General features: G+C 70.0%; 52 protein-coding genes and 1 tRNA gene (2 of these 53 cut by a window edge). 14 read left to right on the top strand and 39 right to left on the bottom strand.

Annotated elements, in window-relative coordinates:
- Nucleotides 1-591 carry the 5' portion of a TetR/AcrR family transcriptional regulator gene (locus H6A23_RS01545; protein WP_204830432.1) on the bottom strand. Its footprint begins 12 nt before the window's first position, so only the first 591 of its 603 coding nucleotides appear in the window; it begins with the start codon at nucleotides 589-591; the stop codon falls past the left edge of the window.
- A gap of 140 nt (nucleotides 592-731) precedes the next feature.
- On the opposite strand from H6A23_RS01545, the gene H6A23_RS01540 reads away from it, so the two are divergent.
- Together H6A23_RS01540 and H6A23_RS01535 are read left to right on the top strand one after the other, a co-directional pair.
- Nucleotides 732-1355 (top strand): TetR/AcrR family transcriptional regulator, encoded by a 624-nt coding sequence (locus H6A23_RS01540; RefSeq protein WP_204830431.1) that lies wholly within the window; start codon nucleotides 732-734, stop codon nucleotides 1353-1355.
- Between the two features lie 2 nt (nucleotides 1356-1357).
- A complete protein-coding gene (locus H6A23_RS01535; protein ID WP_204830430.1) occupies nucleotides 1358-1894 on the top strand; it encodes a hypothetical protein in 537 nt (178 codons plus the stop codon).
- A gap of 4 nt (nucleotides 1895-1898) precedes the next feature.
- Here the strand turns inward: H6A23_RS01535 and H6A23_RS01530 are convergent, their stop codons facing one another.
- The 10 genes from H6A23_RS01530 to H6A23_RS01485 form a co-directional block, all read right to left on the bottom strand.
- Nucleotides 1899-3044, bottom strand: a complete 1146-nt coding sequence (locus tag H6A23_RS01530; protein WP_204830429.1) for a DNA glycosylase AlkZ-like family protein — start codon at nucleotides 3042-3044, stop codon at nucleotides 1899-1901.
- Between the two features lie 72 nt (nucleotides 3045-3116).
- Nucleotides 3117-3680: a GNAT family N-acetyltransferase gene (locus tag H6A23_RS01525; RefSeq protein ID WP_204830428.1), complete on the bottom strand. Its 564-nt coding sequence runs from the start codon at nucleotides 3678-3680 to the stop codon at nucleotides 3117-3119.
- A 122-nt stretch (nucleotides 3681-3802) separates the two neighbouring features.
- The gene (locus H6A23_RS01520) at nucleotides 3803-4753 is read right to left on the bottom strand and encodes a GNAT family N-acetyltransferase (protein ID WP_204830427.1); all 951 of its coding nucleotides are present in this window, start codon (nucleotides 4751-4753) and stop codon (nucleotides 3803-3805) included.
- A complete protein-coding gene (locus H6A23_RS01515) occupies nucleotides 4750-5193 on the bottom strand; it encodes a hypothetical protein (protein ID WP_204830426.1) in 444 nt (147 codons plus the stop codon). Before H6A23_RS01515 ends, H6A23_RS01520 begins: the two co-directional genes overlap by 4 nt.
- Before the next feature lie 232 nt (nucleotides 5194-5425).
- Entirely contained in the window at nucleotides 5426-6625 is a 1200-nt protein-coding gene (locus H6A23_RS01510) for an MFS transporter (RefSeq protein WP_204830425.1), read from the bottom strand.
- A gap of 125 nt (nucleotides 6626-6750) precedes the next feature.
- The gene (locus tag H6A23_RS01505; protein WP_204830424.1) at nucleotides 6751-7428 is read right to left on the bottom strand and encodes a response regulator; all 678 of its coding nucleotides are present in this window, start codon (nucleotides 7426-7428) and stop codon (nucleotides 6751-6753) included.
- Nucleotides 7425-8621, bottom strand: a complete 1197-nt coding sequence (locus H6A23_RS01500) for a sensor histidine kinase (protein ID WP_204830423.1) — start codon at nucleotides 8619-8621, stop codon at nucleotides 7425-7427. Before H6A23_RS01500 ends, H6A23_RS01505 begins: the two co-directional genes overlap by 4 nt.
- 39 nt (nucleotides 8622-8660) lie before the next feature.
- Nucleotides 8661-9401, bottom strand: a complete 741-nt coding sequence (locus H6A23_RS01495) for an ABC transporter permease (protein ID WP_204830422.1) — start codon at nucleotides 9399-9401, stop codon at nucleotides 8661-8663.
- 1 nt (nucleotide 9402) lies between these two features.
- A complete protein-coding gene (locus H6A23_RS01490; RefSeq protein ID WP_204830421.1) occupies nucleotides 9403-10194 on the bottom strand; it encodes an ABC transporter permease in 792 nt (263 codons plus the stop codon).
- Nucleotides 10191-11153 (bottom strand): ABC transporter ATP-binding protein, encoded by a 963-nt coding sequence (locus tag H6A23_RS01485; RefSeq protein WP_204830420.1) that lies wholly within the window; start codon nucleotides 11151-11153, stop codon nucleotides 10191-10193. The genes H6A23_RS01490 and H6A23_RS01485 overlap by 4 nt, the downstream gene beginning before the upstream one ends.
- A gap of 193 nt (nucleotides 11154-11346) precedes the next feature.
- Here H6A23_RS01485 and H6A23_RS01480 point away from each other — a divergent pair, with 193 nt between their 5' ends.
- The gene (locus tag H6A23_RS01480; RefSeq protein ID WP_204830419.1) at nucleotides 11347-12345 is read left to right on the top strand and encodes a VanZ family protein; all 999 of its coding nucleotides are present in this window, start codon (nucleotides 11347-11349) and stop codon (nucleotides 12343-12345) included.
- A gap of 171 nt (nucleotides 12346-12516) precedes the next feature.
- Here H6A23_RS01480 and H6A23_RS01475 read toward each other — a convergent pair whose 3' ends face one another.
- From H6A23_RS01475 to H6A23_RS01460, 4 genes are all read right to left on the bottom strand, one after another.
- Nucleotides 12517-13002, bottom strand: coding sequence for a GNAT family N-acetyltransferase (locus H6A23_RS01475; RefSeq protein ID WP_204830418.1), 486 nt, complete (start codon nucleotides 13000-13002; stop codon nucleotides 12517-12519).
- 15 nt (nucleotides 13003-13017) lie between these two features.
- Nucleotides 13018-13662 carry an amino acid ABC transporter permease gene (locus H6A23_RS01470; protein ID WP_204830417.1) on the bottom strand — a complete coding sequence of 215 codons (645 nt, stop codon included), beginning with the start codon at nucleotides 13660-13662 and terminating at the stop codon, nucleotides 13018-13020.
- Nucleotides 13663-13681: 19 nt separating this feature from the next.
- Nucleotides 13682-14536 carry a substrate-binding periplasmic protein gene (locus H6A23_RS01465; protein WP_204830416.1) on the bottom strand — a complete coding sequence of 285 codons (855 nt, stop codon included), beginning with the start codon at nucleotides 14534-14536 and terminating at the stop codon, nucleotides 13682-13684.
- Between the two features lie 83 nt (nucleotides 14537-14619).
- The gene (locus H6A23_RS01460; protein WP_204830415.1) at nucleotides 14620-16635 is read right to left on the bottom strand and encodes a GTP-binding protein; all 2016 of its coding nucleotides are present in this window, start codon (nucleotides 16633-16635) and stop codon (nucleotides 14620-14622) included.
- A gap of 248 nt (nucleotides 16636-16883) precedes the next feature.
- Here H6A23_RS01460 and H6A23_RS01455 point away from each other — a divergent pair, with 248 nt between their 5' ends.
- Nucleotides 16884-18383 (top strand): ATP-binding cassette domain-containing protein, encoded by a 1500-nt coding sequence (locus tag H6A23_RS01455; protein ID WP_353652986.1) that lies wholly within the window; start codon nucleotides 16884-16886, stop codon nucleotides 18381-18383.
- Nucleotides 18384-18473: 90 nt separating this feature from the next.
- On the opposite strand, the gene H6A23_RS01450 is transcribed toward H6A23_RS01455, so the two are convergent.
- Together H6A23_RS01450 and H6A23_RS01445 are read right to left on the bottom strand one after the other, a co-directional pair.
- Entirely contained in the window at nucleotides 18474-19163 is a 690-nt protein-coding gene (locus tag H6A23_RS01450; RefSeq protein WP_204830414.1) for an SdpI family protein, read from the bottom strand.
- 60 nt (nucleotides 19164-19223) lie between these two features.
- Nucleotides 19224-20153 (bottom strand): CorA family divalent cation transporter, encoded by a 930-nt coding sequence (locus H6A23_RS01445; RefSeq protein WP_204830413.1) that lies wholly within the window; start codon nucleotides 20151-20153, stop codon nucleotides 19224-19226.
- 101 nt (nucleotides 20154-20254) lie between these two features.
- On the opposite strand from H6A23_RS01445, the gene H6A23_RS01440 reads away from it, so the two are divergent.
- Nucleotides 20255-20527: a GNAT family N-acetyltransferase gene (locus H6A23_RS01440; RefSeq protein WP_204830412.1), complete on the top strand. Its 273-nt coding sequence runs from the start codon at nucleotides 20255-20257 to the stop codon at nucleotides 20525-20527.
- Between the two features lie 399 nt (nucleotides 20528-20926).
- Here the strand turns inward: H6A23_RS01440 and H6A23_RS01435 are convergent, their stop codons facing one another.
- Complete coding sequence (locus tag H6A23_RS01435; RefSeq protein WP_204830411.1) at nucleotides 20927-22087, bottom strand: aldo/keto reductase; 1161 nt, start codon at nucleotides 22085-22087, stop codon at nucleotides 20927-20929.
- 199 nt (nucleotides 22088-22286) lie between these two features.
- Here H6A23_RS01435 and H6A23_RS01430 point away from each other — a divergent pair, with 199 nt between their 5' ends.
- From H6A23_RS01430 to H6A23_RS01410, 5 genes are all read left to right on the top strand, one after another.
- Entirely contained in the window at nucleotides 22287-22496 is a 210-nt protein-coding gene (locus H6A23_RS01430) for a helix-turn-helix transcriptional regulator (protein WP_204830410.1), read from the top strand.
- A gap of 5 nt (nucleotides 22497-22501) precedes the next feature.
- Entirely contained in the window at nucleotides 22502-22996 is a 495-nt protein-coding gene (locus H6A23_RS01425) for a hypothetical protein (RefSeq protein ID WP_204830409.1), read from the top strand.
- Nucleotides 22997-23031: 35 nt separating this feature from the next.
- Nucleotides 23032-23430, top strand: coding sequence for a pyridoxamine 5'-phosphate oxidase family protein (locus H6A23_RS01420; RefSeq protein WP_204830408.1), 399 nt, complete (start codon nucleotides 23032-23034; stop codon nucleotides 23428-23430).
- Nucleotides 23431-23577: 147 nt separating this feature from the next.
- The gene (gene ppgK, locus H6A23_RS01415) at nucleotides 23578-24330 is read left to right on the top strand and encodes a polyphosphate--glucose phosphotransferase (RefSeq protein WP_204830407.1); all 753 of its coding nucleotides are present in this window, start codon (nucleotides 23578-23580) and stop codon (nucleotides 24328-24330) included.
- Nucleotides 24331-24470: 140 nt separating this feature from the next.
- Nucleotides 24471-25676 carry a putative ABC transporter permease gene (locus H6A23_RS01410; protein ID WP_204830406.1) on the top strand — a complete coding sequence of 402 codons (1206 nt, stop codon included), beginning with the start codon at nucleotides 24471-24473 and terminating at the stop codon, nucleotides 25674-25676.
- A 91-nt stretch (nucleotides 25677-25767) separates the two neighbouring features.
- Here H6A23_RS01410 and lgt read toward each other — a convergent pair whose 3' ends face one another.
- The 4 genes from lgt to tyrS all read right to left on the bottom strand — a co-directional run bounded on the left by lgt (nucleotide 25768) and on the right by tyrS (nucleotide 30888).
- Nucleotides 25768-26589 carry a prolipoprotein diacylglyceryl transferase gene (gene lgt, locus H6A23_RS01405; RefSeq protein WP_204830405.1) on the bottom strand — a complete coding sequence of 274 codons (822 nt, stop codon included), beginning with the start codon at nucleotides 26587-26589 and terminating at the stop codon, nucleotides 25768-25770.
- Between the two features lie 51 nt (nucleotides 26590-26640).
- Nucleotides 26641-26877, bottom strand: a complete 237-nt coding sequence (locus tag H6A23_RS01400) for a NifU family protein (RefSeq protein ID WP_072372575.1) — start codon at nucleotides 26875-26877, stop codon at nucleotides 26641-26643.
- Nucleotides 26878-26945: 68 nt separating this feature from the next.
- A complete protein-coding gene (locus tag H6A23_RS01395; RefSeq protein ID WP_286165712.1) occupies nucleotides 26946-29483 on the bottom strand; it encodes a U32 family peptidase in 2538 nt (845 codons plus the stop codon).
- 187 nt (nucleotides 29484-29670) lie between these two features.
- On the bottom strand, nucleotides 29671-30888 hold the full coding sequence (tyrS, locus tag H6A23_RS01390) for a tyrosine--tRNA ligase (RefSeq protein ID WP_204830404.1): 1218 nt from the start codon (nucleotides 30886-30888) through the stop codon (nucleotides 29671-29673).
- A gap of 260 nt (nucleotides 30889-31148) precedes the next feature.
- On the opposite strand from tyrS, the gene H6A23_RS01385 reads away from it, so the two are divergent.
- Complete coding sequence (locus tag H6A23_RS01385) at nucleotides 31149-33335, top strand: transglycosylase domain-containing protein (protein WP_204830403.1); 2187 nt, start codon at nucleotides 31149-31151, stop codon at nucleotides 33333-33335.
- A 214-nt stretch (nucleotides 33336-33549) separates the two neighbouring features.
- Nucleotides 33550-34716: a hypothetical protein gene (locus tag H6A23_RS01380; RefSeq protein ID WP_286165711.1), complete on the top strand. Its 1167-nt coding sequence runs from the start codon at nucleotides 33550-33552 to the stop codon at nucleotides 34714-34716.
- Nucleotides 34717-34727: 11 nt separating this feature from the next.
- Here the strand turns inward: H6A23_RS01380 and H6A23_RS01375 are convergent, their stop codons facing one another.
- The 7 genes from H6A23_RS01375 to H6A23_RS01345 all read right to left on the bottom strand — a co-directional run bounded on the left by H6A23_RS01375 (nucleotide 34728) and on the right by H6A23_RS01345 (nucleotide 44720).
- Nucleotides 34728-35546 (bottom strand): MurR/RpiR family transcriptional regulator, encoded by an 819-nt coding sequence (locus tag H6A23_RS01375; RefSeq protein ID WP_204830402.1) that lies wholly within the window; start codon nucleotides 35544-35546, stop codon nucleotides 34728-34730.
- Nucleotides 35547-35555: 9 nt separating this feature from the next.
- Complete coding sequence (locus H6A23_RS01370; RefSeq protein WP_204830401.1) at nucleotides 35556-36350, bottom strand: PHP domain-containing protein; 795 nt, start codon at nucleotides 36348-36350, stop codon at nucleotides 35556-35558.
- Nucleotides 36351-37184, bottom strand: coding sequence for an energy-coupling factor transporter transmembrane component T family protein (locus H6A23_RS01365; RefSeq protein ID WP_204830400.1), 834 nt, complete (start codon nucleotides 37182-37184; stop codon nucleotides 36351-36353).
- Nucleotides 37181-38392, bottom strand: a complete 1212-nt coding sequence (locus tag H6A23_RS01360) for an energy-coupling factor ABC transporter ATP-binding protein (RefSeq protein ID WP_204830399.1) — start codon at nucleotides 38390-38392, stop codon at nucleotides 37181-37183. The genes H6A23_RS01365 and H6A23_RS01360 overlap by 4 nt, the downstream gene beginning before the upstream one ends.
- A 302-nt stretch (nucleotides 38393-38694) precedes the next feature.
- Complete coding sequence (locus H6A23_RS01355; RefSeq protein WP_204830398.1) at nucleotides 38695-40416, bottom strand: phospho-sugar mutase; 1722 nt, start codon at nucleotides 40414-40416, stop codon at nucleotides 38695-38697.
- A 308-nt stretch (nucleotides 40417-40724) separates the two neighbouring features.
- A complete protein-coding gene (locus H6A23_RS01350) occupies nucleotides 40725-42944 on the bottom strand; it encodes a class I SAM-dependent methyltransferase (protein ID WP_204830397.1) in 2220 nt (739 codons plus the stop codon).
- Nucleotides 42945-43193: 249 nt separating this feature from the next.
- Nucleotides 43194-44720: a S10 family peptidase gene (locus H6A23_RS01345; protein WP_204830396.1), complete on the bottom strand. Its 1527-nt coding sequence runs from the start codon at nucleotides 44718-44720 to the stop codon at nucleotides 43194-43196.
- A gap of 115 nt (nucleotides 44721-44835) precedes the next feature.
- On the opposite strand from H6A23_RS01345, the gene H6A23_RS01340 reads away from it, so the two are divergent.
- On the top strand, nucleotides 44836-47091 hold the full coding sequence (locus H6A23_RS01340) for a KUP/HAK/KT family potassium transporter (protein ID WP_204830395.1): 2256 nt from the start codon (nucleotides 44836-44838) through the stop codon (nucleotides 47089-47091).
- A gap of 376 nt (nucleotides 47092-47467) precedes the next feature.
- Here the strand turns inward: H6A23_RS01340 and H6A23_RS01335 are convergent, their stop codons facing one another.
- The 6 genes from H6A23_RS01335 to H6A23_RS01310 form a co-directional block, all read right to left on the bottom strand.
- Nucleotides 47468-48922 (bottom strand): citrate synthase, encoded by a 1455-nt coding sequence (locus tag H6A23_RS01335; RefSeq protein WP_204830394.1) that lies wholly within the window; start codon nucleotides 48920-48922, stop codon nucleotides 47468-47470.
- A 59-nt stretch (nucleotides 48923-48981) separates the two neighbouring features.
- The gene (locus H6A23_RS01330) at nucleotides 48982-49284 is read right to left on the bottom strand and encodes an ACT domain-containing protein (RefSeq protein WP_204830393.1); all 303 of its coding nucleotides are present in this window, start codon (nucleotides 49282-49284) and stop codon (nucleotides 48982-48984) included.
- 148 nt (nucleotides 49285-49432) lie between these two features.
- Nucleotides 49433-49933: a CarD family transcriptional regulator gene (locus tag H6A23_RS01325; RefSeq protein WP_204830392.1), complete on the bottom strand. Its 501-nt coding sequence runs from the start codon at nucleotides 49931-49933 to the stop codon at nucleotides 49433-49435.
- A gap of 283 nt (nucleotides 49934-50216) precedes the next feature.
- Nucleotides 50217-50912, bottom strand: coding sequence for a peptidylprolyl isomerase (locus tag H6A23_RS01320; RefSeq protein ID WP_204830391.1), 696 nt, complete (start codon nucleotides 50910-50912; stop codon nucleotides 50217-50219).
- A 29-nt stretch (nucleotides 50913-50941) separates the two neighbouring features.
- Nucleotides 50942-52336: a branched-chain amino acid transport system II carrier protein gene (gene brnQ, locus H6A23_RS01315; protein WP_204830390.1), complete on the bottom strand. Its 1395-nt coding sequence runs from the start codon at nucleotides 52334-52336 to the stop codon at nucleotides 50942-50944.
- Nucleotides 52336-54357, bottom strand: coding sequence for a subtype A tannase (locus H6A23_RS01310; RefSeq protein ID WP_204830389.1), 2022 nt, complete (start codon nucleotides 54355-54357; stop codon nucleotides 52336-52338). The genes brnQ and H6A23_RS01310 overlap by 1 nt, the downstream gene beginning before the upstream one ends.
- Nucleotides 54358-54475: 118 nt before the next feature.
- Here H6A23_RS01310 and H6A23_RS01305 point away from each other — a divergent pair, with 118 nt between their 5' ends.
- Nucleotides 54476-54820 (top strand): acylphosphatase, encoded by a 345-nt coding sequence (locus H6A23_RS01305; RefSeq protein WP_204830388.1) that lies wholly within the window; start codon nucleotides 54476-54478, stop codon nucleotides 54818-54820.
- 90 nt (nucleotides 54821-54910) lie between these two features.
- Here the strand turns inward: H6A23_RS01305 and H6A23_RS01300 are convergent.
- The 4 genes from H6A23_RS01300 to H6A23_RS01285 all read right to left on the bottom strand — a co-directional run.
- Nucleotides 54911-54986 (bottom strand) — tRNA-Phe (locus tag H6A23_RS01300).
- Between the two features lie 96 nt (nucleotides 54987-55082).
- Nucleotides 55083-55334 carry a hypothetical protein gene (locus tag H6A23_RS01295; protein WP_204830387.1) on the bottom strand — a complete coding sequence of 84 codons (252 nt, stop codon included), beginning with the start codon at nucleotides 55332-55334 and terminating at the stop codon, nucleotides 55083-55085.
- Complete coding sequence (locus tag H6A23_RS01290; protein ID WP_204830386.1) at nucleotides 55312-55893, bottom strand: hypothetical protein; 582 nt, start codon at nucleotides 55891-55893, stop codon at nucleotides 55312-55314. Before H6A23_RS01290 ends, H6A23_RS01295 begins: the two co-directional genes overlap by 23 nt.
- A 3-nt stretch (nucleotides 55894-55896) precedes the next feature.
- Nucleotides 55897-56023: the final stretch of an FHA domain-containing protein gene (locus tag H6A23_RS01285; RefSeq protein WP_204830385.1), read on the bottom strand. 410 nt of this gene lie beyond the right edge of the window; the window shows 127 of its 537 coding nt (coding positions 411-537); the start codon falls outside the window, past its right edge — the gene reads right to left on this strand; its stop codon occupies nucleotides 55897-55899.

Raw genomic sequence — 56023 nt, 5'->3', positions numbered from 1 at the left:
GGTGCTGGCGGCGCCCGTCGCGCGAAACTCGGCGAGAAGCGCCCGCAGGTAGCGATGCGCTGCGGCGAGCGCGGCCTCGTCCGGCATGCCCGGGCCGCTCGCGAGCCCCACGCACCCATAGGTCATGATGGCCGCGAGCTGATCCGCGTCCGCGGCAGACGCCCCCCGCTCCGCCGCGTCGAGCTCGAGCGCGGCGCGCAGGTGCGGCCGCACCGCCTCGCACATGGCAAGCGAGAGCCGGTCGTGCAGCGCGCCGGCACCCTCAGCGTGGAAGAAGGCAGCGTAGGGGAAGCCGCCGTGCGCGGCGCCCGCCTCGAGCGCACGCCCGAGCTTCTCGTCGAGCGAGGGTCCCCGCTCGTCAAGGGCCTCGCACACGCGCTCCGCGCAGCGGCGCGCGTAGTCCTCGATCGCGGCGGAGAAGAGCGCCTGCTTGGAGTCGAAGTAGTGGTACGCGAGGCCGGGCGCCACTCCCGCAGCCCGCGCCACCGCGCGCACGGACACGTTGTCGTAGCCCTGCTCGGCGAAGAGTCGCATCGCACAGGCTAAGAGCTCGCGTCTGCGCTCCTCGGGCTCCTTCACGGTTCTTGTCATGCGCGCCACCCCCTCGTTTCGGAGGCTAGCACTCTATTGAACATTGGTCAATAGATGTCTCGACGGAGTCCTGCCGTCACGTTGCCTTGCCTTCTCGTAAACCTATCGTATACTAGGTTTTGACGACCACGGGAGGCTGCATGGGACGTCCGTCCGGGCCAACGCGCGACACCAAGCGCCTCATCTGCGAGCGCGCCCTCGAGGTGTTTGCCGAGAAGGGCTATGCCGCGGCAACGATGCGCGACGTCTCGGCCGCGGTGGGCCTGCGCGAGGCCTCGCTCTACAGCCACTTCCCCGGCAAGCAGGCCATCTTCGACGCGGCGGTGGCCCACCAGCTCGACCGCCTGACGCAGGCACTGCGCTCCCGCCGCGCCCTCGCCCACCCCACCGACGACGCGAGCGCCTACCTCGCGGACGGGCCCGCGCTCGCCGAGGTGGTTCTCGCCAGCTACGAGCCCCTCTTCGCGGACGCCGGCATCACGTGCCTGCGCCACGTGCTCGAGGGGGCGCGCCACACGGACCCCCGCTGCGACGAGCTCTACCGCACCGTTTTCATGGAGCGGCCGCTCGAGCTGCAGCGCGCGATCTTCTCGCGCCTCGTCGACGCAGGCCTCTTCTCCCCCTGCGACGTCGACCTCGCGGCCCGCCAGTTCCACGGTCCCGTGTTCCTCGCGCTCTGCGAGGGCATGCCCTGGCCGCGGGCGCGCGGGCTCGTGGGGCGGCACCTCAAGGCGTTTCTCGCCCAGCACCGAGCGAAGGAGTGAGCATGAGCACCGCCGTCGTCTACTGCTCGCAGACCGGGTTCACCGAGAGGTACGCGCGCTGGCTCGCGGAGTCCCTCGGGACCAGGGCCGTCCCGTTCGACGAGCGCGCCTCGTCCTCCGTGGACAGCGCGGGGACGCTCGTCTTTCTCAGCTGGTTCCACGCGGGAGGGCTCAAGGGCGCGCGCTGGCTGCGCGACCTCATGGACGGGCGCCCCGAGCGCCGCTACGTGGTCGTGGGCGTGGGGGCCTACCCCATGCCGAGCGACGAGTGGCCAAAGAGCGAGACTGACGCCGCCTTCGACCAGGCGTTCCCGCAGGACCGCTACCCCGACCTCGCGCGCTTCTACTGCCAGGGCGGCTTTGACTTCGACCGCCTGTGCGCGCTCGACAGGCTGGCCATGCGGGCGTTCTTCCGCATGCAGGCCAAGGCGGCCAGGACCGACCCGCGCGTCACCTTCGCGCTCGACGCCATGCGCGAGGGCTTTGACGGCACGCGGCGCGAGTACCTGCAGCCGGTGCTCGAGCACCTGCAGGGCTGAGCCGCTACCCCTCCGCTCCCCCGCGCGCACGCAGCTCGCTCGGGAGGCCGTCCGTGTCAAAGGGGCGCGGGGCCGGCACGTCCTTCTCGCCCCTAAAGCGAACCTCCATACGCTCCGGCGAGAAGAACCTCCTCACGCGGCCCGCGATCGCGGCGCGCGCCGTGTCCGAGAGCGGGCGGAACTCCGTGACCGTCACGCGCCTCCCCTCCCTCCTCCAGCGGGCGCGGGCGCGACCGCGGTAGAGGACCGCCGCGAAGACGATGCCCGCCCGGTTGGTGACGCGCGGCAGGTCGGGTGCGTCGATGAGGCGCGAGCGGTCGCGGTACCCGAGCACGAGCTGGTCGAAGGGGGCGAGCAGCACGCATCCGGGCACGCGCGCCTCCGTCGGGGAGGGCAGCTCCCCGAGGTAGGAGAGCGTGGCGCCCCGGCAGGTGAGCTCGCGCAGCGGAAGCGCCGAGCGACGAACGAGCGACGCCACCTCCGAGGCGCGGTAGCCCAGGAAGGCCGCGCAGTCCTGCATGGTTGCGGGGCCGTAGCGCTCGAAGTAGCGGCGCACGAGCTCGGCGCGCGCCTCGTCGCGCGGGAGCCACTCGGGAGCCTCCGGAACGGCGGCGAAGCGCTTGGCCGTTCCCGCCTCGTAGACGAGCATCCCGCGGTCGCACATCTCTTTGAGCAGTCCGCCCCAGCCGTTGAACACGCGCTCCAGCAGCCAATCAGACATGCCCGCCGCGCGGCACGCCTCCTTGAGCTCCTCGCGTCCGCGCGGGCCGGACGAGACCTCGGCGCGGATGAGGTCCGCCCAGCGCTCGGCCTCCCCGGCCGGGATCCCCCAGCCGTCCCAGAGGTCGGCGAGCGGGCCGCGGTTGTCGCGCGCGGAGAGGTGCAGCCACAGCTCGCGAGCGGGCACCACATGGATGGTGCCGCGGTGCGACCAGATCTTGACCAGCCCGCGGTCCCAGCCCTGCGGCGAGAAGTCGCTGGCTCGGGCGCGCAGGGCGTCGCGCGGGCCGGTCGAGAACTGCGCCTGGAGGCCCAGCAGGTCGGATGCCACCTGCACGCACGACGCGTCGCGGCGCAGGAGGTGCTGGCGGTCGAGCGTGACGGCGAGAAGCTCGCCGCGGGTGAGGTCGGGTCGCGCGGGCGTGGTCATGGGGCCTCCTCTCTCGTCATGCTCCCATGGTAGCGCGACGGCCGGACGCGACGGCGCGGTCCCGCGCGCGAATCAGCCCACCCAGTGCCGCGGGTGGCGCTCCCAGTAGCCACGGTACTCGGGCGCGCCCGGCACGAGGTCCACCTGATGCATCCTGAACGTGACCTCGTAGTTCTTGGGCTGCCAGAGCTCCCGGTACGAGTAGCGATACGTGAGCCCGCACGCGCGCATGACGGCCCCGCTCGCGGGGTTGAGCTCGTCGTGCGTCGCGGTGAGGAAGGCGAGGCCCGCCGCCCGGGCGCACCCGATCACGGCATACGCCGCCTCGCGCGCGAACCCACGCCCCCAGCAGTCGCGGCGCAGGGCGTATCCCAGGTCGTGCGCGTCGTCCTCCGCGAGCGTGACGTAACCGATCACCTCGTCGGGCTCTTCTCGGCGGCAGACCACGCGGCTCAGCGGGTCGGCCAGGCGACGGTCGGCAAACTCACGCGCCTCGCCCTCGTCTCGCAGCGAGAACAGGGGCAGGAAGCGCGTCACCCGCTCGTCGGAGAGCATGGCAAGAAGCGCCGGCGCGTCGTCCTCCGGGCGCACGCGGCGGAGCACCAGCCTCTTGGTCTCCATCCGTCCCTCTTCCACGATGCCCCCCCTCTCTCTCGACGGCTGTCCTCCCGTCCTAGGGTATGCCATGGTCGGGCGCGGGCGCGGCCTCCCCGCATCGGCCAAGGGACGGCTGCCCGGCCCAGGCGAGCCGCGAGCGCTCACCTCCCGCGGGCCGCTGGGGCGAGCCTCATGTAGAGCAGCGGGTAGGGGCGGCCGCCATCGTCCGTGGACGTGCGGCGATACGCCGAGAAGCCCAGGTGCTCGTAGAACCCCACCGCCTGCGGGTTCTGCTCGTTCACCGAGACCTCGCGCGCCCCGAGAAGCTCCGTCGCCCGCTCCATGAGCAGCCGCCCCACGCCGCTCCCACGCTCCGCGGGGTCCACGAAGAGCATCTCCACGAAGTCCCCGTCCATGCCCAGAAACCCGATCGGCGCGTCCGCCCGGCGCGCGACGAGAAGAAGCGGCACGTGACCGATTGCGTCGGGCACCATGGGCCGCATCCGTCCCACCTCGCCGGGCAGAAGGAAGTCGTGCGTCGCGCGGACCGAGCGCTCCCAGACGTCGGCGAGCGCGCGCAGCAGGGCCGCGGGGCGCTCGGGGGCCTCGGCGACGACCAGGCCCTCGCGCTCCAAGGCGAGAAGGGCCCGCTTGCGCCAGAGGCCGCCCGCGTAGCCGGTGAGCGCGCCGTGAGCGCCGAGCACGCGATGGCAGCCCACGATCACAGAGACCGGGTTGCGTCCCACCGCCGAGCCCACCGCCCGCGGCGAGGTGGCGCGGCCCAGAAGCCGGCCCACGCGAGCCGCCAGCTCCCCGTAGGTGACGGTCTGGCCGCTCCCCACGAGGCGCAGCTCGTCCCAGACGGCGCGCTGGAACGATGTGCCCACGAGCGCGAGCGGCGGCACGGCATCGGGGCGGCCGCCCGTGAAGTAGGCGTCCAGCCATGAGCGCGCCTCATCGAAGACGGCCAGGCCGTCGCGGGCGCGAGCGTCTGGCGCCAAGCCCGCGGCGAAGCGGCGCTGCCCCTCGAACCAGAGCCCGGTGAGCGCGGAGCCGTCGCTCGCAAGCAGCATCTCCCCCAGCGGGGAGCGATAGACTGACGTGCACCTCACGGCTGCTCGCCGAGCCCCGCCCGCCGGCGCAGCTCGCCCATCAGGTTGTCGTTGCCGATCACCGAGACCGCGGCGTCGCCGTCCCGCGGCGCCTCGATGAAGACGCCGTCGAGCGCCGCCGTGCACTTGTTGCCGGTGAACTGCTCAGACGAGCCCGTGTAGGGGCGCACGCCCGTCACGTGCTCGTACGGGATGATCGTGCGCGCCCAGCCAAAGACGATCTCAAGTCTGTCGGCATAGAGCTCCACACGGTTGCGAACCACCGCCGGCCACAGCACGACGGCGCCAGCGACGAGCAGCGCCGCCGGCACGCCGGCCGGCATCCCGGGCTGCAGCGCCAGAATCGCCGCCACCGCGGCCACGAGACCAGAAAGCGCGCCGTACCACGGCGCCACCTTCCCGCGAAAGACAAGCTCGGGATTGCCCTTGTAGATGCGCACGTCAGCTCACCTCGCACGGGACGCCCGACCCAGCGCATCGCATGTCGGCCATGTCCCACCGTCCTTCTCGCCGTCCGCCTTCACGAGAAGCATAGCGCGACTGATGCGGCAAGCTCGCGCATTGTCTTGATTCTTTGGACCAGGGCGAGTCCGGTCAAGCGGCTTCGAGAAGAGCCCGCCGACCGTCTTGGCCTAGCGGCGCAGAGCGAGGCCCCCGGCGAGGCGCCCGCAGCTACGCGCGCCCGTCGCCCGGCCGGCGCGGCCTCCACCCCTTGAGCGCCATGAGGCCGAGGAACGCGGCGAGAACGACCACGGACAGCACGAGCAGCGCCACCGGGAAGAGCCAGAAGCCCATGCGCTCCGCGAGAAGGCCAAAGAGCGGCGGCAGCGTGAGGGAGCCCACGTAGGAGGCCGCCATCTGCACGCCGATCGCCGCCTGCGAGAGATCGCGCCCAAAGAGGCGGGGCGTGAGGTGGAGCATGTTGGGGTAGAGCGGGCTGTTGCCAAAGCCCACGAGGAAGAGGCCCGCCGGCGCGGCGGCCAGCGGCAGCGGGGCGAGAAGCACGAGCACGGCCACGAAGGTGACCGCCTGCCCCAGCCCCACGAGCTGCTTGCTGGTAAGCCGGTTGGCCAGCACGCCGGAGAGGAAGCGCCCCGCCGTCACGCCCACGTAGTAGACCGTCACCATGCCGGCGGCGGCGCCGGCCGCCATGCCGCGCGCGCTCACGAGATAGCTCGCGCACCAGGTGTTGCAGACGCCCTCGATGGCGACGGACGCCATGAAGACGAGGCAGGCCAGGCGAATGTCGCGGCGTCGGACGAGCGCGAGCGGGCTCGCGGAGCGGGGCGCGGGGTCGTCGCCCTTCTCGCCCGCCGGCTCCTCATGGCCGACGCGGGACCAGAGCGGCAGGATCGCGATCGTGGCCGCCATGATCGCAGCCTGGACGGCCGCCGCCTCGAGGTAGCCGTCGCGCCACGTGCCGCCCGAGAGCGCGAGCGACATGAGAAACGGGCTCACCGTAATGCCCACGCCGTAGGCGCAGTGGAGGAAGTTCATGTGCGTGGCCCTGTAGTGCAGGGCCACGTAGTTGTTGAGCGCCGTGTCGATGGCGCCCGCGCCGAGGCCGAGGGGAATCGCCAGCAGGCAGAGCCACGGAAAGCCCGGCGCCACGGCAAAGCCGGCGAGCGCCGCCGCGGTGAGCGCCGTGGAGGCGGCCGTGACGCGCCCGGTGCCAAAGCGGCCGATGAGCGCCGCGGAGGAGAGGCTGGAGACGACGGTCCCGCAGCAGGTGACCATCGTGACCGCGCTGCCCCACGAGACCGGGACGCCGAGGTCGGGGTGCATGGCGGGCCACGCTGCCCCAAAGAGCGAGTCCGGGATGCCCAGACCCACAAAGGCCACGTAGATGACAACGAGAAGAACGGTGGACACGGACGCTCCTCCCCTTTTGGCGCTCTCGGAATGGAAACGTTTCCACACCATGATAGCGGCGCTCGGGGAGCGAGGCAAGCGACGCGCGGACGGTCCTTCTCGCCAGGGCCCGGGCCGCGGGCGCCCTACAGCCCCGCCCGATACCAGGAGACGGCAATCTGCGTGCGGTCGCGCATGCCCAGCTTGGCGAGGATGCGGGAGACGGCGCGCTTGGCGCTGGCGGGCTGGATAACCAGGCGCTCGGCGATCTCGGCGTTGGAGAGGCCGTCGGCTATGAGCGAGCAGATCCTCCGTTCGTGGCCGGTGAGCCGGCGGAAGGCCCGGCGCAGGCGCTCGCGCTCGGAGCCGGGGACGACCCTGGGGACGTCGCGCTCGAGGACCGCGCGGGTGACGCGCAGCGTGAGGACGGCGTCCCCCTCGGCGATGGCGTGCACCGCGTCGATGAGCTCGCGGGCGCGGACATCCTTGAGGAGAAACCCCGAGGCGCCCGCCTCCAGGCCACCGAAGGCGTAGTCGTCCTCGTCGTAGGTGGTGAGGATGAGCACGCGCGCCTCCGGGTGGCGCGCGCAGATGAGCGCGCAGGCGTCGATGCCGTCCATGACGGGCATCCGCACGTCCATGAGCACGACGTCGGGGAGCGTCCGGCCCGCCGCGGCGGCGCGGTCGACGGCGTCGACCGCCTGGCGCCCGTTCTCCGCCTGGCCCCAGAGGTGCAGCGTCGGGTCTCGCCGCAGCATGAGCGAGAAGCCCAGGCGGGTCTCTGCCTGGTCGTCGACGAGCATGACCTCCACGATCTTCGTCACGCGTCCCCCTCTCGCGCCATCCTCGGCAGCGCGGCCCGCACGCACCAGCCGCCGCCCTCGCCGGGCCCTGCCGAGAAGGACCCGCCGGCCGCCTCCACCTCGGCGCGCAGGCGCGCGAGGCCGGTCCCGTCCGAGGCCGCGGGCGCGCCGTCCTTCTCGCCCGGCCGCCCGTTGTCGCGCGCGGTCACGACGCAGCCCCCGTCCGCGCCGTGGTCCCAGGAGACCGTGAGGCGCGTGGCCCCGCGCGCGTGGCGCAGCGCGTTGGTCACGGCCTCGCGGCTCACGCGAAGCGCGAGGTCCGCCTGGGCGGGGTCGTCGTGCGGGCGGGCCCCGGTCTCGGTGAGCGCGGCGGCCAGGCCCGTCGCGCGGGCGTCCGCCAGCGCCGGGGCGAGGTCGTCCCAGCCGTGGCGCTCGGGGCCCTCCACCGGGACGGCCCCCAGGCGCCCGATCGAGCGCACGGCGCGGCGCGTGTCCGCGAGCCCGGCGCGGGCCAGGTCGTTGATGCGCGCGATTGCGTCGTCTATGACCGCGTCGCCCGTGGCGCCTGCGAGTCCCTCGGAAAGCGCGATGATGGCCGTGAGGTCGTGCCCCACCGAGTCGTGCAGCTCGGCCGCGATGCGGCTGCGCGCCTCGGCCTCGTCGCGCTCGCGCGCCGCCCGCTCGCGCGCGAGGCGCTCCCCCTCGAGCTCGCGCGCCGCCTGACGGCGGGTCCACAGCGTGCGGGACACGAGCGCGGCGGCGACCACGGCCAGGGTCCACTCGAGGTGCACGAGGGCGAGGGCCCCCTCCCCCGCAAGGTGGACGGGCGCCCAGAACGCGGCGATGACGGCGATGACGGCCGCCACCGCCCGCGGCCAGTCCGCCCGCGCGACCACCCCGTAGAGCAGGACCAGAAGCGGGACGCTCGTGTAGTTCCCCTCGTCGACGTGCGCGCACGCCGCCGCGCAGGCGCAGGCGGCGAGCAGCGCGCCGAGGGGGTAACGCCCCCGGAGGAAGACGCACGCGAGAACGGCAGCGACGCACCACAGGAGCAGCCACACGGAGGCGGGGTCATAGTCCCCGGACAGGAAGGAGATATAACGGGTAAGGAAGACCGCCTCAAAGACCACGCAGACCACCGGCGCGACGAGGCGCGCCTGGGGACGCTCGCCCCAGGCGACGACGCGCTCCCGTATGCGGCCCCGCTCCGTCATGCCCCGTGCCCCCCGACCGAACGCCACGTCACCCACATACTACTTCGTCGCCACGACGTCGCGGCGCGAGAGCCATCGGCACGCCCACGCAAGGGCGAGCGCCGAGTACACGGCCGAGAGGACCACAATCTGGGCAACGCCAATGGCGGACAGGTCGACCATCGTGTTCGAGTTCATGCCGGTCTGAATCAGGGAGTAGGGCCAGACGTTGCCCCAGCCCACCATGGTGGCGACGAGGCCCGACACGCCCCCGGCGAGGGCCACGCCCACCGGCGCGGCGAAGTTGCGCACGACCATGGAGACGGCGAGCTGGACCGCCACGATGACGAGCGAGCCCAAGATCCCGAGCGTGACGTACTCCGCGATCCGCGCCACCGGCATCTCCCCGGGCACTCCGAGCGCGACGCCCCCGACCACGTAGAACACGACAATCGACGCAAAGGCGAGCAGCGACATCAGCGCGCCCACGCAGAACTTGGCGAGCACGAGGTCCAGGACGGGGACCGGCTGCACCATGAACTCGTTCCAGTTGGAGCCCAGGTGCTCCTGGCGCCACAGGAACGAGCACCCCGCGCCCATGAGCGCCGGCAGGAAGAAGTAGCACACGAAGAGCGTCTGCTGGGTCCAGAGGTTCGCCCAGCCGGGGGTGATGACCCCGAGGTTCATCTGGTAGTTGGCGCAGCCGATGAGCGCCGAGGCGCCGGGGAGCGCCACGAAGGCCACCCAGATCGGCGCGCGGCGGAGCTTGATCAGCTCCGCGCGGATGCAGGAGACGAGCATGCTAGAGCTCCCTTCTCATGAAGGCCCGCAGCGACAGCGCGAACGCGGCGACGGTGATGAGGACGATGACGGCGAAGTAGCCCACGGGCCAGGCGACGCTGCCAAAGCTCGCGACCCCGGCGGCGGCGTCGTAGGACATGCTCACGGTTGACATGAGGCCGAAGTAGGAGCTCGGCACGAGGATCGAGAAGGCCGGCGGCCGGTACATCGAGAAGAGCCCCAGAAACGACAGCGCCACGCCCACGACGAGCGGCGCGAACTGGTTGGCGATGAAGAGGCAGAGGCACTCAACGACCGTCGTCACGAAGAGGCACACGGAAAGCGTCGAGACCCAGAGCACGAAGCGCTCCCCCACCGGAATCTCCCGGAAGCCCACGGCGGCGCCGATGGCGGAGGCGGCCGCGACCTCGGCCGTCACCACGGCGGCCATCACGAGGGCGCAGGTGAGCCACTTCGCGCAGAAGAGGTCCTCCGCGCGCTCCATCGTGAGGAGCTCCTTCCACATGTTCGCGCGGTTCTCCACGTCGCAGACGGTCGAGGCCACCACGGCGGACAGAAGCGGGAGGAAGATCGCGTTGACGACGGGCAGGCTGTAGAGCAGCGCGCGGTAGTCGGTCGTGTGCCCGACCTGGCGCGACGACTGGTAGCCAAACCACAGCAGGAGCACGCCGAGCATGGCGGCGCAGATGAGCCAGAGGTGCTTGCGCCGGCTCTTCCCGAACTCGAGCAGGACCTGGCGGGCCATGCCCGGCCGCGGCGCGGCGGCGAGCGCCGCGTTCTTCTCGCCCGTCATAGCGTCTCCTCCATCCCGGTGAGCCTGAGGAAGATGTCCTCGAGCGAGTCCTCGTGCTCCTCCATGCGCACAAGGCCGATGCCGCGGTTGGCGAGGCCCAGGCTGATCCGTGCCGCCGCGGCGTCGTCCAGCGCGCGCACGCGCAGATAGGAGGCATCGTCCGGGTCCACCTGCGCGCCGGGCAGCAGCTCTGCCGCCCGGGCGTTGTCCGTCGTGCGCAGGGCTATCCAGCGCCGCCCGCGCGCGTGGAGCTCGGCGAGCGGGCCCTGCCACACCATCTGACCCCTGCGGATGATCCCCACGTGGTCGGCCATCTGGTCGACCTCGGAGAGCAGGTGGCTGGACACGACGACCGTCATGTCGAACATACGCGGAAGCTCGCGCACGAGGGCGCGGATCTCGTGGATGCCCGAGGGGTCGAGGCCGTTGGTGGGCTCGTCGAGCAGGAGCAGCGGCGGCCTGCCCATGAGCGCGGCGGCGATGCCGAGGCGCTGCTTCATGCCGAGCGAGAAGTTCCCCACGCGCTTGCGCCTGAGCGACGGCGCGTCAAGCCGGACGATCTTCAGCACCTCGTCGATCTCAGAGGAGGGCAGGCCCCGCAGCTGGCGCACGATCTCCAGGTTCTCCCGCGCCGTGAGGTGCGGGTAGCAGCTCGGGCTCTCGATGAGCGAGCCCACGCGCCGCAGGACCTCGAGCCGGTTTTCCGGGGTCATGGGCGTGCCCAGGACCGTGGCCGAGCCCTCCGTGGGGTGCACGAGCCCCAGGAGCATCTTCATCGTGGTGGACTTGCCGGCGCCGTTGGGCCCCAGAAAGCCGTAGACCGCGCGCTCGGGCACGGCGAGGCTCACGCGGTCGACCACGCAGGCGTCCCCGTAGCGCTTGGTGAGGCCCGCCGTGGTGACGGCCATCCCTCCCGAGGCGGCCGGCGCGGCATGTGCACCCTGCATCGCAGCGTCCATCTCTCCCCTTTCGTCATGGCTGTGCGGTACGCAGACAGTCTCCCCGGACCTCCCCGGCGCGCTCGGGGTCCCCGCCGGCACTGACACCCTGGGGTGACAAGGCTTGCGAAACCGTAAGGAACTTCGATGGCGGCGGACACCCCCGGCGGGGAACAATGAGGCTCAGGAAAGACGGGCGAGAAGAACGGACGGCATGAATCTCATCAGACGCTTTCTCTCCGACTATACGGAGAACTTCCTCGCGGCGGTGTCGCTCTGGCCGCTGGCCTCGGCCGCGCTCACGCTGCCGATCCTGGCATGGGTCTACCACCGAGACGGGCGCCTGCGCTTTGGCACGGTCGTCTCCACCTACCTTGCGGTCCTCTATGTGCTGGGCCTGGGGTGCTTCACGCTCTGGCCGCTGCCGGAGGGCAGCTCCGGCCCCGGCATCACCTACGGCATCCCCTGGCAGCTCGACCCGCTGGCCTTCGTGGGGGACTTCCTGCGCGAGGGCGTGAGCACGCTGCCGCAGATCGCCTTCAACGTGGCGCTCTTCGTGCCGCTCGGCTTCATCGCGGGGCGCCTGCTGCGCTGGGGGTTCTGGCGGTCCGTCGCCGCGGGCCTGCTCGCATCGCTTGCCATCGAGGCCGCGCAGGGCACGGGGCTCTTCGGCCTCTACCCGTACGCCTACCGCACGGCGGACGTGGACGACCTCATCTACAACACGTGTGGCGCGGCGCTGGGGTGGGCCTGCGCGGCCGCGCTCGCACGCGTGCTGCCGCCCGGGGCGCTGGCCGAGGAGGGCGAGGTCACGCGCGCGCCGGGCCTCGTCCGGCGCTGCGTGGCGTTCTGGCTGGACATGACGCTCGTCTCGACTGTGGCGGTGAGCGGCGGCGCGGCGCTGGCGCTCGTGCTGAGCGACGTCGCCGGCGGCGAGCGCCTGGCCGACGGCCCCTGGGTCCTTCTGCTCGCGGGCGCGGCGTTCGTGTGGGTCGAGGGCGTGCGGCCGTGGCGGCACGGCGGCTCCACGCCGGGCGGGGCGTTCGTGCGCATGAGCTGCGAGAGCCGCGAGCGCACGGGCGCGCGGCGCGCGGCGTTCTACGTGCTGCGCGTCGCCGTGCTGGGCGCGAGCTGCCTGTTCTTCTCGCTCGCATGGCCCGTGCTGGGGCTCTTCTACCTGGTGGCCAGGCAGATGCCGTACGACCTCGTCTAGGGCGGTGCCCGATGCCGTCCCGGCTGTCGGCTCACATCAAGTCTGGCTGCACCGTTTTGGCCGTTTGGGGCTCCCTGGAGGGGTCCAAACGGCCAAAACGGTGCAGCCAGATTTGAGGTCGCATGGGGAGAGCGAGAAGGACGCGCGGGGCGTCGTCCTTCTCGCCGGGCGTCAGCCTTGGGCGGCGAGCGCCGCGAGGGCGTCGCCGGCCACGCGGTAGACCGTCCAGTCGCTCATGGGCTCGGCGCCCATCGCGAGGTAGAAGTCGATGCTCGGGCGGTTCCAGTCCAGGCACCACCACTCGAGCCGGCCGCACCCGCGCTCGAGGGCAATCCGCGCGAGCCGCCGGAGCAGCGCCCTGCCGTAGCCGCGCCCGCGACACTCGGGCCGCACGTAGAGGTCCTCCAGGTAGAGGCCCGCCCGGCCAAGGAAGGTCGAGAAGTTGTGGAAGAAGAGGGCAAAGCCCACCTCGCGCCCGTCCTCCAGCGCAAAGATCACCTCGGCGGCGCGGCGGTCGAAGAGCTGCTCCTCGAGCGTGGCCTCGTCGGCCACGACCTCGGCGAGCATGCCCTCGTAGTCCGCGAGCTCGCGGATGAACGCGAGGATGAGCGGCACGTCGGCGCGCTCGGCGGACCTGAACTGTGGGCTATCCCCCATGTTACGACTCCCCTCTCACGCAAGACGCCGCTCAAGCACGCCGCCGAGCACGGTGAGCGCCACCACGAGCACGTAGTAGATGATCGCAGCCACGATGAGCGGCTCGAAGGAGCGGAAGGTCATGGCCTGTGCCGTGGTGGCCGCCTTGAGCGTGTCCGCGACGCCGATCGTGGAGACGAGGGCCGACCCCTTGAGCATCGTGATCGCCTCGTTGACGAGGGCGGGCGCCGCCGAGCGCAGGGCCTCGGGCACCATGACGTGGCGCATCGCCTGCGAAAATGTCATGCCCAGCGAGCGCGCGGCGTCGTACTGCCCCCGGTCAACGCCCTGGATGCACCCGCGCAGGACCTCGGAGACGTTCGCCGCGCCCGCCAGGCCGAACGTGGCCACCCCCGCCTGGAGCGGCGTGATGGCCCAGCCCGTGAGCTGCGGCGTGGCAAAGTAGACGAGGAAGAGCAGCACCATGAGCGGGATGCCGCGCGCAAGCGAGGTGTAGAGCCGGAGCACCCAGGCGAGCGGTCGGCAGCGCACGAGCTTGAGCGGCGCGAGCACGGCGCCGAGCGCGAGCGCCACCGCGAGCGAGAGACCCGTGAACTGGAGGGTCACCACCAGGCCGTCGCGAAACATCCCCGCGTAGGGGGCGATCAGGTCAAAGCGCACGTTCTTCTCGCCAGCCGCGCTAGGCGCCGTAGGAGAAGTCGGGGCCCACCCAGGTGTGTATGAGCTCCTCGAGGGTGCCGTCGGCCTTCATGTCGTCGAGCGCGCCGTCGAAGGCGGGGATGAAGGGCGCGCCCTTCCAGCCCATGATGCGGTAGACGCCCACGTAGTCGCTCGTCTCGTCGTCGGGCAGGAGCGTGCAGGCCAGGCCCGGGTTGGCCTTTGCCATGGAGTCGCCCTCGGCGCCGTCGCACACGTAGGCGTCCACGCGGCCGGCCACGACCTCCTGCATAGCCTGGTCGGCGGTGTCGTAGGTGGAGATCTGGGCGGCGGGGCACAGCTCGGTGAGCATCTGGTTCTGGACCGTGCCCGTCATACAGGAGAGGCGGCACCCGTCGAGCGCGTCCGCGTCCCTGAGCTCGGCGCCCTCCTTCGTGAGCACGCCCACGCGCGGCTGGTAGTAGCCCTGCGTGAAGTCGAAGGTCTCCTCGCGCTCCGGGTTGGAGGCAAGCGCCATGGAGAAGTCCGCCTGCTTGTTCTGGATGGCGGGCAGCGTGCCGGTGAAGGACATGGGCCTGAACTCGTAGGTGAAGCCGAGACGGGAGGCCAGCTCGTCGGCCACCGCGATGTCGAGGCCTACCGTCTTCTTGCTGCCGTCGTCTGCGGTCTCGACGTAGCGATAGGGCTTGAAGTTGTCGTCCCCGATGAAGGTGAGGCGGGAGCCCTCAACGCCGTCGACGCCATCGGAGGGCACGTCTGCGGCCGACGTCCCCGAGGAGCAGCCGACGAGCGCGAGCGCGCCCGACGCCATCAGGAGGCCCAGGAACGACCTCCTGCCCAGACCATGCGCCACCCGAGCCGATGTTGCTGACGTCATGCGAGTGCCCCTTCTCCCATTGATTACCCACATCGGCAACCCTAGCGTGCCTCGCGCCGCTGTCAAGGGACGAAACGCGACGGTCACGCGATGTTTCGCGAGAAGAACGTGGCGTCGGCGGCCCGGTACGGACGCAGGCGAGCGGGGCCCACGACCGTGTGCGCGTGGGCCGGCACGTCGCGCCACTTGACGGTGTGGCCGGCACCGTGGCTGCAGAAGACGGAGTCCGGCGTGTTGGGGAGGTCGGCCTCTGGGTCGTAGGCCGCGGCGGCGATGACCTCGTCGGCGTTGTGGCAGGCGCGATACCCGGAGAGCTCCAGCGAGAGGCGGCCGCGACCGCCCGTGTAGCGCGCGACCTCGAGCGCGTACTCCCCCACCTCGGAGGCCGGGACCTCACCCGTGATGCGCGCCACGTCGCCCGTCGCCGCCGGCGCCGCAAAGTCGGCCGCCATGCGCGTGAGATCGGTGAGCGCACGGCCCACGCGGTCTGACGGCACGGTCAGGCGAAAGCGGTACCACGGCTCCAGGAGCCGGCACTCACCGCGCTCGCGCGCGCCCATGAGCGCCTGGCGGACCGCGCGGTAGGTGGCCTGGCGGAAGTCACCGCCCTCGGTGTGCTTGGCGTGCGCGCGGCCCGCAAGCAGCGTGACGCGCACGTCCGTGAGCGGCGCGCCCGTGAGCACGCCAAGGTGGTCGCGCTCCTGCGCGTTGGTGAGGATGAGGCGCTGCCAGTTGAGGTCCAGCTCGTCCGTCGAGCAGCGCGTGCCAAACTCCACGCCGGCGCCAGGGGCCGTCGGCTCCACGAGCACGCGGACCTCGGCGTAGTGGCGCAGCGGCTCAAAGTGGCCGACGCCCTCGGCGGGCGCGGTCACGGTCTCCTTGTAGAGGATGCCGCCGGGGCCGAAGGTCACGTTGAGGCCGTGGCGCCCGCGCAGGAGCGCCGCGACCACGTCCTGCTGGACCTCGCCCATGAGCTGGACGTGCGCCTCCTGGAGCTGCTCCTGCCAGCTCACACCGAGCATCGGGTCCTCGTCCGCGAGCTCGCGAAGCGCCCGCACGAGGGCCGTGACGTCTGCCCCGGGCTCGGGAATCACCTGGTAGGAGAGGACCGGCGCGAGCACGGGGCAGGCGCCCTCCGGCTCCGCGCCGAGGGCGCTGCCGGGGATGACATGCGAAAGCCCGGTGACGGCGCAGATGCGGCCCGCCGGCACCTCGGGCACGGTCTCGAAGCTCGCACCCTGATAGAGCCGCACCTCGTTGATCTTCTCGGCCCAGGGCTCGCCGCGGCGCCCCACGCCCGAGAGCGGCATCTTCGCGCGCAGCGTGCCGCCCGTGACCTTGAGCCAGGCAAGCCGCTCGCCGCGCGCCCCGCGAGAGACGCGAAAGACGCGCGCCGCGAACTCCTTGGGCCAGGAGCGCTCGGCGAGAAGTGCGACCATGCCGTCGAGCAGCTCGCGAACGCCCCCGCCCCGCAGCGCCGCGCCAAAGAACACCGGAAAGAGGGCACGCCCCGCCACCAGGCGCCGCAGCGTTTCCGCCGAGAGCGCGCCCGTCTCCAGGCACTCCTCGAGCGCGGCGTCGTCCGTCGCGGCGGCGTCCTCCACCGCAGCGGCGTCGCCGGCAAGCAGCGCCGCCGCGTCCACGCAGCCCGGCGAGAGCCGCGTGACAAGCTCGGCGAGAAGTTCTTCTCGCCCCGGGTTCTCCAGGTCGCACTTGTTCACAAAGACGAAGGTGGGCACCTCGTGCCGCGCGAGCAGGTCCCAGAGCGTCTCGGTGTGGCCCTGGACGCCGTCGTTGGCGCCCACCACCAGGATCGCGCAGTCGAGCGCGGCGATCGTGCGCTCGGCCTCCGCGGAGAAGTCCACGTGGCCGGGCGCGTCCACGAGCATGAGGTGGGCGCCGTCCCAGTCGAGCGCGGCGGTGGCCGAGAAGATCGTGATTCCGCGCTCGCGCTCCATGGCGTCGGTGTCCAGATGGGAGGTGCCGCCGTCAACGCGTCCGGCCGTGCGGATGGCGCCCGCCTCGGCGAGCAGCGCCTCCGCGAGCGTGGTCTTGCCCGCATCGACGTGCGCCAGAAGCCCCACGACCGCCTGTCTCACGCAGTCTCACCGTCCTTCTAGCCACCTGTGAGTCACTCCAGCATGATACTTGACCCGCGCCGCACGCCGGGGCATACTGGCCACGTCGGACGAGCGGGGAATGGGCCCCGCAGCGCGGGTGGCGCCGCCATCGGACCGACGGAGAGCAGGAGAGCCGTGCGCATTCGCTAGACATCCTCGATCAGAAACCCCGATGTGCAAAGGTGCCTGCCGTGCAAAGGTGCCTGTCACTTTTGCACGGAGAAGAGATGTCTATGCAACTGATGCTCTCCGGCGTGCGCTACGCCTATCCCGCGGCCCGCGAGGCCGTCCTCGACAACGTCACCATCACCTTCCCCACCGGCTGGACCGCCCTTCTGGGCGACAACGGCTGCGGCAAGACCACGCTGGCCAAAATCGCCTGCGGACTGCTGACGCCGGACGCGGGCTCCGTCACGCGCGGCCTCGTCTGCGCCTACGTGGCCCAGGACGCCGACGAGCCGCCCGAGGCGCTCACCGACTTTGCCCTGGACTACGGCCGCGAGGCCCGGGAGCTCCGCGAGGCCTTCCGCATCGAGGACGACATGCCCTGGCGCTTTGACGAGCTCTCCTTTGGCGAGCGCAAGAAGCTGCAGGTGGCCGTGGCCCTCTGGGGCCGTCCTGACGTGCTCGTGGCCGACGAGCCCACCAACCACCTGGACGCAGGCGCCCGCGCCGAGCTGGGCGCGGCACTCGCGCGCTTCCGGGGCATCGGCATCCTCGTAAGCCACGACCGCGACCTCGTGGACGCGCTCGCCAGCCGTTGCGCGTCCTTCGAGCCCGGCGGCATCGTCGTGCGGCCGGGCGGCTACAGCGCGGCGCACGACCAGGCGGAGCTCGAGCGCGCGACGGTCGCGGCGGAGCGCACGGCCGCAAAGAAGGAGCTCGCGCGCCTGGCGGCCGAGAAGGACGCGCGGGCCCACGAGGCGGCCCGGGCCGACGCGCGGCGCAGCAAGCGCGGCCTAGACCCGCGCGACCGCGACGCACGCGCCAAGGTCGACCTCGCGATCTTCACCGGCAAGGACGGGCAGGCAGGACGGCTCTCCTCGCAGATGGACGCGCGGGTGGCCGCCGCGCAGGAGCGCCTTGCCGCGGCCCGCGTGACCAAGCGCTACGACGGCGACCTCTGGATGGACGCCGAGCCCGCGCGCCGCCGCACGGTGCTGCACGTGCCGGCCGCGACCATCCCCTGCGGCCCGAAGGGCACGCTCGAGATTCCCGAGCTCTGGGTGGGGAGCACAGACCACGTGGGCATTGTCGGGCCCAACGGCGCCGGCAAGTCCACGCTGCTCGCGCACCTGCGGGTTCTTCTCGCCCAGGCGGCAGGCGCGGGACAGGGCATGGAGGTGCTGGACATCCCGCAGGAGCTTCCGGCAGAGGCCCGCGACACCGTGGTCGCCCGCGTGGCGGCCCTCGCGCCCGCCGAGCGCGGGCGTGTGCTCTCCACGGTGGCGCAGCTCAACTCAGACCCAGACCGCATCCTCGAGGGCGGCCGCACGAGCCCCGGGGAGCTCCGCAAGCTCATGCTGGCCGAGGGCATCCTGCGCCACCCCCAGCTCATCGTCATGGACGAGCCCACCAACCATCTGGACCTGCACTCGACCGAGGCGCTCGAGCGCGCGCTCGCCGCCTATCCCGGCGCGCTCGTGCTGGTGAGCCACGACCGGAGGTTCCTCTCGGCCTGCACCACCCGCACCTGGGAGATCCGCGACGGCCACCTGCGTGAGTGATTTGGGGACGGGTTTTCCCGCCCAGAGTTTTGGGACAGGCCGGCCTGTCCCAAAACTCTGGGCGGGAAAACCCGTCCCCAAACTACCAAACTACAGAACGCCCTTCCAGAGGAGGAAGCTGTAGAGCGCGATGAGCGCCACGCCGCCGAGAAGGGCGACCAGCAGCGCAATGACCATCGTGGCATCGGGCAGCGACGGCGAGAAGATCGCCAGCACGACCATCGCCGCGCCCATGACCACGAAGACCGGGCCCGCGAAGCGGTGCGTGCGCCGCCAGTTCTCCGGGTCCGCGAGCGTCCAGGGGATGCGCACGCCAAAGGTGTAGTTGGGCTCGATTCGCGGCATCGCGATGCCCAGGCCCACAAGAAGCAGGCCCATGAAGCCGAACGAGAGCAGGCTGACCGTGAGGCAGCCCCCCGGGACAAGGCCGAGCGCCGTGGCCGGCGTGAGCCAGCCCATCGCCACCATGAACGCGGTAAATGCCGCAGAGAACCCCTGGTAGATTCCCTTGAAGCGGTTGAAGCTCGCGCCTCGCGGATCGAGGGACGGCACCGCGAAGAGGAGGGCCAAGACCAGAAGCGGCATGACCGCGCCCGTGAAGACCGTGGAGCCCTTGTCGCTCCAGCCGTCAGCAACGCCGTCCGCGCCCCAATGCGTGGGCACCGTGTCCGGCATCGCGGGGAGCGCCCAGAGGACGTAGGCCGCCGCACTTGCCACGCACAGCGCGGCGAGCGCCGCCCACAGGACCTTGTCGCGCGTCTCGTACTCCAGGCCAGACATGTCAGCCCCCTCGGACGAACCCTTCTGTTGCGCGAAGGTATACCCCCTTTGGGTCGGGCATCAATCTTTCCGTCTGCCATCGCGACGGTGCCGCTCGCCGAAGCTCAGCCAGCCACGGCGCGAGAAGAACGCGATCTCCACGGCCGCTATCGTCACGCACGCCACGATCACCGCCGCATAGCCCCACGGGGCGTCGAAGAGCGCCATGTGCGGGAAGTTCATGCCGTACCAGCCGGTGATGAGCGTGAGCGGCATGACGATGGTGGTCACCACGGTGAGCCACTGCATGACGCCGTTCTGCCGCAGGTCGATGGACTCCTGGTAGAGCCCGTGCACCTGAAGGCTGTAGTCCTGCAGCGACTCCAGGCGCGCGGCAAGCCGCCCGAGCAGGCGCGCAAGCGAGCGCAGGCGCGCCTGGTCCGCGGGCGCCACGAAGCCGGTGTCATCCTCGGCAAGCTCGCCCGCGAGGTCGGACATGCCCTGGTAGAACGTGTCGAGCCCGAGCATGCGCCTCGAGTCCGCCATCATCGTGCGCCGGTCCGGGCGCTCGCTCCCCTCGAGAACCTGCTCCTCGAGGCGCTCGAAGTCCTCCCGCATGCGGGAGAGCCGGGCCGGGTGGTCGCGCAGGAGCTCGCGGAGCAGCGCGCAGAGCGCGCCCGCGGGCCCCTCGACGCGCGCCCGGTCCTCCACGGCGCGGCCGAGCGCCGTGGCGCAGGTGTCCCCGTCATCGATGAGCACCAGCTCGGAGGCGGTGAGGATGAAGCCGAAGCGCCGCCGGCCGCTCGAGGAGACCACGAGGCCCGCGGCGCCCGTGGACGTGCGCTCCAGGAAGGGCATCGCGGCATGCTCCAGCTGCCCGAGCACCTCGCGCTGCGTGTGCGAGAGCCCGCGGGCGCGCGCCTCGTCGAGGCGCCGAAGGACCACGATTGCGCGCCCATCCTTCTCGCCCGTCGCCAGATGCCCGTTTGCCATGTGCCAGGCTCGCGCCATGCCGCGCCTCCGTCCTCAGCCGACGTAGGGGTTCGCTATGGGTTCTACCCGTTGTCGTGTGCGACAATAGCCCCGTTGGACCACCGACCCAAGGAGGCAGCATGGGCTACGTTATGGAGCGCGATCGCGTGCAGTACCTGGACGACAGCTGGAACGTTCTCGCCGAGGTGACCTTCCCCCAGGTGGAGCCCGGCATCGTGGAGATCGACCACACCTTTGTGGATGAGTCCCTGCGCGGGCAGGGGGTCGCGGGCGAGCTTCTGGGTCGCGCCGTGGCGAGCATCGCCGCGAGCGGCTACTACGCGCGCCCCACGTGCTCCTACGCCGTGAGCTGGTTTGAGAAGCACCCGGAGCACGCCGGCCTCCTCGCGTAGCGCCGACGCCGACCCGCCCGATCACGGCCCCCGCCGCGCCCCCAGACGCGCGGCGGGGACCTTTCATGAGGGGCGGGCCTCATGAGGACGCCGTTTGACCCCCGGATATGGGGCCGGCCCACGGTATGCCCTGCGCAAAAGCCGCCTTGGTGCGAAAGAATTCCCGGCCGGCGCGCAAAAGTCCCCTTGGTGCGAAGCGTTTTTCTGGCCCGTTCTCCTATCGAGCAATCTTATAGGCTAAGTCATATATCCAGAACGTCTATCACTCCTTGCACAGCGGTCCAAACGGCTTCGCACCAAGGCGGCCTTTGCGCAAGAAGGGGGAGCGGCTTCGCACCAAGGCGGCTTTTGCGCAGGGACGCCGAGGCGCCGGGCCGCCCGAAGGCCGGACAGCATCCCCTAGCAGCCGAAGAGCTCCGCCGCCGCGGCCATGCGCTCGGCAACCCGCACGCCAAAGGGGCAGCGCCCCTCGCAGGCGCGGCACGCGATGCAGCCCGCCGCCGTCGCGCCGAGCGCGCGGTAGTGCTCGCGCAGGGAGTCCGGCAGCTCGTCATAGCTCGTGGCCAGATCGTAGAACTTGTTGACGGCGGCGATGTCGATGCCCTTGGGACACGGAGCGCAGTGGCCGCAGTAGGTGCAGCTCCCCAGGTAGGCGTGACGCGGCGCCCCGGCGAGCACGCGCGCGTAGTCCCTCTCGGCATCCGTCGCCGTCTCGTACGCCACGGCCTCGGCGACGTGCGCCGGCTCGCCGAAGCCCACCATCACGCTCGCCACGGCCGGGCGCGTGAGCGCGTAGTGCAGGCACTGGACCGGCGTGAGCGCCACGCCGAAGGGCGACTGCGCGGCGTCGAAGAGGCGACCGCCCATGTAGCCCTTCATGACGGTGATGCCGGTGCCCGTCTCCTCCGCGAGGGCGTAGAGCTCGGCGCGCTCCGGGCGCATACCGTCCGTGGCCGCGGCGTCACCGCGCTCGTCGAAGTAGGCGTCGAGGTCGTCCGTGGCGGGCATCATGTCAAAGGCCGGGTTCACGGAGAAGAGGATCACCTCGATCTCCGGGCTCCGTACCGCACGAAGCGCGACCTCGGGGTTGTGCGTGGAGAGGCCGACGTGTCGGATCGCGCCGGCGGCGCGCAGCTCGCGCACGTAGTCCATGAAGGGGCTGCCGGCGGAGTCCATGAGCCGGTCAAACTCGGCGGGCTTGTCCACATAGTGAATCATGCCGAGGTCCACGTAGTCCGTGTGGAAGCGCGCGAGCAGGTCCTCGAAGGCCGGGCGCACCTGCGCGAGGTCACGCGTGCGCACATACTGGCCGCCCTGCCAGGTTGAGCCCAGATGGCCCTGGATGACCCAGCGCCCGCGGGTGCCCCGCGCCGCCAGGGCGTCGCCGAGGTTGGAGCGGCGCGTGGGGTCCGGCATCCAGCAGTCCAGGATGTTCACGCCTGCCGCCTCCGCGGCATCCACCACGGCGCGCACCTCCTCCGGCGTGCCGTCCATCCACTCCCCGCCAAAGCCGATCTCGCTCACGATGAGGCCGGTGCGGCCAAGCTCCCTGTAGCGCATGCGTCTCCCCTCTCGCGCGTCATACATGTCCCTATCGTAGCGCGCTGGCAAGAGGAGCTGCGAGCCCGCCGTCCGCCACGTTGCTTACCTTCTGCTTGCAAAGCTTACTTGTCTTTTTGTGCAAAGCGTACTATGCTAAAAATGCAAAGCTCGCTTATCATCACCATCGGCCCCGGCGCCATACGAGAGGAGTGATGCCGTGCGAACGCGCATCCGCGAGCTGCGCCGCGAGCGCAGGATGAGCCAGGCCGAGCTGGCCGACGCCGTGGGCACCACGCGACAGACCATCACCTCGATCGAGGTGGGCAAGTACACTGCCTCCTTGCCGCTGGCCCACAAGATCGCCCGGTTCTTCGGCCTCACGATCGAGGACGTCTTTGACTTTTCCGAGATAGACGAGGAGCTGTGACCACCATGAAGAAAAGCGTCGAAGCGCTGCGCGCCACCGTCCGCCGCCGCCTGCGCCGCGAGAGAATCTCGCTCGCCGTCATCCTTGTCGCATGGGCGGCCCTGCTTGCGCTCGCCATGTCCGACAAGCTCCCCGCCCTGCACGCGGACCTGCGCGCCTCGGGCTTTCTCTCGGGATTCATAATGGGCATCTTCATCGTCGCCGGGGGCATCACCGCGCGCCAGGCCCACAGCCTTCAGCGCGCCCTCTCAGACGACGCCGAGCTGCGCCGCTTCCAGGCACGAGAGCACGACGAGCTGCGCGCCCACACGGAGCGCGAGACCGCGCGCACCTACGTTCAGCTGATGCCTGCCCTCGCCGTGGTCGCCGTCCTCGTCGGGGCGCTCGTGAGCTTTGAGTCCATGCTCGCCGTGGCGGCCACGCTGGTTTTTCTCGCGCTCGTCCTGCTCGGCGTGAAGATCTACTACAAGCGGCGCCTTGCCGTCCCCGAGGCGGAGTAAAGTAGCGCCAACGACCGCACGTGAAAGGAGCGCCCATGGACGAGGTCCTGGCCTATCTCAAGGAGAACCCCACCTACTTCCTGGCAACCGTCGACGAGGCGGGCAACCCGCAGGTGCGCCCCTTTGGCACCATCGCCAAGTTCGAGGGCAGGCTCTACGTCCAGACCGGGCGCGTGAAGCCGGTCTTTGAGCAGATGCTCGCCCACCCGCGCGTGGCGATTTGCGCTATGGGCGAGGACGGCTCGTGGCTGCGCATCGAAGCCGACGCAGTGCTCGACGACCGCCTAGAGGCGCGCGAGGCAGTGCTCGCCGAGTACCCAGAGCTGCGGCCCATGTACGCTGCCGACGACGGCAACTGCGAGGTCTTTGCGCTGGAAAACGTCACCGCCACGTTCTGCTCGTTCACCAAGGACCCCTACACCATCCGCTGGTAGCCCCGTGACGGGGACGGAGCGGCGACAACCTCTCCGCCCCCCGTCACACTCCCCGAGCAAATACGGCCGCAGAGCCGGCGCATGACGCGCCTCCCCCTTACGGACGCCTAACATTTTCATATTGGCAACTCAGCAAAGGGGGACATCATGGACGCTTTTGGCATTGACATCGGCGGGTCGGGCATCAAGGGCGCCCCCGTCGACCTCGAGAGGGGCTGCTTCGCGGCGGAGCGGCTGCGCATCCCCACGCCCGAGGCCTCCACGCCCGACGCCGTCGCGCGCATCTGCTGCGAGCTGCTCGACAGCTTCCACGTGGACCCGTCCGTGCCCGTGGGCGTGGCCTTCCCCGCGCCGGTCCACCCCGGCAGGCCCATCGGCTACATGGCCAACCTGGACAAGTCCTGGATCGGCGTCGACATCACGGCCAAGCTCTCCGAGGCGTGCCGCCGGCCGGTCCACGTGGTCAACGACGCGGACGCCGCCGGGCTTGCCGAGGCCCGCTTTGGCGCCGCGCGGGGCAGCAGGGGCCTCATCGTTGCCATCACGCTCGGCACGGGCATCGGCACGGCGCTCGTGATGGGCGGCCGGCTCATCCCCAACTCCGAGCTCGGCCACCTCATCATGGGCAAGCACGGCGAGGAGGCCGAGAGCCTCGCGGCCGACTCCGCCCGCCAGCGCGAGGACCTCAGCTGGAAGAAGTGGGGCAAGCGCCTCACCAAGTACCTGCGCCTCCTCGAGTTCTACCTCAGCCCCGAGGCCTTCGTCATCGGCGGCGGCGTGAGCAAGAAGCACGAGAAGTACTTCCCGTACCTGGACGTGGAGACCCCCGTCTACCCGGCGGCGCTCCTCAACGACGCGGGCATCGTCGGCGCGGCGTCCTACGCCGCCAGCGCGCGCTGACAGGAGGACACACAATGACGCAGGGCGAGAAGAACGTCCGCCTGACGTTCTTCTCGCCCTGTTACTTTTGAGCGGCCGCGTGTAGACTGTGGGCACCATTCGACCCCGGGGCACTGCCCCGGCCCCAGGAAGGGACCCCCATGTCTGACGCCACCCCCGTGGAGAAGCGCAAGATTCCCCTGCTGCTCAAGGTCTACGCCATCTACTGCCTGCTGACCGCCGCCGCGGTACTTGCCCTGGTGGCGCTCATCGCCGTGCCGCTCGCCCAGTACGGCGTCCAGCTCTTCCGCGAGAGCCACGACGTCACGCTCACGATGACGCTTACGATCGCGCAGGTCGTGATGCTCGCCGTTGGGGCCGCGGGATACGTGCTGTTTGGCGTGCTCGTGCTCATGGACCGCCGCCGGCACGTGGCGCAGCTCGCCTACGGCCTCATCGGCGTGGGCGTTGTCAACCTCGTGCTCGAGATCATGCTCAACGGCTTTGGCGACAACCTCATCTACGACGGCGTGCGCCTGCTCGTCCTCGTGGGGATCTCGGCCACCATCGACCCCACGCTCATCACCGAGCGCCGCCTGCAGCGCAAGCTCCGCGACATGGAGACCGAGGAGGCCGCCAAGGACGGCACGCTCGGGCGCGCCAAGGGCGACCGCGGCTTCATCGAGCTCGACTTCTTCAACCTGTTCTGGGTCTTCGTGGTCTGCTGCGTGCTCGGGCTCGTCATCGAGACCGTGTACCACATGGTCGTGGTTGACCCGGGCGTCTACCAGGACCGCGCCGGCATGCTCTACGGGCCCTTCTCCCCCATCTACGGGTTTGGCGCCGTGCTCATGACCATCGCGCTCAACCGCTTCTACAAGGCAAACCCCGTGGTCATCTTCCTGGTGTCCGCCGTGATCGGCGGGCTCTTCGAGGCGGCGGTCTCCTGGTTCATGCAGGTGGGCTTTGGCGCCGTGGCCTGGGACTACTCGGGCTCCACGATCTTCGGGCTCTTCCCGGACCCGGTGGCCCTGCTCTTTGGCGGGCGCACGAGCACGCTCTTCATGTGCATGTGGGGCGCGCTCGGCTTTGTGTGGATCAAGTTCTGCCTGCCGTGGCTGCTCAAGCTCATCAACCTCATCCCCTGGCAGGCGCGCTACTCCTTCACCACGCTCTGCGCCTTCCTCATGCTGGTGAACGGCGTCATGACGCTGCAGTCCCTCGAGTGCTGGTACCAGCGCGAGAGCGGCCTCGCGCCGAGCTCTCCCGTGGAGGAGTTTTACGCCGAGCACTATGACAACGCCTACATGCAGCACCGCTTCCAGAGCATGGAGATCACGCCGGAGAACAGCGCCCGCGCGGCATAGCCCCCCTGAAAGCCCGACAAACGCGGCGGGGCCGTCTGTCATGAGTGATTTCATGACAGACGGCCCCGTCGCCTTTGTCGGGTCGTGTCGCTTATGCCAGATAACCCACCTGCGGGCGGTTGAGGCGATGGGCCGCAACAAGGACCACGATGCCCAGAAGGACGAGCGGAAGGCTCAGGAGCTGGCCCATCGTGATGGGCCCGAAGAGGTAGCCGAGCTGCGCGTCGGGCACGCGGACGAACTCCACGAGGAAGCGGAAGATGCCATAGAGCGTGAGGAACCACCCCATGAAGGTGCCCTGCGGGCGCGGCGGCACGCGGCGCGACAGCAGGTACAGCACGAGGAAGATCACGAGACCCTCGAGGATGGCCTCGTAGAGCTGCGAGGGGTGCCGGTAGACCGCGCCGCCCGTCTCGAACATGACGCCCCAGGGCAGGTCCGTCTCCTTGCCCCAGAGCTCGCCGTTCACGAAGTTGGCGCAGCGGCCGAAGAAGAGGCCGAGCGGCGCGCCGATGACGCCGAGGTCGCAGACCGTCGGCACGGAGATGCCGTAGTGGCGGCACACGAGCGCGCCGCCCACGACGGCGCCCACGAGCCCGCCGTGAAAGCTCATGCCGCCCTCCCAGGTGGCGAAGATCTCCAGCGGGCTCGAGAGCGTGAGCCCCGCGCCCCAGATGTAGAAGACCACGTAGAAGAGGCGCGCGCCGATGATGATGCCAAAGACCACGCCGATCACGATGGAGAAGACGTCGTCGGCCGACAGGCCCAGGCCCCAGCGCCGCGCCGTCCGGTACATCACGATCCCGGCGCAGATGAAGCCGAGCAGGTACGCGATGCCGTACCAGCGCACGGTGAGCGGCCCCAGTGTGAAGGCCACCGGGTCGAGCATGTGATAGAGGTCGTTCAGGAACACGTTCTTCTCCGCCCGTTCTTCTCGCCGCTCCTGCCGTCGCCCCCTGCCGCGCTAGAACGCGGCGGGCTGGACGCGCGTCACGCCGGGGACGTGCTCCATGAGGATGCGCTCGATGCCCTCGGACATGTCGAGCGAGGAGAGCGGGCAGCCGGCGCAGGCGCCCTGCATCTCCAGGGTGACCACGCCGTCGTCGGTGCAGTCGATGAGGGCGACGTCGCCGCCGTCCGCCTGGAGGCTCTGGCGGATGACGTCGAGGGTGGCGTCGAGAAGGGCTCGGTCAACGGCCATGGGATGTCCTTTCCTCATGCCTCGGCCGGCGCGGGGCGTCGGGAGGCAGCCTGTGTCCGTGAACCATGTTACCCAATGCCGGCAAAAAGATGCCCGGAAGTGGCGCCGGGCAGGCGTCGGTCGGGCCTGCGGCCGTCCTGGGCCGCCTCCACCGCGCGCACGACGCGGCGCACGGCGGACGCGACCTCCTCCTCGTCCATGAGCTGGGCGTCCACCAGAAGACGCGACACGCCGGCGGCGAGAAGGACGTCCGCCTGCGGCGTGGCGTCGAGCGACTGGCCGAACCAGATGCGCGAGCGGCCGTTCACGTCCGTGCGGACGGGGAGCTCGCGGCCGTCGATGTCGCGCAGGGAGAGCCGGCGGCGGCGCAGCGCGCAGCGGCGGCAGTCGTGGGCGCACCGGCCGAGCGCTTGCAGCACGCAGTGCTCGCTCGTCATCACGCGCTCGCGGCCGAGGACGGAGAGCCCCGCGGGGACCCGCGCCGCCCGGGCGAGCGCGCAGACCTCGTCGAGCGTGAGCTCCGGGGAGAGCCAGACGCCCGCCGCGCCCGCGTCCTCCAGGGCCGCGAGGCAGGACTCGTTGTGCACCGGGATGCAGGAGCGGACCTCGGCAAGCGCGCCGCGCTCCGCGGCGAGCGCGAGCTCGGAGACGTTGCCCACGGCGACGGGCTCGCCGGCGCGCACCCAGCCGTCGAGGCGCGCGTGGTCGCCCTCGCGGCAGACCTCATCGAGCCAGGGGATGACGCCCTCGGGCCACGCGCCCTCGGCGAGGTCGTCCGCGCCCGCGTAGACGCGCGTGGCGCCGGCGGCGAGCGCCGCCGCAGCGCATGCCGGCGTGGTCACGAGCGCGCAGACGCACGGGCGTGCGAGGGGGGCAGCCACTTCCGCGCGCCCGTTCCGGCGCGTGCAGGAGTGACTGTCCCCCTCGCACGCCCCCCTGCCCGCGTACGGGGCGAGGAGGGCCTCCTCCAGGCGACGGCACGCCTCGGCGCGGACCTTGTGGACGGCCGAGAAGGACATGCCGCAGCCGGAATCGAGCGTCACGTCCCACTCCACGGGCTCAAACGGGCTCTGGCCCATGCGGCCGACATGCTCCACCAGCTCCTCGCCGGTGACCTCGCGCGTCCGGGCCGCCTCCACGACGAAGCCCTCCGCGCGCGCCGAGGCGGCGCCGTCCGCGCACGAGAGCTCCACCGAGAAGGGCTCGCCGAGGCACGCCGTCACGCGGACGCGCACCGGGCGGCGGCGCACCACGTCCTTGTCCGCTACGCGGGCCGCCTCGTCGAGCGCGCGCTGCGAGCGGATGAGGCGCACGACGGAGCCCGCGGGCATGGGGCGCGCCGCGCGGCAGGTGACGGTCTCCCCCGCCGCGGCGTCCGCGGGAGCGGGGGCGGTGAGGAACTGCGCGGGGTCGTCCACCGGGCGGAGCTCCAGGAGGTCCCCCTCGCCCACCGGGGCCGTGAGGCGCACCTCCACGTCCGCGCGCGTGAGGCGGCGCATCCGCTCGCGCCCGCCGTTGCCGCCCCCGCGGCGCACCACCGCGTCCTCGAGCTGGCGCGAGCCCACGACCTCGCCCACGACCTCGCCGCGGTTGTTGGAGCGCTCGTAGCTCATCATGTCGTTGTCGGAGCTGCCCCGGAGGTAGCCGTCCGTGAAGTCGCGGTTGAAGGCGCGCTTGAGCCGGCGGTGCCGCGCGGCCGCGCGCGCCTCGGGGTCCTCCCCCGCGGCCAGCGCGTCAAGCGCGTCGCGGTAGGCGCCCACGACGGAGAGCACGTAGTCGGGCGCCTTCATGCGCCCCTCGACCTTGACCGACCCCACGCCGGCGTCGCGCATCTCGGCGAGGTGGTCCACGGTGCAGTAGTCCTTGGGGCAGAGCAGGCGCGTGCCGCCCACCCCGCGGCTCTTCTCGGGAAGGCCCTGCGTGGCCACGCCCGGGATCTCCATCACGTTGCCGTCCTCGTCGAGCAGGTCATACGGCAGGCGGCAGGGCTGGGCGCAGAGCCCCCGGTTGGCGGAGCGCCCACCGTTGAGCGAGCTCATGAGGCACACGCCCGAGTAGCAGAAGCAGAGCGCCCCGTGGCCGAAGCACTCCAGCTCCACGCCCTCCTTCGCGATGCGGGAAATCTCCGGCAGCGAGAGCTCGCGCGAGAGCGTCACGCGCTCCGCGCCCCAGACGTCACGGCACCACGCCACGCCGCGGGCGTCGTGCACGTTGGCCTGCGTGGAGACGTGCACCTCCACCTCCGGCCACCGGCGGCGGACCTCCGCCATGAGGCCCCAGTCCTGGATGATGAAGGCGTCCGCGCCGAGCTCCCACGCGCGGCGCACGAGCCCCAGCACGCGCGGCATCTCCTCGGTGGAGACGGCCACGTTCACGGTCACGTAGACGCGCGTCCCGGCGAGGTGGGCCCGACGGCACGCCGCGGCGAACGACTCGTCGTCGAAGTTGTGGGCGCCGCGGCGGGCGTTGAAGTCGTTGCCCAGCCCGCAGTAGATCGCGTCCGCCCTCGCGGCGAGCGCGGCGTTGAAGGGCTCCGGGCCGCCGGCGGGCGCCAGCAGCTCCGGCACGCCGTGGGCCTCCAGAAACGTGGTCCCTCTTGCCATCATGCCCCCGTCCTTGCGCGTCGTCTCGACCGCACCCGCCAGAATTAATCCGCCCTCTGGGGCCCTCGCCAGAATGCCAACTGGGAAAACGTCGGCCCGCGCGCTCACAGGGCGGATTATTTTTCACAAACTCACAGACACGGGCGGAGCCGCAGCCGCGACCCCGCCCGCGCATCGCCTGTCTTGGGCCCTACACCAGGCGCGCCCAGCGCTTCTTGCCGGACTGGACCGTCGTGCCCGCCGAGAAGAGCGACGCCTCGACGTTGTAGCACTTGGGCGCCACGGCCTCGCCGTTGATCTTGACGCCGCCGCCGTCCACGAGGCGGCGCGCCTCGCCGGCGGACTTGGCAATCCCCACCTCCACGAGGAGCTTGCCCAGGTAGACCTTGCCCTCGTCGTTGACCTCGGCCACGGAGAGGGGGAACTCCGGCATGTCCTCGGGCGCCTCGGCGCGCTTGAACTGCGCGTCGAAGGCGTCGCTCGCCGCGGCGCCGGCGCCCTCGCCGTGATAGAGGTCGCAGATGTTGGCGGCCAGCTCGCGCTTGAGCGCGTACGGGTCGGCGGAGCCGTCCGCGAAGGCGGCGTCGATCGCGTCGAGCTTGTCCATGTCCGCCGTGGAGCACAGGCGCCAGTAGAGCGGCACCAGCTCGTCGGTGATGGACATGACCTTGCCGTACATGTCGGCCGGCTCGTCGGTGAGGCCCACGTAGTTGCCGTAGCTCTTGGACATCTTCTTGTGGCCGTCCGTGCCCACCAGAAGCGGCATCGTGAGGGCCACCTGCGGCTCCATGCCCATCGCGCGCATGAGGTCGCGCCCGGCGAGGAGGTTGAAGATCTGGTCGTTGCCGCCCATCTCGAGGTCAGCCTTGATGACCACGGAGTCGTAGGCCTGCAGCACGGGGTAGATGAACTCGTGCAGGCCGATGGACTTGCCCTCGGTGTAGCGGTTGTGGAAGTCCTCGCGCTCGAGGATGCGGGCCACGTTGAACTGGCTCATGATCTTGAGCATCTCGGCGAGGTTGAGGCCCTTGAGCCACTCGCCGTTGTGCAGGACCGTGGTCTTCTCGGGGTCGAGGACCTTCATGGCCTGCTCGACGTAGGTCCGGGCGTTGGCCTCGACCTGCTCCTCGGTGAGGGGCGGCCGGGTGGAGTCGCGGCCGGACGGGTCGCCGATGAGCGCCGTTCCGTTGCCGATGATGAGCGTCACGTTGTGGCCCAGGTCCTGGAACTGTCGCATCTTGCGCAGCGGCACGGCATGGCCGAGGTGCAGGTCGGGCGAGGTGGGGTCAACGCCCAGCTTGATGTTGAGGGGCGTGCCCTTCTCGAGCTTCTTCTTCAGCTCGTCCAGCGGCACAATCTGCATCGTGCCGGACGTAATCACCTTGAGTTGCTCGTCAACTGGCAGCAAATCTCTGTCCTCCATAGGTCCTTCGCTTTACCAAGCGGCCGTCAACACGGCCGCATAAGGTATTAGCATAGCGCAGCGGCGCGGGAAAGGGGCAGGACAGGGGCGATTTTCCCGTCCGCCCGCGCCATGCGCGACAGGGCGAGAAGAACCCCGCGCGGCCTCACTCTCCCGCTCAGGCCCAACGCCGCGCGGGCCCCCGAGCCGACAACCTCCTATAATGTTGGACAGTTATGGACCGGTCTCCCCGACAGGAGGACTAGATGGGGATCAGAACCCGAAGAGCCCGCACGCACTCCCGCACGCACTTCGTGGGCTTTGGCATCGCGGGCGTGTTCGGCTTCATCGCGCTGCTCTGCGTGACGCTCGCCCTCTCGCTCGGCGGCGTGGTGAGCGCGTGGCTCGAGGACTTGCCCGACTACACCTCTGCCGACGCCTACCTTCTCGCCGAGCCGACGCGCGTCTATGACGCGGACGGCAACGAGATAGCCTCGTACTACCTCCAGAACCGCCGCTCCGTCACGCTGGACGAGATCTCGGACTACGTCATCAAGGGCCTCATCGACACCGAGGACAAGCGCTTCTACGAGCACAACGGCGTCGACCCGCAGGGCGTGCTGCGCGCCGTCGTGGGCCAGATCACGGGCTCCGGCGACGCCGGCGGCGGCTCCACGATCACCCAGCAGCTCGTCCGAAACACCGTCCTCTCCGACGAGCAGTTCGAGCAGTCGCTCAAGCGCAAGGTGCGCGAGGCGTACATCGCCATCCAGCTGGAGAAGGAGTACACCAAAGAGCAGATCATCAACATGTACCTCAACACCATCTACTATGGCAACGGGGCATATGGCATCGAGGCTGCGTCCATCACCTACTTCAACAAGCACGCGAGCGAGCTCACCCTCTCCGAGGCGGCGGTCCTCGTGGGCCTGCCCAACGCCCCCTCGCTCTACGACCCCTTCACCAAGCCCGACAGCTGCGTCTCGCGCCGCAACCTCGTCCTCTCGCGCATGCTCGAGGCGGGCGACATCTCCCAGGAGGAGTACGACGCCGCCTGCGCCGAGCCGCTCGTCCTGAACCCCGGCGAGCTGACCGACTCCATCGGCACCTACCCCTACTTCACCGACTACGTCCGCAACCTTCTCCTGCAGGACTTCTCCTCCGAGACCATCATGCAGGGCGGCCTCAAGGTCTACACCACGATCGAGCCCGCCCGTCAGCAGGCCGCCGAGCAGGCCGTGAGCGAGCGCGTCGCCTCCTCCGGGGACGAGCAGCTGAGGGGCGCCCTCGTCTCGGTGGACAACTCCAACGGGCACATCGTGGCCATGGTCGGCGGCCAGAACTACGGCAACGACACCGAGGCCGGCCAGAGCTCGGTCAACCTCGCCACCAACCCCCGCCAGCCCGGCTCGAGCTTCAAGGCCATCACCCTGTGCGCCGCCATGCTCGAGGGCATGAGCCCCACCGTGCGCATCAACTGCAACTCCCCCATCCAGATCACGCCCCTCTGGGCCCCGAGCAACATCAACAACGACCAGCTCGGCACGATTACCCTCGCCGACGCCACGGCCTACTCGTCCAACACCGGCTACGCGCAGGTCGCCCAGACCATCGGCAACGACAAGATCATCGAGACCGCGCACATGCTCGGCATCGACTCCCAGATCAACCCCGTGGCCGCGCTCACGCTCGGCGTCCAGGAGGTCACGCCGCTCGAGATGGCCGAGGTCTACTCGGTCTTTGCCAACGGCGGCGTGCACCGCGACGCCATCGCGATCACGCGCATCGAGGACCGCAACGGCAACGTCGTCTACGAGCACCAGGACAGCTCCGAGCAGATCGTCGACTCCGCCATCATCGAGGACCTGACCGGCGTCCTCGAGGGCGTCATCGCCAAGGGCTCGGCCACCTACGTGCGCAACTACGCCACGTTCGACCAGCCGGTTGCGGGCAAGACCGGCACGACCGAGAACTACGGCGACCTCTGGTTCTGCGGCTACACCCCGCAGCTCACGACCGTCGTCTGGTGCGGCCACCAGGACAACAACAGCACGATCCGCTACCAGGGCACCAACGGCACCACCGCAACGCTGCCGCTGCCCATCTGGACCGCGTACATGAACGTTGCCCTCGACGGCGTGGCGCGCGAGGAGTTCCCCACCGCGGACCACAACGCCACCTACAAGCCCAACAGCTCCTGGACCTTCGTCGGCACCAACCAGGCCTCCAACGAGGATGACTGGGAGGACGAGGAAGAGGAGAACGTGGACAAGACCGAGGACAGCCAGGCCGAGGAGCCCAGCGGTCCTGCGACGCCCGTCGTCCCGACCACGCCCGATCCTGAGCCGACCGCCCCTGATCCCGAGCCCACGCCCGAGCCCGAGCCCACGCCGCCCCCCAGCGGCGGCGGGGACGGCGAGACGCCCACGACCCCGACAATACCCACGGAGTAGCCGGAGGGGAGGGCCAAGACAGCTTGGCCCTCCCCTCTTTTGTGCCCGCAGCGCCCGCGCCAGCGGCTCAACCAGCGCTTGAGCGCGGCTCATATCGCAGGCAACACATACCGCTCCCCGAATTGTTGCCTATCGGCAGGCAGATTAATCCCCCGGGCTGCCTATCATGCGATAAGGGTTACTCTCGCTCATGCGCACATCCCCTGGAGGGACAATGACTCGCACCGATCGTGACCGCCGCCCCCGCTCGGGCGGCTCATCTATGAACGGCTCCTCTCGCCAGTATGCCGGCGCTGGGGACAGCAGGGCTCGCGTCCCCAGCCAGACCACCTATCACGGCCCCACCGGCACCCGCTCGCGCGGGGGCGGCATGAGGGGCGCAGGCCATCGCGGCGGCCGCGGCGGGCGCGGCGGCTACCCGCTCAGGTCCCGCAGCATCAACTTCCAAGGCGGCAGGAACCGCGTCTTCGGCGTCGACCGGCAGCTCCTCATCCTGGGCGCGCTCGCCGTGGTCCTCCTCGTCCTGGTGGTCGTGGGCGTCTCCAGCTGCGTGCGCGGCTGCTCCACGGACGCCGCCCAGAGCGACAACCAGATTGACGCGCGCGTGGCCTCCGGCGTCTCCGAGGAGCTCACGCAGCGGTTTGCGACCGAGCTCAACGAGGGCGAGAAGCTCGCCGCCATCGCCGCCTCTGCGGACCGCTACGCGGACGCGGGCCTGCTGGAGCTCGCCCTCAGCGTCCCCGAGGCCATCGACTTCGTCGCCGCCTACCCCGACGCCGAGAAGACCGCCCAGCCCTACGGGGATTCCGTGACGCAGGGCGAGGCCCCGCAGCTCTGGTGCTGGGACGCTCGCTGGGGCGCCGTCGACTACGCCGGCCGCGCGCTCGCCATCACGGGCTCCGGCCCCACCGCGCTCTCCATGGCCTACATGGGCCTCACCGGCACCAACGACAAGTCTCCGGCGGACCTCGCCCAGCAGGCCAACGACGCCGGCGCCGCCACGGGCGACTCCGCGATGGCCGCGAGCTTCCTCGAGAGCTCGGCCGAGGGGCTCGGCCTCTCCTACAAGAGCTACACCTCGAACGCCGACAACCTCTCCCAGGCGCTCGACGCCGGGACCTACGTCCTGCTTGAGACCAAGGCAGGCTCCATCACCAGCACCGCCCATTGGATCTTGCTCGTCTCCGAGAACGAGGACGGCTCCATCACCGTCTACGACCCCACCTCCCCCGAGGTGAGCGCGCACCCCTGGCCCGCGGCGACGCTCGCGGCGAGCACGGACACCATCCATGCCCTGAGCCTGCCCCAGGCTGACGACGACGCCACCGCGGCGGATGACGGCCAGGCCGCCGACGACGCCACCGCGAACACAGACGAGTAGCCCGCCCGGCCCTAGCGCGGAAGCCGCGCCTCGTTGCCCCGCTTGAGCCCCTTGAGCAGCTCGAGCCGGTCCAGCGCCTCGGCCCCCATGCGACTCGCCACCGCCACGACGAGCGCATCGATCAGTGCGACCGCGCTCGCCATGGAGTGATACCCGCGCGGCTCGCCCCGGTACGCCACGAGCTCGACGTCCGCGCCCGACCCGCGCAGGCGTCGGCCGGTGAGCAGGATCGACCGCCCCGAGACGCGGCGAAGGTACGCGAGCGCCACCTCGACCTCCGCCGGGACGCGCTCGAAGCCAAAGGCGAGAAGGACGGTCCCGGCATCGGCGCGCACGAGCCCCTCCATGACGTCGGAGCCCGCCTCCAGCACGAGTGCCTCCTTCCCGAAGCGCGCAAGCCGGAACCGGAGGAGCTCGGCAAACGAGCGCGCGGCCCCCTTGCCGAGGAGCAGCACGCGCGAGGCCCCCGCGAGGGCGTCGGCCGCCCTGCCGAACGCCTCCTCGTCGAGCGTCTCCGCGGTACGCCCGATGTTCTCCCGCTGCTCCGCCAGGAAGGCGCGCGGCGACCCTACCCCCTCGATGCTCGCCTGGATCTTCTCGGCCGGCCCGAGCGTCGCGGACGCCACCGCCGCCTTGAGCTCCTTGAAGTCCCGGAAGCCCGCATGCCGCGCGAACCGCGAGACCGTGGCGTCAGAGATCTTGAGGCGCGCCGAGACCTGCTGGATGGACATGACGAGAAACTCGGCGGGCCGCGTCGAGACAAAGTCCATGATGAGGTGCTCCGCCTCGGTGTAGCTCACGTCCCGGCGAAAGAGGGATTCCGACGCCATCATGCCTCCCTAGAGCGCCTGGCCGGCGAGGATCGTGGCCACGTAGTCGCCGCCGAGGCGGTCGATCTCCTTGAGGGCGCGCTTGAGGTAGCCGGCCGTCTTCACGCGAAACGCCGCGTCCTCGGCGACCACGATCTCATACTCCCCCGCCTCGACCTGGGCGAAGAGGTCGTCGAAGGTCGTGCAGCGCCGCGCCATGCGGGTGACCACGCAGCCGTACTGGAAGGCCTGATGCGTGTCGCTGCCCGAGATCACGGGGATGCCCAGGCGCTCGCCGAGCGCACGCGTGAGGCGCTCCGAGCGCTCGCGGTCGCGCGCGAGGTCCTTGCCGTTGAGGTCGAGGAAGTCGAACCTGGAGAGCTGCTCGTCGGAGAGCTCCGGCAGATGGCCCGGCGCGCGGAAGGGATGCCCGGCGCCAAAGCGCAGGCCGCGACGGTGCACCTCGTCGGCCAGCTCGTCAAAGGGCAGGAAGCGCCCCTTGGCCTTGTGCGGCTCAAGCCAGGCGTTGAGGTCGAGGATCTCCTCCATGGGCCCGAGGGCGAGCGTATGGCCGCCCTCGGCCACGTCGATCTCCATCCCCGGGAAGACGAGCAGCCCGTTCACGTCGTAGGCATCCCCAATCCGGGCGAAGCGACGGGCGACGTCGGCGTAGACGTCGTGAAAGCCCTGCGTGTTGAAGTGCTCCGTGAGGCACAGCGCGTCGAGTCCCGCGCTTATCGCCTCGCTGAAGGGCCAGTCGGTGTAGTCGGGCGAGAAGGCCGGGTACTTGGCCAGCTTGCCGTGCGTGTGAAAGTCGATGTCCATCTAGAGTCCCACAATCCCTGAAATGACGAAGCACATGACGACCCAGGAGGCGCAGATCGCCACGAAGGCGGCCTCGCGCCTGCCCGCGCGCAGCGAGGAGAGCTTGATCTTGAGCACCTTGAGGTTGGTGGACGCGTAGCGGTACCCCTTGAGCTCGAGGGCCTCCACGGTGGTGCGCGAGCGCTTGGCCGTGTTGAGCATGAGCGGATAGAACGACTGAACGATGATTTTGACCTGGTAGACGACCCAGCGGAGCTTGCCCGCGAGGGTGTCGTGCGCCGGGGCGCGCCCGCGCAGGCGATACGACAGCAGGATGTTCTGCAGCTCCTCCATGAGGATCGGCAGCACGCGATACGCAAACGCGATCGAGAAGGACAGGCGCTCGGGCACGCCGAACCACAGAAGGCCGTTGGAGAGCCTGTCCGGGTCGAGCCCCGAGAAGACCGTGATGCTCGCGAGCGAGCACGTGGCCACCTTGAGCGTCAGCACGAGCAGCGAGAGGAGCGTGTCCATGTTGCCCTCGAAGAAGAGCGACACGACGAACGTGTAGCCGGTCTGCGAGAGGACGCCGAGCGCAAAGACGAAGAGCACGAGCGGCGCCACGCGGGCCACGCGCGTGATAACCACCGTCAGGGCGAAGAGCCCGAGCAGCACGACGACGTCGTTCAGAAACCACGGCACGACGCCGAAGAAGAGGTACCTCAGCAGGAGCACGCGCGGGTCGAGCGCCGCTATGGGCGTGTCGTCGTTGCCGTAGGCGTTCTTGAGCACCTGGTCGCGCAGAAAATCGATAGAGACCTTGTCCAGGACGCTCTCGGAGATCTTCTCGATCATGCGCGCCCTCCCTCCTTCGCGTCCTTCTCGCCCTGTGCGGCCTCCCATGCGGGGAAGCAGGCGAGAAACTCGTCGAGCGTGTAGCAGGCGGCGCGGCAGTCGAGGGCGCGGCCCATCTGGAAGATCTCCGGCGGGCAGATGCCCGAGCGGGCGACCGCGTCCTCGTCCATGAAGACCTCGTCGGGCGCCGCGTCGCCGATGACCTCGCCTCCCGTGAGCACGATGACGCGCTCGGCGAACTGGCAGACGAGCTGCATGTCATGCGTGGCGATGACCACGGTGTCCGTGACGCCGCGAAGGTCGGAGACGAGCCTGGTGATCTCCTGGCGCGTGCCGATGTCGAGGTTGGCCGTCGGCTCGTCGAGCAGCAGGATCGGCGGGTCGAGCGCGATGCCCACGGCAAGCGACGCGCGGCGCATCTGGCCGCCCGAGAGCAGGCGGCCGTCGCGGTCGGCAAACTCAGTGAGGCGGAAGCGCCTGAGCAGGGCCGCCGCCCGCTCGCCGGCATCGGCGACGCCGCGCGCCCGCATGGCAAACTCCACGTCCGCGCGTATCGAGTCCTTGATGAACATCTGCTCGGGGTTCTGGTAGACGAGGCTGATCTTGTCGGAGAGCTCGTCCGGGCCAAGGTCGCGCGTGCGGGCGCCCTCGAGCAGGACCTCGCCCGCCTGGGGCTTGACGAGGCCGCACATGAGCTTCATGAGGGTTGACTTGCCCGCGCCGTTGGCGCCCACGAGCGCGACCTTCTCCCCGCGCCGGATGTCCAGATTGAGGTCGCGGAACACCTGGCGGGGCGCACCCTTGACGCTGCGATAGCTCACGCCGACCCCGCGGAAGGAGACCGCCGGCTCCGCGGCTGATGCGGGGGCGTGCTCGCGCGTGCGCGCGACGAACGGGATGCCCCAGAGCGCGGTGGCGCCCTCGTCGACGGCGGTGGGAAGCGGCGTGTCCGCCGGAAGCGCGCCCACGCGCACGAGCTCGCGGGCGGCAAGGGCGATCTGTGGCGGGTGCACGTCGCTCGCGGCGAGGTCGTCGATGCGGCGCAGCGCCTCGTGCGCGGGGAGCTTCCAGGAGATGGCCCCGTTCGCCATGAGGGCGGCGGTCGTGCAGTACTCGGCGATGAATTCCGTGTGGTGCTCTATGACGATGACCGTCTTGCCGGCGGATTCCAGCGGCCATTGCACCACGACGAGAGGGGCGTGGTTCAATGGCCGCTGGAATCCGCCTTCGAGCCGTTGTCAGATATGGGGTTATGGCGCTGGGCGAGAAGAACGACCTGCGGTTCTTCTCGCCCGCGTTTACGAATCGGGGGTTGTGGCACTGCCCTTTCTGCCATAGCCCCAAACTCGGCAACACCGGGAGGCGTCAGGCTGCCATAACCCCCATTTCCGCAACGCAGGCGAGCGGCCGGAATCGCCGAGAAGAACTCGTGGGCCCGGACACGGCAGACAGCAGGAGGCCCCGCCGACCAACGGGCCGGCGGGGCCTCCCCTCCTGCAGAGAGCGTCCTCTACGACAGGATCTCCTTGGACGCGGCCTCGAGCTTGGCGCGCACGGCCTCGGACTCGGCGCGCGTGGCGCCCTTGGAGAAGAGGTACGCCTTCACCTTGGGCTCGGTGCCGGACGGGCGGAAGATGACCTTGTTGTCGTCCTCGAGGCGGAACTCGATGACGTTGGCCGACGGCAGCACCTGCGCCGCCTCCTTCTGGAGACCCGAGACGCGCGGCATCTCGGGGCCGGTGGCGTAGTCGGTCATGCCGGTGACCTTGTAGCCGGCGATCTCCGCGGGCGGGTTCTCGCGCAGCCCGGTCATGATGGCGGCCATCTTGTCGGCGCCGGCCGCACCCGGGAAGGACGCGTTGACGGTGCCGTTGAGGTAGTAGCCGTACTTCTGGTAGAGGGCGTCCATGGCCTCGTAGAGGTCCATGCCGCGCTCGGCGTAGTAGCTGGCCATCTCGACGCAGAGCATCGTGGCGACGATGGCGTCCTTGTCGCGGGCGTGCGTGCCCACGAGGTAGCCGTAGGACTCCTCGAAGCCCATGAGGAAGCGGTCCTCCTCGCCCTCGTCCTTGAGCTGGTCGATCTGGTCGCCGATGTACTTGAAGCCGGTGAGCACGCGCCTCATCTCAAAGCCCCAGTCGCGCGCGAGCGCGTCGGGCATCGAGGAGGAGACGATCGTGGAGACGGCCACCTTGCGGCCCACGTCCTCGCCGCGGTCGCGCGCCATCGTGGCGAGCCAGTCCATGAGCAGGACGCCCATCTCGTTGCCGGAGAGCAGCACGTAGTCGCCGTCGTGCGGGATGGCGGTGCCCATGCGGTCGGCGTCCGGGTCGGTGGCCACGACGAGGTTGGGCTTGACCTCCTCGGCGAGCTTGAGGGCGAGCTCGAGGGCCTCGCGGAACTCGGGGTTGGGGTAGGTGCAGGTGGGGAAGTTGCCGTCCGGCTCCGCCTGCTCGGGCACCACGGAGACCTTCTCGACGCCGATCTCCTTGAGGATGCGCGTCACGAGCTCCATGCCGGTGCCGTTGAGCGGGGTGTAGACCACGGAGTAGTCGTCGGAGGCCTTGAAGCCCGGCACGGAGACCTTCTTGATGTTCTCGATGAAGGCGTCGAGGACCTCCTCGGGCGTCCACTCGATGAGGCCCTTCTCGATGCCCTCGTCAAAGTCCATGATCTTGACGTTGAACGGGTCGGCCTTGGCGATGTTGGCCGAGATCTCCGCCGCGGCCTCGTCCGTGATCTGGCCGCCGTTGTCGTTGTAGACCTTGTAGCCGTTGTAGGGCGCCGGGTTGTGGGAGGCCGTGAGCACGATGCCGGCGGAGGTCCCGAGGTGGCGCACCGCGAAGGACAGCGTGGGGACGGGCTCGATGCGCGGGTACACGTAGACGTGGACGCCGTTGGCGGCGAGCACGCCGGCGGCGACCTTCTGGAAGTCCTCGCCCTTGTTGCGCGAGTCGCGCGCGAGCGCGAGCGTGGGGTTCTCGTAGTGGGCGTTCAGGTAGTCGGCGACGCCCTGGGTGGCCTGCGCGACCACGTAGACGTTCATGCGGTTGGTGCCCACGCCGAGCGTGCCGCGCAGGCCGGCGGTGCCAAAGGCGAGGTCGCGATAGAAGGCGTCGAAGAGCTTGTCCTCGTTGCCGTCCTTGACGAGCTCGGCGAGCTCGGCCGCAAGGTCGGGATCGGTGACGTTGTCCTGCCAGGCCTTGACCGTGGCCTCGATGCTAGCGTCCATAGCGTGTTCCCCCATTTTCAATCGGGGCGCGAGCGTGCCCGCGCCTTACCCACACGTGCAGGTTGATTCTACTCGCGCGCGGGGCGCGTCTGCGCCTCGCGCGCGCAGACGGACGCCGCGCGGCGGCGGACGGAGCGGACGGCGGGGGCGCGGACGGAGCGGCGGGGCGCGGGCTCTTCTCGCCCGGGCGGCGCATCAAATCTGGCTGCGGCACCTTGGCTGCCTCAAGGCCCCAGGGGTCGAGAGCGCCAAGATGCCGCAGTCAGATTTGATGTTGCCCAACGGCCCCATCCTCGGGGCCGGCGCCCCTACGCCCGCTCCACCAGATAGGCGTGGTGCACCTTGCGGTTGCGCGCGAAGTCCTCCGGGATGGTCTCGGCCGTGATGTCCGCGAGCCTCACGCCCGCGCGCTCGAGCTTCTCCGTGTCCGGCTTGAAGCTGCGCAGGTTGCACGAGAAGATCGCCCGCCCGCCGCGCACGAGCAGGCGCGACACGCCGATGATCAGCTCCGCGTGGTCGCGCTGCACGTCAAAGGACGCGCGCCGCATGCGCGCGGAGTTGGAGAACGTGGGCACGTCGCAGAAGATGAGGTCCCAGCGGTTGCGCGTGTGGCGCTGCTCCGTCACCCACGCGAGCACGTCGGCCTGCACGAACTCGTGCTCCGACCCCGAGAAGCCGTTGCGGGCCATGTTGCGCCGCGCCCAGTCCAGGGAGGGGCGCGAGAGGTCCACGGTCGTGGTGTGCTTAGCGCCGCCGTCCGCGGCGTAGACCGTGGCGGTGCCCGTGTAGGCGAAGAGGTTGAGGAAACGCTTGGAGCCCTTGGCCTGCTTCATCATCTCGCGGATGCGCGCGCGGGTCTCCCGATGGTCCAGGAAGATGCCGCAGTCGTGGCGCGCGTCAAAGTTGACCTCGAAGGTGAGGCCGCCCTCGTCCACCAGGTGCGCGCCCGCCGGCAGCTCCACGCGCCCCGCCCGGCGAGAAGGGCGCCCGGGCCGCGGGCGCTCTGGGGTGCGCGCCTCGTCCGCGTACTGCGAGCCGCCGCGGGCGCGGGTCCGCACGCGCACGCTCACGTCCGCGGGCGCCACGCCGAGCGCGCGGGGCGCGATCGCGAGGACGTCGAGCAGGCGGCGATGGGCGAGCTCCGGGTCCACGCCGCGCGGGGCGGCGTACTCGGAGACCTGGAGCCAGCGGCCCGGGGTCTCGGAGCCCTCGTAGAGCTCGATCGCCACGGCGTAGTCCGGCAGGTCGGCGTCATAGACGCGGTAGCACGTCACGTCCTCGCGCCGCGCCCAGCGGGCGCGCAGCCGGGCGACCTTCGCGAGGCGGCGCGCGAACTGCTCCGAGGCGCTCACGAGCACGGGCACGCGCTCGCCGGCAACCTCGACGGTCACCGGCGCCGCGGCCTCGCCCGGCGCCTCGTAGACGCGGATGCTCGCGGCGTCCCGCCCGACGATCACCCCCGTCACGGAGGCGGGCTCGCGGGAGAGCGCCGCGTCGACCGCGGCGCCGCGCGAAAGCGTCACGACGGGCCTCCCCGAGAGCGTGGAGAGGTCGGCGAGCGCCGCGGCCTCCGTCGCGAGGGCCGTCTCGGCCACCCACGAGAGGTCGCAGGTCACGAGCGCCTCCCCCGCGCCCGCGGCGTCGGCAGGCGAGCAGAACGCGGGCTCGACGGGAAGGCCGGCGGCGCGGAGGGCCTGGCGGCACGCCGCGGCCGCGCCCGGGCGGGCGTCCGACACCATGAGCGAGCAGGCGTTCTTCTCGCCAGCCTCCGCGCGGGCGTCCGCCTCGTCGAGCAGGCCCCGCCAGGCGGCGGCGTCATGCCCCGCCCAGCCCGTAAAGCCCCAGCGGGCGCGCAGCAGGCCCGGCGCGCGGTCGAGCGCCGCCTGCGCCGCCTCAACGAGCACGCTCCCCTGCCCCGCCCAGAGCGCGATGAGCGCCGGCGCCCCGCGACGGACGAGGCGGCCCCACCCGCCCGCTGCGAGCAGCGCCGCGGCGTAGTCCGGGCGGAGGGGCGCCACGCGCGCGTCGGTCCGCACGTCGTAGCCGCGCCTGAAGAGGGGCTCGCCCGCCAGGTCGAGGGAGATGGTCGCCCGCTGGCCGCCCAGGCGGACGGAGACCGTGAGGTCCGGGCGCGCCGGGTCGGTCAGCGGGCGGGCACCCGTCGCGGAGAACACGCGGTCGACGATGGCGTCCTTGGCCCGGAGCGCGATGAACTGGGTGTTTCTCAGCGCGGCGTTGGTTCCGTGGGCGTCCACCGCAAAGGTGGCCCCGGGCGCGAGCTGGGCCTCCCACGCGACGGAGGACACGCCCTCGTAGAGCTCGTCGGCGTCACGCGCGCCCACGCGCGCGAGCACGAGCAGCACGCGCGAGGCGAGCCGCGACCACAGGCAGGCCCGATACGCGTCCTTGACCTCGCCGCCAAACGAGACCTGTCCTGCCAGGGGCCGCACCTGGGGGGTCCCCAGCTCAATCAGCTCGTCGGCCAGCAGGCGCTCGAAGCCCTTGGGGCACGTCGCCACAAACTCCATCGGGTCACCTTTCGCCCGTCGCCATCACATTCGCCCATTCTCCCATGAACGCGCCCCTCCCGCCGCGGCGGCGCGCGACCCACATCAAATCTGGCCGCGGGATTATGGCACTTTCCGGGCTCAAAGGGGGGTCCGAAAGTGCCAGAAATCCGCGGCCAGATCTGATGCACAGGGCGAGAAGAACCTCGGGCAGCACCGTTGACGGCCTACGCCAGAAGCCTCCGGACGTGCGCGGCGCGACCTTACGGCCTAGCGCTTCTCGTAGAACTCGTGCAGGTCGCGGCCCATCGCCTCGAGCGTGGGCTCGTCGACGTAGGCCATGTGGCCGCAGCCATAGAGGTGCCAGCTCACGCGGCTCTTGAGCGCGGGCGAGAGGAACTGGCAGCTCATGTCATGCACGACGTTCCACCACGTGGTGGCCGCGTCGTAGCGGCCGCCGAGGATGGCGAGCTTGAGCGTGGGGTTGCGCCGCATGGCGACGGCGATGTCAAGGGAGACGTTGGGCGTGGCGACCCTGCCCAGGCCCGGCTCCTCGTGGCCCCAGTCCCAGCCGGCGTTGACCTTCTCGTAGTTGTTGGAGAGGTAGCGCGCCGGGCCCTCGTAGCCCAGGTCGTCCGCGCAGAGGCGCCTGAACGCCCGCACCCAGGCGCCCTCGACGGCGTCGTCGGCCGGGTCCTCGCCGGCGAGCCACATGTCATAGGACTGCATCGGCGAGGGTGCGTCGCTCGAGAAGCGCGTGTCCAGCCGGCCGCAGACGCGGCCCTCGTCCGCGAGCAGGTGCGTGCGGAAGTCGAGCAGGTCGATGCGCAGGTGATGGGCGAGGATGTGCTCGGCGGGAAGGCCGATGAACGCCGCCATGCGCTCGGCCACGGCACGCTCCTCGGCCTCGCCCAGGCGGTCGCCGCGCAGGAGCGCCGGGGCGAGCTCCTTCTCGGTGAATTCCATCGCGCGGGAGAACCACTCGTCCTCGTCCACGCCCGCGCCCGCCCTGCCGAAGAACTGCGCCGTGGCGGCGAAGGTGGGCATCATGCCCAGGTAGTAGAGGTCGTCGCCCGGGTTGAGGAGCCCGGCGATGTTGAAGACCGCCGAGAGCATGACCACGCCCGTCAGCTGCACGCCGCGCTCGCCGAGCAGGCGCATGAGGACGGAGTTGCGCACGGTGCCGTAGGACTCGCCGAAGAGGTAGAGCGGGCTCGACCAGCGGCCGTTCTCCGTGAGCCACGCGCAGATGGCGCGCGCGAAGGCGTCGGCGTCTCCGTCCGTGCAGAAGAGCTTCTTGGGGTCGGCGTCCTCCGCGAGGACCGACCACCCGGTGCCGAGCGCGTCCAGGAAGACCACGTCGGACTCGGCGAGCAGCGTGTGCGGGTTGTCCTCCACCGGGGCGTCCGCGCGCAGGTGGGAGACGCCGTCTGTGGCCACGCGGCGCGGGCCGATGCCGCCCAGGTTGATGGGCACCGAGCTCGAGCCCGGCCCGCCGTTGTACGCGAAGGTCACCGGTCGGGACGCGTCCGGGCGCCCCTCGCCGTCCACCGCCACGTACGAGACCGAGAACATCCTGCCGAGAAGGACGCCCGCGTCGTCGCGCACCTCAAGATGCGCGGCCCGGGCCTCGTAGTCCAGGCTCCTCTCGCCGTCCGTCCAGGTGAGCCGCGCCGCGGCGGGCTCGGGCACGCCCGTCGCTCGCTCCGCCGGCACGCTCGCGTACACGCCTCGCACCGGGCCGGCGGCCTGGGTCGCAGCCTGGGCGGCACCCGCCTCGTTCTTCTCTTCCGCCATGTGCCTCATCTCCTCTGTCGTAGTCCAACGAGGCCATTCTAGCCCCCACGGCAAGCGTTACACTACTGGGAACGGCCGGGAGGCCGCGAAACGTAAACCCCGAGTTTGGAGTCACATGAACGCAAAGCGCAGTCCTTCCGACACCGCGGTCGCGGCTCGCCAGAGGACGAAGGGGGCCGGCATTCCCCTGTCGGCCGGCATGCTGCTCGTCACCCTCGGCGTCGTCTACGGCGACATCGGCACGAGCCCGATGTACACCCTGAAGGCGATCATCTCCGGCAACGGCGGCCTCGCCACCATGTCCGAGGACGTCGTCCTGGGCGCGCTCTCCCTCATCATCTGGACGCTCACCCTCATCACCACGGTCAAGTACGTGCTCGTGGCCATGAAGGCGGACAACCACAACGAGGGCGGCATCTTCGCGCTCTACAGCCTCGTCAAGCGCTGCGGGCGCTGGCTCATCATCCCCGCCATGATCGGCGGCGCGGCGCTTCTGGCCGACGGCATCCTCACCCCCGCCGTGACGGTCACCACCGCCATCGAGGGCCTGCGCACCGTTGACTTCTTCTATGACATCATCGGGGACAACCAGCACATCGTGGTCGCCGTGGTCATCTGCATCCTGTGCGTGCTCTTCTTCCTCCAGAAGGCGGGCACGTCCAAGATCGGCAAGGCCTTCGGCCCCATCATGACGCTCTGGTTCCTGTTCCTCGCCCTCGCCGGCCTGCCGCACATCTTCGAGAACTTCGGCGTGCTGCGCGCGCTCAACCCGCTGCGCGGCATCACGTTCCTCTTTGACGGCAACCTCAACGCCGCCGGCGTCATGGTCCTCGGCAACGTCTTCCTCTGCACCACCGGCGCCGAGGCCCTCTACTCCGACATGGGCCACGTGGGCAAGTCCAACATCTACGCCTCCTGGCCCTTCGTGAAGGTCTGCCTCATCCTCAACTACCTGGGCCAGGGCGCCTGGATCCTCGCGAGCAACGGCTCGGCCGAGCTCGCCGCCATCGAGGACCTCAACCCGTTCTTCCAGATGCTCCCCGAGAACTTCCGCGTCTTCGCGATCGTGCTCTCCACCTTCGCCGCGATCATCGCCTCGCAGGCGCTCATCACGGGGTCCTTCTCCATCGTCTCCGAGGCCGTGCGCCTCGACCTCATGCCGCACATGCGCATCAACTACCCGTCCGAGACCAAGGGCCAGATCTACATCCCCATGGTCAACAACGTCATGTGGATCGCCTGCATCTGCGTCGTGCTGCTCTTCCAGACCTCCGCGCACATGGAGGCCGCCTACGGCCTGGCCATCACCGTGACGATGCTCATGACCACGGTGCTGCTCTTCACGTACCTCTCGCGCATCCGCCATCAGGTGGCGCTTGCCGTGCCGTTTGCCATCTTCTTCGGCGCCATCGAGTTCATGTTCTTCTTCTCGAGCCTGACGAAGTTCTTCCACGGCGGCTACGTGACCGTCATCATTGCCGCCGCGATCTTCCTCGTCATGTACGTGTGGCGCCGCGGCACCGCCATCGAGCGCACGCAGACGGTCTATCTGCCTGTGGGCAAGTACCTCGACCAGATCTTCGACCTGAGCCACGACAGCGAGTACCCGCTTCTGGCCGACAACCTAGTCTTCCTCACCAACGACTCCTCGTTCGACAAGCTCGACCGCGACATCCTCTACTCGATCCTGGACAAGCAGCCCAAGCGCGCCCGCGCCTACTACTTCCTCAACGTCCAGGTGACCGACGAGCCCTTCACGCACGAGTACATCGTCGACGACTTTGGCACCGACTTCCTCTTCAAGGTGCAGCTGCGCCTGGGCTTCAAGGTCAACCAGCGCGTGAACACCTACCTCTACCAGATCGTGGCCAACCTCGTGGAGCGCGGCCAGCTCGCGCCGCAGAATCACAAGTACTCGATCTACCTCGAGCCGAGCGTGGTGGGCGACTTCAAGTTCTGCCTCATCCGCAAGACGATCTCCCCCGAGACCGAGATCTCCGGCATCAACCGCTGGTGCATCGAGCTCAAGTACTTCATCCGCAGCCTGTGCGGCTCCGCGGCGCGTTGGTACGGCCTCGAGAACTCGAGCCTCATCTTCGAGTACGTGCCGCTCTTCTCCAAGACCAAGCGCCAGCACAAGCTCACCCGCATCGAGCGCGACGAGCTCGGCCGCACCGGCCAGCAGCCCGCCCTCGTGCCCGACGCTGCCGAGGGCGACGAGGACGACGAGGACATCTTCTCCGTCCAGATGCGCAAGGACCGCGAGGCGGCCCAGGAGGAGGCCGAGAAGGCCCTCGTGGGCGGCGACACCGCGGTCTTCAAGCCGCTGCGCCTCGACGAGGAGGAGGACGAGGGCGAGGACGTGGAGTAGGCTCGCCCGCAGAGCGCCCGCGCGGCCGTCGCAGCCCTGCTGCGGCGGCCGCTTTTGTTGCGGGCGGACTTCTTCTCCCCCGGGCGGGGTGGCCTGCGTTAGGAAACCGCGGCCGTTGCGGGCGTGCGGTGGCCGCAGGTTAGAAAGCGGCGGCCATTGCAGGCGCGCTGCGCATCCGGGTTAGAGAATGGCGGCCGTTGCAGCGCGAAGTCGCGGATGCGCCGCAGAAAGGCCGCGCCCGTCGCGCGGCGAAGCACTTCTCGCCTGCAACGAGCGCGGCCTTCTAAGCAGGAAGCACCCCGAGCCCGCAACGAGCGCCATTCTCTAACGCACGTCGGGCAAAAGCGCGCATCGAGCCCGATTCTCTCTCAGCGCCCTACGCGCGCTCGTCGAGCGGCACGTACTCGCCCGAGTTGGGCATCACCGAGTTGTAGGCCGGGCGGATGATGCGCCCAGCGCCGTAGAGCTCCTCCATGCGGTGCGCGGCCCACCCGGCGAGGCGCGCCATCGCGAAGATGGGCGTGAAGAGGTCCTGCGGGATGCCGAGCATCGAGTAGACGAAGCCCGTATACATGTCGATGTTGGTGGAGATGGGCTTGGTGATGCCGCGGACGTCGCGCATGACCTGGGGACCCAGGCGCTCGATGCTGGCGATGAGGTCGAGCTTCTCCACCTGGCCCTTCTCCTCGGCGAGCCGGCGCGCGTAGCCGCGGATGATCTCCGCGCGCGGGTCGGTCTTGGTGTAGACCGCGTGCCCCAGGCCGTAGAGCAACCCGGCGCCGTCGAAGGCCTCCTTGTGCAGGATCTTGGCGAGGTAGTCCGCCACCTCGTCCTCGTTGGACCAATCGTGCACGTGGGCGGCAACGTCGTCGATCATGTCCCCGGCCTTGTAGTTGGCGCCGCCGTGCTTGGGGCCCTTGAGCGAGCCGATGGCCGCCGCGTAGGCCGAGTAGGCGTCGGTCCCGGAGGACGAGAGCACGCGCGTGGTGAACGTGGAGTTGTTGCCGCCGCCGTGCTCGGCGTGGAGGATCAGCATGACGTCGAGGAGCATCGCCTCCTCGTGGGAGAAGCCCTCGTCGCTGCGCAGAACGTCGAGCACCGTCTCCGCCATCGAGTAGCCCTCGCGCACGGGCGGCACCATGAGGCGCTCGTCGTTCTGCTCGGCCACGTGGGCGGCGTGCGCGACGGCCGCGGTGCGCGGCCAGCGGCCGAGGAGCGACAGCGCGACGTCGATCTCGTGCGTGGGCGAGGTGTCGTCCGGGTTGGGGTCGAAGGCATAGAGCAGAAGCGTCGCGCGCTGCAGGACGTTCATGATGTTGTGGCTGTACGTGGCGCGCGGGAAGAGGTGCAGGTAGCCCTCGGGCAGCTGCTTGCGCGAGTCGATGCGCGCGCGGAAGTCGTCGAGCTCGGCGCGGGTGGGCAGCGACCCCGTGATCAGCAGGTACGCGACCTCCTCGTAGCCAAAGCGGTCCTCGCGCTGAGCGGCCTCGACGAGGTCGCCCACACTGTAGCCGCGATAGATCAGGTCGCCGTCATCGGGCTCGATGCCGTGGTCAGTCCGGTTGTAGCCGTGCACGTTGGAGATCGTCGTGAGGCCCACGAGCACGCCCGAGCCGTCGGCGTTGCGCAGGCCGCGCTTGACGTCGTACTTCTCGTAGAGCTCGGCCGGCACCACGTCCACGGACTCGTAGCCGTGATAGAGTCGCTCGGAGTCGCGCGTGAGGGCCACGCCCGCGGACGGCATGGGATAGACGTCCGCCACGTGCTCGAAGGCGGACGTCTCGCGCGGGGTGAGGATGGGCCAGCCGGCCCCCTTGGGAATGCGAATCATGGGAAGACCTCTCTATCCGCGAGCCGGGGCCACGGGGGTCTCCCCTGGCTCAGCTGCCGTTACAGGCGGTACATGAACTTGAAGACCTCCTCGCGCTGGAGGTTGATCTGGACGCCGAGGCGCTCGGCCAGGGCGTCGAGGGTCGACTTGAGCTCGGAGAACTCGGCGCCCGCAAGGTCCACGAGCATCGTCATCGTGAACGTCCCCTGCAGGATCGTCTGCGAGATGTCCAGGATGTTGGCGCTGCGCTCGGAGAGCGCCCCCGCCACGGCCGCGACGATGCCCGGCCGGTCGCTGCCGAGCACGGTGATGATGGCGCGCCCGCCGACGGTCTGGTCGGCCGCGGTGCTGTCGGTCGTCATGTGTCCTCCTCGGAGACGTCGTTGAGTCATCCCATTGTAGAGGGGAGCTGCGAAGCCTCACAGCACCCACATGAGGTTGACCGCAAACGGAAACGCTCCGAGTCGGCGCCGGGCGAGAAGGACGGGCCCGTCGCCGGCGCGCCGCGCCCTAGTTCTGCGCGGCGACGTCCCCTCGCCCGTGCTCGAAGAGGGCCGCCACGTCCTCCGGCGCGCAGCCGAGCGCGACGGACATCTCCAGCCGGGAGCGCTCCTCCGCCTGCTTGAGGATGCGCTCGTAGGCCACGGGGGGCTTCTTGTTGCGCTGCGAGAGGTCCTCGATGCGCGCGCGGAAGGTCTTCACGATCCGCACCGAGTCGCGGCACGAGCCGTTGCGAATCTCGTTTCTGAAGTGCTCCTCCTCGAGCGATATGCTGCGCGCGGCAAACTCGTCGAGCTGCATGCGGGGATAGTCGTCGATGATCTGCTCCGCCTCGTCGCGCGTGAGCACGGGACGAAGGCGATCCTCGCTCGCCACGGGAAAGCTGATGTGCACGGGATGCCGCTGGCCGACGGGCAGCAGCTGGTAGAGCGCATTGGGACTCTCCGTCACATCCTTCACCTGACAGACGCCCTGACCGGGATGAACGATGTAGTCTCCAACGGCATACATATGCATGCTCCTTTCGTGTTCTTGGAAGTATAGCACGAAAAGATGCTTTTTTATACCGTTTGCGGAAACACTATTGCATTACCGCATATTCATCAGTAGATTAGTTAGGTTTTTACTCTCCGCTTACCGGAGGGTAACCGTTCTCCCGGGCACCCAAGAACAGCAGAGAGGGTGACAGGTTCTGGCCGAACGCGGCGCCTTTTGGGGCGTCGTCCGTCCAAAAGCTGTCACCCTCACGCTCCCGGAGCGGAAGCGGGCCCGCGCCGGCCGGGCGTCCCCGCCCCTAGTCCACCAGCGTGATCTTGGCGATCCTGGGCTGGTTCTCCGGGGCGACGGTCCCGTTGGAGTCCTCCACGGGCGTGTTCTCGCAGATGGCGTCGACGACCTCCATGCCCGAGGTCACGTTGCCGAAGGCGGCATACTGCCCGTCAAGGGAGTCAGAGGTCTCCTGCATGATGAAGAACTGGGAGCTCGCGGAGTCATAGTCGGACGAGCGCGCCATGGAGATCGTGCCGCGGACGTGCGGGATGTTGTTCTCCACCCCGTTGGCCGAGAACTCGCCCTTGATGGTCTCGTCCGAGCCGCCCGTGCCGTCGCCCGAGGGATCGCCCCCCTGGATCATGAAGCCCTCGATGATGCGGTGGAACGTGAGGCCGTCGTAGAATCCCTGCTCCACCAGGTGGCAGAAGTTGGAGACCGTGATGGGGGCCACGTTGGCGTTGAGGGCCACCTCGATGGTGCCGTAGCCCTCAACCTCGATCGTGGCGTGGTGGACGCCCGTCGCGTAGGGGTCGTCCGGGTCAACCTCGGGCGCGGCCGCGTCCTGGCCGGCGGCGTCTTCCTGCGTCGCGGCGGCATCCGACGCGGCGTCCGCGGCGGGCTCGCCCGAGGAGCAGCCGGGAAGCAGCACGAGCGCGCAGACCGCGAGCGCGGCGACAAGGGCGAGAAGGACGGGGGCACATCTTCTTGAGCGGGTCATGGCGGTTCAACCTTTCACGAGAGGGCGGGTCAGGCGCGCGCGGCGCGGCGGCGGAGCAGGGCGGAGGCCACGGACGAGAGCGCGGCGACGGCGACGGCGGGAAGCACCCACCCCAGCCCGACGTCCGCGAGGGGCAGCGCGTCGAGCGGAAGCGCGAGGTGGGGCGCGAGGGCGTCTCGCAGCGCCACGGCCGCGCTCAGCACCACGGTGACGCCGACCGTCCAGGGCCAGGACATCGGCACCGCGTCAAAGCGACGGCGGAGCAGCCCCATGGCCACGAGCACGATCGCGGGCGGGTAGAGCGCGCCGAGAAGCGTTGCGGAGAAGGAGATGATGGCATCGAGCCCGAGGTTGGAGACCACGCACGAGAACGCCGCGAAGGCGAGCGCGCACGCGCGATACGAGACGCAGGGGATCTCCTCGGCGAAGTACGAGCCGCAGCAGCTGATGAGGCCGATGCAGACGTTCAGGCAGGCGAGCAGGAAGATGGCCGCCACGATGACCGTCCCCGCGAGGCCAAAGCGCGCCGTGGCGGAGGCGGTGATCACGACCGCGCCGTTCGTGGCCGAGGGGAGCTCCGCGGAGAGCGCATAGCCCACCACGCAGAGGCCGCCGTAGACCGCCATCATGAGGGCGCCCGCGACCACGCCGGCGCCGCACACCGCCCGCGTGACGTCGCGGGGCGCGGTGAGGCCGAGGGCGCGGACGTTCGTCGCGATCACCAGCCCGAAGGTGAGCGAGGCGAGAAGGTCCATCGTCTGGTACCCCGTGAGGAAGCCCGCCACGGCCGGAGCACCGTCATAGGGGGCGACGGGCGCGGGGGCGGGGGCCATCCCGGGCAGCGAGGCCAGCGCCGAGACCACCACCACGACGATGAGCGCGATCAGCGCGGGCCCGGTGATGCGTCCGAGCAGGCGCGTCAGGCGCCCGGGGTGCAGCGCGAGGACGAAGGCGACGGCGAAGAACGCCACCGAGAACGCCAGGCGGGCGAGCTCGAGCGAAACGCCGGCGGGGAGCAGCGGGGCGAGCATCTCGAAGGCCGTCGACGCCGTGCGCGGGATGGCGAGGCAGGGCCCGATGGCGAGGTACACCAGGGCCACGAAGACCCGCGCGAAGACCGGGTGGACCCTCGTCGCGAGGTCGCGCAGGGTCCCGGAGAGCGCGACGACGACGATGCCGAGCACCGGCAGGCCCACGCCCGTGACGAAGAAGCCGAGGATCGCCGGGAGGCTCTCGGCTCCCGCCTGGACGCCGAGCAGCGGCGGCAGGATGAGGTTGCCGGCGCCGAAGAACATCGAGAAGAGCGTGACGCCCACGAACAGGGTCTGGCGCGGGGAGAGCGAGCGGGCGGGGCGCGCGGCCCCCTCGTTCTTCTTGCCCTCCGCGCCGCCGGACAGGGATGCCCCCTGCGAGCCCTGCGCCATTACTGCGCCGCCGTGCAGCAGGAGACGACCCACTCGACGAGGTTGGACGTCGCGGAGCCGGTCCGCTCGGCGAGGACGTGCCCCTGGCCCCAGACGGGGGTGTAGGAGACGTCCGCGACGCCGTCGTACTTGCGCAGCGCAAAGACGATGTTGGCGGCGGACCCGAGCGGCGCGTCGGTGTCGAAGAGGCCCTCGTTGACGCGCCAGTGCGGGGCGACGGACGCCTGGCCGTAGCCCGCGTAGTGGCCGCTCAGCCAGAAGAGCGGGTTCATCATGGCCACGCGCGCCGCCATGTCCGTCTCGAGCATGTCGACCTTCTCGAGGTCCTCCTCCCAGGCGGTCTCGTACTCGGGATCCCAGCCCTCGAGGGCGGCGTAGGCGTCGACGTTCTCCGCGACGAGCCCCGCGGCCACGGCGTCGAAGTGCAGGGTCGACTCCTCGCCGATGCCAAAGAGCTGGTTGGTGCGCGAGCTGCGGTTGGGCAGGTCAAACGGGCACGCGGGCGAGCTCGCCGGGCGCAGGTTGACCGAGAAGTCGCGCAGGCTCGCCACCGAGACGCTCTGCGAGCGGTGGTTGTAGTTGATCCACCAGCCGTCGTTGTTGAGGGCGGCAAAGTAGTTCTGCGCCGAGTCGTAGATCGTCGACTGGACCTGCGCCACGCCCGTGAGCGCAGACGCGGAGGCCGCGGGCGCGTCGGTGGGCTCGGACGCCCCCTCCGCCCCTGCTCCGGCCTCGGTCCCGGCCCCGGACTCCGCCTCGGAGTCCGTCGCGGCGCTCCCGTCCGCCGGGGCCTCGCCCGTGCCGTCCGCCGGGGCCTCGGTCTGCGGCGTCGGCGCGGCGGACTGCGCGGCCGCCTCGGAGGCGCGCGTGGCCACGAGGTTGGGGTCGCCGGGGAACGTGGGCTCCTCGAGCCGCTGCGGGGTGTAGGTGTAGGGGAAGGCCGTGTTCTGGACGAAGAACGTCGCCGCGTCGTCGATGGTGCCGAGAAGGGCGCTCGCGTAGGAGCCCATCGAGTAGACGCCGGTCTCCGTCTCGTCGAGCGTGAGCTGCTCGTCCTCGGCGGAGCGCAGGTCCATCTCGTTCACCCACGCGCCATAGGCGTCGGCGAGGTCCTGGGAGAGCGCGCGGGTCCAGGTGCCCTCCGCGCGCGTGTCTGCGCTCGCGTACTGGCCGGTCCCCCACTCGTAGGCGGCGTCCGCCACGTCGAAGGAGGTGAGCGGGCACCAGGAGGCGCTGCCCGCGATGGCATCCGAGACCGCCTTGCCCTCAGCGTCGTGCGTGACGGCCCCGATGGACTCGAGGTAGGGCGTGAACTCCGCCGCGTCGCCAGACGAGCCGAGCACGGCGCTCACGCCTCCGCCGGCGGAGAAGCCAAAGACAAAGATGCGGCTCGTGTCGCACGGAAGGGAGCCGGCGTTGTAGCGCAGGTAGCGGACTGCCGCCTTGAGGTCGACGACCGGCCACGGGGAGCCGCCCGGGAAGAGCTCGTCGGACCCGGAGGCGGTGTCATAGCCGGCGGAGCGGCCGCGGAAGCCCGCGTAGACGTAGATGCAGCCCGCTTCGAGATAGGGAGCGAGCCCGTCATAGCCGTACACCGTGGGGCTCATCTGGGCCGAGAGCGTGCCGGTGTTGATGGGCATGAGGACGGGCGCCGTGGCGGGGGTGAAGCTGCCCACGACGGCCTTCTCGTTCACGGTGCAGGCGTAGGTGTCGCCCTTCTTCTCGGCGGTGAAGTACGCGCCGGGGACGAAGACGGCCAGCGACTCGTAGGTCTCGGTCGCCGGAGAGAGGCAGTAGGTGAGACCAAGCTGGTAATAGACGTCATTGTCCTCGTCGTAGTGCCACTTCGAGGAGTCGATGGCGAGCGACTCGAACTTGGAGAGGTCGACGTCCGGGGTCTCGTCGCCGGGCTCCTCCGGGGCAGCGGGCTTGGACGGCTGCGCCTCGGGGGTGCAGGCGGCAAGGCCAACGGCGGCAGAGGCCGAGGCCAGCGCGAGAAACTCTCTTCTTGTACAGCCCATCGTTCCTCCCTTGTGCGCGGGCGTTCGTTCGCGGCTACTATTGTAAGCAACGGCCCGGACAGAACGGCCGCGCGACGCGGCGAACACCAATTCAGGACAGCCACGGCAGGGAGGCGTCATGTTCAACTTCAGGCGCAGGCAGGCGCAGACCGAGAAGGCCCCGGCAGCCCCGCTTCCGCAGGACGCCCGCAGGCTCCGCCTGCGCTTCGTGGGGCAGGTGCAGGGCGTGGGCTTCCGCTGGACCTCGATGGGCGTGGCCCGCGAGCTCTCCCTCACGGGCTGGGTGAGAAACGAGCGCGACGGCTCGGTCACGGCGGAGATCCAGGGGTCCGCCGCGCATGTGGGCGCGTTCTTCTCACGCATGCTCGAGGCGTACCGGCACTATCCCATCAGCTACACGGTCGAGGAGCGGGAGGACATCCCCCTCGTCCCGGAGGAGACCGAGTTCGAGGTGCGCTACTAGGTGCCCCCGCCGGTTCCGGCAGGCAGGCGGGCCTGAGGTCGCGATAGCAAAGCAGGTCGGAGACACATGGCCTCCGACCTGCGAAAGTTCTGGTGGCGGGGAAGGGAGTCGAACCCCTGACACGGGGATTTTCAGTCCCCTGCTCTACCAACTGAGCTACCCAGCCATTTGGTGCGGGAATTACTATACCAAACTCGCCCGGCATGTCAAAGACTTTTTTCGGAATCCTGCGCGGACGAGAAGGGATGACGAGAAGGACGGGCTACGCCGCCCTTCCGGCCCTCGCGGCCTCCTCCTTAGCGAAGCGCTCCATGATGGCGCGCTCGGCGTCCCCCGCATAGCCGGGCTGGTCACCTCGACCGGCACGGTAGGAAAATTCGAACTCGGCCTCCATCCGCCAGAGCTCTTGGTCCTCCGGCGACATCTTTGCGAGAATCTCGGAATACTCGTTTCGATCATCATCCCCTCGGTATAGCTCATGGAACCTGTGCTTAACGACAGCGTAGATGCTCAACTCGCACCCCCAGACTCTCCTCGTAGCCCCTAAGCAAGTCGAACTCGCTCCCACCACGCAGCTGTGAGAGCAGCCGGATTGTGTCGTCATCGACAGTATACCCGGGCGCCGGGTCGCCAACGACCCGGAAGACGTACAGGCTCCCGTCGTGACATGCGATGACGCCACGGCGAGCGCGGTGTGCGACGAGGCTTTTTATGTCCGCGGCGGACGGCGGCATGCTATCGGGGTGATTGTGGACGATGGCGATCGCAGCCCCGCCCTCCACGGCAGATGAGATCGACGTCGCCAGCCCCTCTGTGAGCTCGACGCGCTTGGGCGCCCGCGCGTTCACGACGCTGCCAATGAGCGAACCGTCCCGCATGTCATAGACGTAGAGGTCCTCGTAGGGCGTGCCGCTTCGATGGCGGAGCATGCGCACGATCCCCTCGTAAATCGCCTCTGCGGCCGCCTCGCCCACGGCCCCTCTCACGAGCGCCCGGCACGACTTGCCGCGGACTCGCTCGAGGTCGACCCTCCTCTGCGCCGCATCGCCTTGCCACGGCGCCTCGAGCACCATGCCCTACGAGGCCTCGGGGCCGGTCATGACGAGGCGGCACCCGCAGAGGTCTATCTCGTCGCCATAGGGCACGATGACGCGTGCGGCCACGTCCCTCCCCCGATAGGTGGCGGGGTTCTTCGAGCCCAGG

It is taken from the genome of Olsenella uli, from assembly GCF_016900775.1.
Classification (GTDB): Bacteria; Actinomycetota; Coriobacteriia; order Coriobacteriales; family Atopobiaceae; genus Thermophilibacter; species Thermophilibacter uli_A.
The sequence above is the reverse complement of the archived record's forward strand: the minus strand, read 5'-3'. Positions and strand labels throughout refer to the sequence as shown.

Coding starts and splice junctions, on each gene's coding strand:
- H6A23_RS01375 (WP_204830402.1), bottom strand. CDS start 35,546: ATGGCGTCGGAATCCCTCTTTCGCCGGGACGTGAGCTACACCGAGGCG.
- H6A23_RS01380 (WP_286165711.1), top strand. CDS start 33,550: ATGACTCGCACCGATCGTGACCGCCGCCCCCGCTCGGGCGGCTCATCT.
- H6A23_RS01455 (WP_353652986.1), top strand. CDS start 16,884: ATGTCTATGCAACTGATGCTCTCCGGCGTGCGCTACGCCTATCCCGCG.
- H6A23_RS01340 (WP_204830395.1), top strand. CDS start 44,836: ATGAACGCAAAGCGCAGTCCTTCCGACACCGCGGTCGCGGCTCGCCAG.
- H6A23_RS01325 (WP_204830392.1), bottom strand. CDS start 49,933: ATGTATGCCGTTGGAGACTACATCGTTCATCCCGGTCAGGGCGTCTGT.
- H6A23_RS01355 (WP_204830398.1), bottom strand. CDS start 40,416: ATGGACGCTAGCATCGAGGCCACGGTCAAGGCCTGGCAGGACAACGTC.
- H6A23_RS01410 (WP_204830406.1), top strand. CDS start 24,471: ATGTCTGACGCCACCCCCGTGGAGAAGCGCAAGATTCCCCTGCTGCTC.
- H6A23_RS01400 (WP_072372575.1), bottom strand. CDS start 26,877: ATGGCCGTTGACCGAGCCCTTCTCGACGCCACCCTCGACGTCATCCGC.
- H6A23_RS01330 (WP_204830393.1), bottom strand. CDS start 49,284: ATGACGACCGACAGCACCGCGGCCGACCAGACCGTCGGCGGGCGCGCC.
- H6A23_RS01395 (WP_286165712.1), bottom strand. CDS start 29,483: ATGATGGCAAGAGGGACCACGTTTCTGGAGGCCCACGGCGTGCCGGAG.
- H6A23_RS01465 (WP_204830416.1), bottom strand. CDS start 14,536: ATGACGTCAGCAACATCGGCTCGGGTGGCGCATGGTCTGGGCAGGAGG.
- H6A23_RS01495 (WP_204830422.1), bottom strand. CDS start 9,401: ATGCTCGTCTCCTGCATCCGCGCGGAGCTGATCAAGCTCCGCCGCGCG.
- H6A23_RS01450 (WP_204830414.1), bottom strand. CDS start 19,163: ATGTCTGGCCTGGAGTACGAGACGCGCGACAAGGTCCTGTGGGCGGCG.
- ppgK (WP_204830407.1), top strand. CDS start 23,578: ATGGACGCTTTTGGCATTGACATCGGCGGGTCGGGCATCAAGGGCGCC.
- brnQ (WP_204830390.1), bottom strand. CDS start 52,336: ATGGCGCAGGGCTCGCAGGGGGCATCCCTGTCCGGCGGCGCGGAGGGC.
- H6A23_RS01290 (WP_204830386.1), bottom strand. CDS start 55,893: ATGGTGCTCGAGGCGCCGTGGCAAGGCGATGCGGCGCAGAGGAGGGTC.
- H6A23_RS01305 (WP_204830388.1), top strand. CDS start 54,476: ATGTTCAACTTCAGGCGCAGGCAGGCGCAGACCGAGAAGGCCCCGGCA.
- H6A23_RS01370 (WP_204830401.1), bottom strand. CDS start 36,350: ATGGACATCGACTTTCACACGCACGGCAAGCTGGCCAAGTACCCGGCC.
- H6A23_RS01440 (WP_204830412.1), top strand. CDS start 20,255: ATGGGCTACGTTATGGAGCGCGATCGCGTGCAGTACCTGGACGACAGC.
- H6A23_RS01530 (WP_204830429.1), bottom strand. CDS start 3,044: ATGACCACGCCCGCGCGACCCGACCTCACCCGCGGCGAGCTTCTCGCC.
- H6A23_RS01435 (WP_204830411.1), bottom strand. CDS start 22,087: ATGCGCTACAGGGAGCTTGGCCGCACCGGCCTCATCGTGAGCGAGATC.
- H6A23_RS01500 (WP_204830423.1), bottom strand. CDS start 8,621: ATGACGGAGCGGGGCCGCATACGGGAGCGCGTCGTCGCCTGGGGCGAG.
- H6A23_RS01420 (WP_204830408.1), top strand. CDS start 23,032: ATGGACGAGGTCCTGGCCTATCTCAAGGAGAACCCCACCTACTTCCTG.
- H6A23_RS01480 (WP_204830419.1), top strand. CDS start 11,347: ATGAATCTCATCAGACGCTTTCTCTCCGACTATACGGAGAACTTCCTC.
- H6A23_RS01320 (WP_204830391.1), bottom strand. CDS start 50,912: ATGACCCGCTCAAGAAGATGTGCCCCCGTCCTTCTCGCCCTTGTCGCC.
- H6A23_RS01350 (WP_204830397.1), bottom strand. CDS start 42,944: ATGGAGTTTGTGGCGACGTGCCCCAAGGGCTTCGAGCGCCTGCTGGCC.
- H6A23_RS01490 (WP_204830421.1), bottom strand. CDS start 10,194: ATGACGGGCGAGAAGAACGCGGCGCTCGCCGCCGCGCCGCGGCCGGGC.
- H6A23_RS01425 (WP_204830409.1), top strand. CDS start 22,502: ATGAAGAAAAGCGTCGAAGCGCTGCGCGCCACCGTCCGCCGCCGCCTG.
- H6A23_RS01385 (WP_204830403.1), top strand. CDS start 31,149: ATGGGGATCAGAACCCGAAGAGCCCGCACGCACTCCCGCACGCACTTC.
- H6A23_RS01345 (WP_204830396.1), bottom strand. CDS start 44,720: ATGGCGGAAGAGAAGAACGAGGCGGGTGCCGCCCAGGCTGCGACCCAG.
- H6A23_RS01475 (WP_204830418.1), bottom strand. CDS start 13,002: ATGGGGGATAGCCCACAGTTCAGGTCCGCCGAGCGCGCCGACGTGCCG.
- H6A23_RS01335 (WP_204830394.1), bottom strand. CDS start 48,922: ATGATTCGCATTCCCAAGGGGGCCGGCTGGCCCATCCTCACCCCGCGC.
- H6A23_RS01365 (WP_204830400.1), bottom strand. CDS start 37,184: ATGATCGAGAAGATCTCCGAGAGCGTCCTGGACAAGGTCTCTATCGAT.
- H6A23_RS01540 (WP_204830431.1), top strand. CDS start 732: ATGGGACGTCCGTCCGGGCCAACGCGCGACACCAAGCGCCTCATCTGC.
- H6A23_RS01445 (WP_204830413.1), bottom strand. CDS start 20,153: ATGGCGCGAGCCTGGCACATGGCAAACGGGCATCTGGCGACGGGCGAG.
- H6A23_RS01535 (WP_204830430.1), top strand. CDS start 1,358: ATGAGCACCGCCGTCGTCTACTGCTCGCAGACCGGGTTCACCGAGAGG.
- H6A23_RS01310 (WP_204830389.1), bottom strand. CDS start 54,357: ATGGGCTGTACAAGAAGAGAGTTTCTCGCGCTGGCCTCGGCCTCTGCC.
- H6A23_RS01485 (WP_204830420.1), bottom strand. CDS start 11,153: ATGGACGCTGCGATGCAGGGTGCACATGCCGCGCCGGCCGCCTCGGGA.